At 35.2% G+C, this 53,701-nt stretch carries 51 protein-coding genes and 1 pseudogene; 38 read left to right on the top strand and 14 right to left on the bottom strand.

What is annotated here, in order from left to right:
• Positions 1-93 precede the first annotated feature (93 nt).
• Positions 94-2,487 (bottom strand): TonB-dependent receptor domain-containing protein, encoded by a 2,394-nt coding sequence (locus tag ACUTSE_RS15955; RefSeq protein ID WP_445640941.1) that lies wholly within the window; start codon positions 2,485-2,487, stop codon positions 94-96.
• Positions 2,488-2,644: 157 nt separating this feature from the next.
• On the opposite strand from ACUTSE_RS15955, the gene ACUTSE_RS15950 reads away from it, so the two are divergent.
• From ACUTSE_RS15950 to ACUTSE_RS15935, 4 genes are all read left to right on the top strand, one after another.
• Complete coding sequence (locus ACUTSE_RS15950; protein ID WP_445640940.1) at positions 2,645-3,226, top strand: LOG family protein; 582 nt, start codon at positions 2,645-2,647, stop codon at positions 3,224-3,226.
• A gap of 80 nt (positions 3,227-3,306) precedes the next feature.
• Positions 3,307-4,059 (top strand): NYN domain-containing protein, encoded by a 753-nt coding sequence (locus ACUTSE_RS15945; RefSeq protein WP_445640939.1) that lies wholly within the window; start codon positions 3,307-3,309, stop codon positions 4,057-4,059.
• Positions 4,060-4,244: 185 nt separating this feature from the next.
• The gene (locus ACUTSE_RS15940; RefSeq protein WP_445640938.1) at positions 4,245-4,493 is read left to right on the top strand and encodes a hypothetical protein; all 249 of its coding nucleotides are present in this window, start codon (positions 4,245-4,247) and stop codon (positions 4,491-4,493) included.
• A gap of 2 nt (positions 4,494-4,495) precedes the next feature.
• The gene (locus ACUTSE_RS15935) at positions 4,496-5,227 is read left to right on the top strand and encodes a DUF3667 domain-containing protein (RefSeq protein WP_445640937.1); all 732 of its coding nucleotides are present in this window, start codon (positions 4,496-4,498) and stop codon (positions 5,225-5,227) included.
• 125 nt (positions 5,228-5,352) lie between these two features.
• Here ACUTSE_RS15935 and ACUTSE_RS15930 read toward each other — a convergent pair whose 3' ends face one another.
• Together ACUTSE_RS15930 and ACUTSE_RS15925 are read right to left on the bottom strand one after the other, a co-directional pair.
• Entirely contained in the window at positions 5,353-6,153 is an 801-nt protein-coding gene (locus ACUTSE_RS15930; protein ID WP_445640936.1) for a hypothetical protein, read from the bottom strand.
• A 218-nt stretch (positions 6,154-6,371) separates the two neighbouring features.
• Entirely contained in the window at positions 6,372-7,112 is a 741-nt protein-coding gene (locus ACUTSE_RS15925; RefSeq protein ID WP_002987095.1) for a CDP-alcohol phosphatidyltransferase family protein, read from the bottom strand.
• 149 nt (positions 7,113-7,261) lie between these two features.
• Between ACUTSE_RS15925 and ACUTSE_RS15920 the strand changes: the two genes are divergently transcribed.
• The 3 genes from ACUTSE_RS15920 to ACUTSE_RS15910 are packed head-to-tail and all read left to right on the top strand — an operon-like array spanning position 7,262 to position 10,212.
• Positions 7,262-8,338, top strand: a complete 1,077-nt coding sequence (locus ACUTSE_RS15920; protein ID WP_002987093.1) for a putative type IX sorting system protein PorV2 — start codon at positions 7,262-7,264, stop codon at positions 8,336-8,338.
• 3 nt (positions 8,339-8,341) lie between these two features.
• Positions 8,342-9,457, top strand: coding sequence for a lipoprotein N-acyltransferase Lnb domain-containing protein (locus ACUTSE_RS15915; RefSeq protein ID WP_445640935.1), 1,116 nt, complete (start codon positions 8,342-8,344; stop codon positions 9,455-9,457).
• 17 nt (positions 9,458-9,474) lie between these two features.
• The gene (locus tag ACUTSE_RS15910) at positions 9,475-10,212 is read left to right on the top strand and encodes a tyrosine-protein phosphatase (RefSeq protein ID WP_002987089.1); all 738 of its coding nucleotides are present in this window, start codon (positions 9,475-9,477) and stop codon (positions 10,210-10,212) included.
• Positions 10,213-10,294: 82 nt separating this feature from the next.
• On the opposite strand, the gene ACUTSE_RS15905 is transcribed toward ACUTSE_RS15910, so the two are convergent.
• Complete coding sequence (locus tag ACUTSE_RS15905; RefSeq protein WP_002987085.1) at positions 10,295-10,684, bottom strand: DUF1573 domain-containing protein; 390 nt, start codon at positions 10,682-10,684, stop codon at positions 10,295-10,297.
• Between the two features lie 221 nt (positions 10,685-10,905).
• Here ACUTSE_RS15905 and ACUTSE_RS15900 point away from each other — a divergent pair, with 221 nt between their 5' ends.
• From ACUTSE_RS15900 to ACUTSE_RS15890, 3 genes are all read left to right on the top strand, one after another.
• Complete coding sequence (locus tag ACUTSE_RS15900; protein WP_445640934.1) at positions 10,906-13,539, top strand: valine--tRNA ligase; 2,634 nt, start codon at positions 10,906-10,908, stop codon at positions 13,537-13,539.
• 74 nt (positions 13,540-13,613) lie between these two features.
• Positions 13,614-14,255: a TatD family hydrolase gene (locus ACUTSE_RS15895; protein ID WP_445640933.1), complete on the top strand. Its 642-nt coding sequence runs from the start codon at positions 13,614-13,616 to the stop codon at positions 14,253-14,255.
• A 35-nt stretch (positions 14,256-14,290) separates the two neighbouring features.
• A complete protein-coding gene (locus ACUTSE_RS15890; RefSeq protein ID WP_002987078.1) occupies positions 14,291-15,007 on the top strand; it encodes a tRNA threonylcarbamoyladenosine dehydratase in 717 nt (238 codons plus the stop codon).
• A 61-nt stretch (positions 15,008-15,068) separates the two neighbouring features.
• Here the strand turns inward: ACUTSE_RS15890 and ACUTSE_RS15885 are convergent, their stop codons facing one another.
• On the bottom strand, positions 15,069-16,265 hold the full coding sequence (locus ACUTSE_RS15885; RefSeq protein WP_445640932.1) for an aromatic amino acid transport family protein: 1,197 nt from the start codon (positions 16,263-16,265) through the stop codon (positions 15,069-15,071).
• Positions 16,266-16,683: 418 nt separating this feature from the next.
• Between ACUTSE_RS15885 and ACUTSE_RS15880 the strand changes: the two genes are divergently transcribed.
• Positions 16,684-17,094 (top strand): Fur family transcriptional regulator, encoded by a 411-nt coding sequence (locus tag ACUTSE_RS15880; protein ID WP_002987074.1) that lies wholly within the window; start codon positions 16,684-16,686, stop codon positions 17,092-17,094.
• A gap of 5 nt (positions 17,095-17,099) precedes the next feature.
• On the opposite strand, the gene ACUTSE_RS15875 is transcribed toward ACUTSE_RS15880, so the two are convergent.
• From ACUTSE_RS15875 to ACUTSE_RS15865, 3 genes are all read right to left on the bottom strand, one after another.
• The gene (locus ACUTSE_RS15875; RefSeq protein WP_445640931.1) at positions 17,100-18,068 is read right to left on the bottom strand and encodes a YpdA family putative bacillithiol disulfide reductase; all 969 of its coding nucleotides are present in this window, start codon (positions 18,066-18,068) and stop codon (positions 17,100-17,102) included.
• A gap of 235 nt (positions 18,069-18,303) precedes the next feature.
• A complete protein-coding gene (locus ACUTSE_RS15870) occupies positions 18,304-19,005 on the bottom strand; it encodes a YceI family protein (RefSeq protein WP_445640930.1) in 702 nt (233 codons plus the stop codon).
• Between the two features lie 321 nt (positions 19,006-19,326).
• Entirely contained in the window at positions 19,327-19,824 is a 498-nt protein-coding gene (locus ACUTSE_RS15865) for a hypothetical protein (RefSeq protein ID WP_445640929.1), read from the bottom strand.
• A gap of 190 nt (positions 19,825-20,014) precedes the next feature.
• Between ACUTSE_RS15865 and ACUTSE_RS15860 the strand changes: the two genes are divergently transcribed.
• The 7 genes from ACUTSE_RS15860 (at position 20,015) to priA (ending at position 26,774) form a co-directional block, all read left to right on the top strand.
• Entirely contained in the window at positions 20,015-20,590 is a 576-nt protein-coding gene (locus tag ACUTSE_RS15860; protein WP_259190800.1) for a DJ-1/PfpI family protein, read from the top strand.
• A gap of 88 nt (positions 20,591-20,678) precedes the next feature.
• Positions 20,679-21,539: a carboxylating nicotinate-nucleotide diphosphorylase gene (gene nadC, locus ACUTSE_RS15855; RefSeq protein WP_115091392.1), complete on the top strand. Its 861-nt coding sequence runs from the start codon at positions 20,679-20,681 to the stop codon at positions 21,537-21,539.
• A 16-nt stretch (positions 21,540-21,555) separates the two neighbouring features.
• Complete coding sequence (locus tag ACUTSE_RS15850) at positions 21,556-22,455, top strand: YihY/virulence factor BrkB family protein (protein WP_353103442.1); 900 nt, start codon at positions 21,556-21,558, stop codon at positions 22,453-22,455.
• A gap of 42 nt (positions 22,456-22,497) precedes the next feature.
• On the top strand, positions 22,498-22,923 hold the full coding sequence (locus ACUTSE_RS15845; protein ID WP_445640928.1) for a DUF2147 domain-containing protein: 426 nt from the start codon (positions 22,498-22,500) through the stop codon (positions 22,921-22,923).
• Between the two features lie 150 nt (positions 22,924-23,073).
• Positions 23,074-23,511 carry a DUF2147 domain-containing protein gene (locus ACUTSE_RS15840; RefSeq protein WP_115091389.1) on the top strand — a complete coding sequence of 146 codons (438 nt, stop codon included), beginning with the start codon at positions 23,074-23,076 and terminating at the stop codon, positions 23,509-23,511.
• Positions 23,512-23,910: 399 nt separating this feature from the next.
• Positions 23,911-24,264 (top strand): WG repeat-containing protein, encoded by a 354-nt coding sequence (locus tag ACUTSE_RS15835; protein WP_115091388.1) that lies wholly within the window; start codon positions 23,911-23,913, stop codon positions 24,262-24,264.
• A 59-nt stretch (positions 24,265-24,323) separates the two neighbouring features.
• Complete coding sequence (gene priA, locus ACUTSE_RS15830) at positions 24,324-26,774, top strand: replication restart helicase PriA (protein WP_445640927.1); 2,451 nt, start codon at positions 24,324-24,326, stop codon at positions 26,772-26,774.
• On the opposite strand, the gene ACUTSE_RS15825 is transcribed toward priA, so the two are convergent.
• Entirely contained in the window at positions 26,768-29,416 is a 2,649-nt protein-coding gene (locus ACUTSE_RS15825; RefSeq protein ID WP_445640926.1) for a BspA family leucine-rich repeat surface protein, read from the bottom strand. The genes priA and ACUTSE_RS15825 overlap by 7 nt on opposite strands.
• 149 nt (positions 29,417-29,565) lie before the next feature.
• Between ACUTSE_RS15825 and ACUTSE_RS15820 the strand changes: the two genes are divergently transcribed.
• The 6 genes from ACUTSE_RS15820 (at position 29,566) to ACUTSE_RS15795 (ending at position 33,358) form a co-directional block, all read left to right on the top strand.
• Positions 29,566-30,129, top strand: a complete 564-nt coding sequence (locus tag ACUTSE_RS15820; protein WP_445640925.1) for a DMP19 family protein — start codon at positions 29,566-29,568, stop codon at positions 30,127-30,129.
• Between the two features lie 161 nt (positions 30,130-30,290).
• Entirely contained in the window at positions 30,291-30,827 is a 537-nt protein-coding gene (locus tag ACUTSE_RS15815) for a helix-turn-helix domain-containing protein (protein ID WP_445640924.1), read from the top strand.
• 148 nt (positions 30,828-30,975) lie between these two features.
• Positions 30,976-31,317: a 30S ribosomal protein S6 gene (gene rpsF, locus ACUTSE_RS15810; protein WP_002987044.1), complete on the top strand. Its 342-nt coding sequence runs from the start codon at positions 30,976-30,978 to the stop codon at positions 31,315-31,317.
• A gap of 5 nt (positions 31,318-31,322) precedes the next feature.
• Entirely contained in the window at positions 31,323-31,619 is a 297-nt protein-coding gene (rpsR, locus tag ACUTSE_RS15805; protein WP_002987043.1) for a 30S ribosomal protein S18, read from the top strand.
• Positions 31,620-31,686: 67 nt separating this feature from the next.
• Positions 31,687-32,130, top strand: a complete 444-nt coding sequence (gene rplI / locus ACUTSE_RS15800; protein ID WP_002987035.1) for a 50S ribosomal protein L9 — start codon at positions 31,687-31,689, stop codon at positions 32,128-32,130.
• Positions 32,131-32,401: 271 nt separating this feature from the next.
• Complete coding sequence (locus ACUTSE_RS15795; RefSeq protein ID WP_445640923.1) at positions 32,402-33,358, top strand: helix-turn-helix transcriptional regulator; 957 nt, start codon at positions 32,402-32,404, stop codon at positions 33,356-33,358.
• A gap of 34 nt (positions 33,359-33,392) precedes the next feature.
• Here ACUTSE_RS15795 and ACUTSE_RS15790 read toward each other — a convergent pair whose 3' ends face one another.
• Positions 33,393-33,863 carry a DinB family protein gene (locus ACUTSE_RS15790; RefSeq protein WP_445640922.1) on the bottom strand — a complete coding sequence of 157 codons (471 nt, stop codon included), beginning with the start codon at positions 33,861-33,863 and terminating at the stop codon, positions 33,393-33,395.
• 158 nt (positions 33,864-34,021) lie between these two features.
• Between ACUTSE_RS15790 and ACUTSE_RS15785 the strand changes: the two genes are divergently transcribed.
• The 11 genes from ACUTSE_RS15785 to recN all read left to right on the top strand — a co-directional run bounded on the left by ACUTSE_RS15785 (position 34,022) and on the right by recN (position 44,119).
• Complete coding sequence (locus ACUTSE_RS15785; protein ID WP_445640921.1) at positions 34,022-34,495, top strand: DUF6495 family protein; 474 nt, start codon at positions 34,022-34,024, stop codon at positions 34,493-34,495.
• 10 nt (positions 34,496-34,505) lie between these two features.
• The gene (gene ligA / locus ACUTSE_RS15780) at positions 34,506-36,509 is read left to right on the top strand and encodes an NAD-dependent DNA ligase LigA (RefSeq protein WP_445640920.1); all 2,004 of its coding nucleotides are present in this window, start codon (positions 34,506-34,508) and stop codon (positions 36,507-36,509) included.
• Positions 36,510-36,573: 64 nt separating this feature from the next.
• Positions 36,574-37,086 carry a DUF6913 domain-containing protein gene (locus ACUTSE_RS15775; RefSeq protein ID WP_259190760.1) on the top strand — a complete coding sequence of 171 codons (513 nt, stop codon included), beginning with the start codon at positions 36,574-36,576 and terminating at the stop codon, positions 37,084-37,086.
• Positions 37,087-37,092: 6 nt separating this feature from the next.
• Entirely contained in the window at positions 37,093-37,977 is an 885-nt protein-coding gene (gene dapA, locus ACUTSE_RS15770; RefSeq protein WP_445640919.1) for a 4-hydroxy-tetrahydrodipicolinate synthase, read from the top strand.
• Positions 37,978-37,982: 5 nt separating this feature from the next.
• Entirely contained in the window at positions 37,983-38,501 is a 519-nt protein-coding gene (locus ACUTSE_RS15765; protein WP_002987020.1) for a ferritin, read from the top strand.
• Positions 38,502-38,587: 86 nt separating this feature from the next.
• Entirely contained in the window at positions 38,588-39,040 is a 453-nt protein-coding gene (locus ACUTSE_RS15760) for a hypothetical protein (protein ID WP_445640918.1), read from the top strand.
• Positions 39,041-39,188: 148 nt separating this feature from the next.
• The gene (locus ACUTSE_RS15755) at positions 39,189-39,995 is read left to right on the top strand and encodes an outer membrane protein assembly factor BamD (RefSeq protein ID WP_445640917.1); all 807 of its coding nucleotides are present in this window, start codon (positions 39,189-39,191) and stop codon (positions 39,993-39,995) included.
• 12 nt (positions 39,996-40,007) lie between these two features.
• On the top strand, positions 40,008-40,325 hold the full coding sequence (locus ACUTSE_RS15750) for a DNA-directed RNA polymerase subunit omega (protein WP_002987014.1): 318 nt from the start codon (positions 40,008-40,010) through the stop codon (positions 40,323-40,325).
• Positions 40,326-40,338: 13 nt separating this feature from the next.
• The gene (coaBC, locus tag ACUTSE_RS15745) at positions 40,339-41,544 is read left to right on the top strand and encodes a bifunctional phosphopantothenoylcysteine decarboxylase/phosphopantothenate--cysteine ligase CoaBC (protein ID WP_445640916.1); all 1,206 of its coding nucleotides are present in this window, start codon (positions 40,339-40,341) and stop codon (positions 41,542-41,544) included.
• Complete coding sequence (gene porD / locus ACUTSE_RS15740; protein WP_445640915.1) at positions 41,537-42,427, top strand: type IX secretion system protein PorD; 891 nt, start codon at positions 41,537-41,539, stop codon at positions 42,425-42,427. The genes coaBC and porD overlap by 8 nt, the downstream gene beginning before the upstream one ends.
• Positions 42,428-42,463: 36 nt before the next feature.
• Entirely contained in the window at positions 42,464-44,119 is a 1,656-nt protein-coding gene (recN, locus tag ACUTSE_RS15735; RefSeq protein ID WP_259190756.1) for a DNA repair protein RecN, read from the top strand.
• Positions 44,120-44,181: 62 nt separating this feature from the next.
• Here recN and ACUTSE_RS15730 read toward each other — a convergent pair whose 3' ends face one another.
• Both ACUTSE_RS15730 and ACUTSE_RS15725 read right to left on the bottom strand, forming a co-directional pair.
• Positions 44,182-45,024 carry a DUF4249 family protein gene (locus ACUTSE_RS15730; protein ID WP_445640914.1) on the bottom strand — a complete coding sequence of 281 codons (843 nt, stop codon included), beginning with the start codon at positions 45,022-45,024 and terminating at the stop codon, positions 44,182-44,184.
• Between the two features lie 5 nt (positions 45,025-45,029).
• Complete coding sequence (locus ACUTSE_RS15725; protein WP_445640942.1) at positions 45,030-47,411, bottom strand: TonB-dependent receptor; 2,382 nt, start codon at positions 47,409-47,411, stop codon at positions 45,030-45,032.
• A gap of 97 nt (positions 47,412-47,508) precedes the next feature.
• On the opposite strand from ACUTSE_RS15725, the gene ACUTSE_RS15720 reads away from it, so the two are divergent.
• Together ACUTSE_RS15720 and ACUTSE_RS15715 are read left to right on the top strand one after the other, a co-directional pair.
• Positions 47,509-48,564: a sensor histidine kinase gene (locus tag ACUTSE_RS15720; RefSeq protein ID WP_002987002.1), complete on the top strand. Its 1,056-nt coding sequence runs from the start codon at positions 47,509-47,511 to the stop codon at positions 48,562-48,564.
• Positions 48,540-49,232 carry a LytR/AlgR family response regulator transcription factor gene (locus ACUTSE_RS15715; RefSeq protein ID WP_002987000.1) on the top strand — a complete coding sequence of 231 codons (693 nt, stop codon included), beginning with the start codon at positions 48,540-48,542 and terminating at the stop codon, positions 49,230-49,232. The genes ACUTSE_RS15720 and ACUTSE_RS15715 overlap by 25 nt, the downstream gene beginning before the upstream one ends.
• Before the next feature lie 534 nt (positions 49,233-49,766).
• Here the strand turns inward: ACUTSE_RS15715 and lpdA are convergent.
• The gene (gene lpdA / locus ACUTSE_RS15710; protein ID WP_060875137.1) at positions 49,767-51,158 is read right to left on the bottom strand and encodes a dihydrolipoyl dehydrogenase; all 1,392 of its coding nucleotides are present in this window, start codon (positions 51,156-51,158) and stop codon (positions 49,767-49,769) included.
• Positions 51,159-51,428: 270 nt separating this feature from the next.
• Positions 51,429-52,904: a DASS family sodium-coupled anion symporter gene (locus ACUTSE_RS15705; RefSeq protein WP_445640913.1), complete on the bottom strand. Its 1,476-nt coding sequence runs from the start codon at positions 52,902-52,904 to the stop codon at positions 51,429-51,431.
• A gap of 578 nt (positions 52,905-53,482) precedes the next feature.
• Between ACUTSE_RS15705 and ACUTSE_RS15700 the strand changes: the two are divergent.
• Positions 53,483-53,701 (top strand): annotated as a pseudogene (locus tag ACUTSE_RS15700) (type IV secretion protein Rhs); the annotation flags it as partial.

Below are 53,701 nucleotides of genomic sequence, written 5' to 3'. Positions count from 1 at the left end.
CTTAACTCCTAACTCTTCACCATAAACCAAAAAAAAGGATCCCTTTTTCAAGGAACCCTCTTTCGCGTAATAATTGAAGTTTCTTATAGAAATTTAGAACAGTCCTCCTGATCCACCACTTTGTTTCGTGTTACTATCTCTATATTTTCGTTGTAATGAACGGCCTTTTCCACCTCCAAATGTATAGTTTACACCAATATACACCGATTGACTTTCCCAAGTGAATTCACCTGTTGAAGGGTAAGGGTATTTTGTTTTGTATTTATAAGACATGGTATTGAAAATATCATTGAATCTCACGCTGATACCTAATTTATTATTGAGTAAAGCATAACGTGCTCCAGCATCGATTTTATACATTTCTTGTGCATCAGACGTAATTCCATCAACAGCACCTCTATAGAATCCAAATAGGTTAAAACGCAAGTTCTTAGTCGCTTTGAAGTTACTGTTTAAACGCGCGTTGAACGCATTTGCTGTAATATCGCGCAATACCGTTTGCATCGTTCCTGTTGCATCTAATTGAGAAACAAATCCCGTTTGTTTGATACTTGAGAAATCAATGGCAGGTTGCATGTCCCACCAAGGCGTAACAATAATATTAGCTGAAACTTCAAATCCATAAGCATCATTTGATTTGTAGTTGTCAAAAGTCATCAATAACGCATTTGGATTGTCATTTTCCGGATCATCATAAATCACGTGATTGATCTCATGGTTAATACGTCTGTAGTAAACTCCAGCCGTAATGCTACTTCTTTTCGCAAATAATCGAGTATAGTTTAATTCGACAGAGTTTGTGAACTGTGGCTTTAATTCTGGGTTACCAACCATAGTCATCAACGGTGTTGAGAACTGACGAACTGGGTTTGTTTGTCTTACTCCTGGACGATCTACACGACGGCTATAACTTACGTTAAACATATCGCTTTCTGTTAGGTTATATCCAACATAAACCGAAGGGTAAAGTGTCACATAATCGTCTTTAAAAGTAGAGGTACCATCTAATTTAGAATCTACTTTGTAGCTCTCTACTCTCGTTCCTACTTGGTAGTTGAACTTTCCTAAAGTCTGACCAAATGTAGCATAAGCAGAAAAGATATCTTGATCATACTTATTGGCAATAGCAGCTTGATTTGAAGGAATTAAAGGGTTATTAGAACTGAAATTATTATCCGCTCTTGAAATTCTACCTTCCGCCCCTAATTCTAATTTTGTATGATCGTTTAGTGGATTAACGTAATCGATATTTATTGTTGATAATGTGTTTTTATCGTTGTTTCCATCTTGGTATAACAAATCACTATCTATTCCCAATTTTGTTCTATAGTCCCCATCCATATCCGCTTTGTTGATGTTGTGGTTTACCTCAATATCTAGCGTATGTCCTTTCTTCTCAAACAAATGTTTGTAAGCTAGGTTATAGGTACTAAATGTATTTTTGTTGTCGTATTTTGTTTTTTGAAAAATATCTTCAAACGAGTGATCTGGATAAAGTGTTGTCGTTTTTAAATCCAAATTACTCTTGTTTGTACTTTGATTCGTATAGAAAGACAAGGTATTATTGTCATTGATATAGTAATCAACCCCTACTTTATACAAGATGTTTTTGTTGTGGCTCAACATGTCAATTGTCGTTGGCGATAAGATATCTTCGCGAAACATAGTTCCATCATTCTTTGACTTACCATCCGAATAACTTGCATTTCCAAAGAAGTTTAATTTTCCTTGTCTGTAGTTTAGGTTTAAGGAAGTTGTCGATTGAATGTTTTTAGCAATCGTAACTCCACTGTCTACCGAACCATTGAATCCATCTGCTGTGTTTTTGTGTAACACGATGTTGATGATTCCCGACATTCCTTCTGGATTGTATTTTGCACTTGGATTGGTAATCAATTCAATGCTTTTAATTGAAGTCGATGGAATTTGCTTCAACAATTGTTCAGCAGACATATTTGTTGGTCTTCCGTCCAATAAGATGCGAACATTTTCATTTCCTCTTAAAGAGATTTTACCATCTTTGTCTACGTTTACAGATGGGATATTATTCATAATATCCGATGCAGTTGCTCCTACTGTTGTTAAGTCTTTTCCAACCGTAATCACTTTTCTGTCGATTTTTTGTTCAATCGTAGAGCGTTCAGCAACAATGTTAACATCTGCTAAAGTCGTTGATTCCGCTTCAAGATAGATGGTACCCAAATCAGTTGCGTTTTTTAGTGCAATTTCTTTGTGGTAAGGCGTATAACCAATAAATTGAATATCTAAGTTATACGTATCTGCTGCTGCAGTAATGGAGAAGGTACCATTATCAGCGGTCATGCCACCTGTGATAACTGCATCTCCTTTTTTCAATGTAATCGTTGCATAGGGGATCGCTTCATTGAGTTTTTTATCAAGTACACGCCCTGTTATTTTTACTGAACCTTGGGCATATATACCACAAACGGATAGTAGAAAAAACAATAAAGATAGTTTTGAATTCATTGGATTAGTTGAATTAAGTTTTTGTCTACTCTAATAGACTGAGAAACGTTACTTTTGTTACATGATAAAAAGTAGAAAAAATTAAATAATCAAATGTTTTTATTTTAACTATCTGATTTTTAGTTATTTCATGGTTATTTAGATAAATTATAAATTTATGAGGTACACAGTATTTTGCGGTTCAAGCGCAGGAAATAAAGAAATATACGTTCAACAAGCAACTGCTTTGGGAACTGCATTAGCTCAACATCAAATTGGTGTTGTTTACGGAGGCGCTAAGGTTGGTTTAATGGGAGCAATTGCAGATGGAGCCTTAGCTTATGGTGGAGAGGTAATAGGAGTTCTTCCTCATTTTCTAGCCGATGTAGAATTAGGACATGCTCGTTTGAGCGAACTTCTTTTTGTGGAAACGATGCATGAACGCAAAGCAAAAATGGATGAATTATCAGATGGAATCATTGCTTTACCTGGTGGATATGGTACACTGGAAGAATTTTTTGAAGTATTAACTTGGGGGCAATTGGGATTGCATAAAAAGCCAATTGCATTATTTAACGTGGATGGATTTTATGACCCTCTGTTAGATATGATCGCCACCATGGTCAAGCAAGGCTTCTTAAAAGAGGAAAACCAAAACATGATTATTGTATCAGATGATATTGAAGATTTATTGCATCAAATGAAAGTGTATGAAGCACCGAAAGTAGGGAAATGGGTTGTACAAAAAGAAAATAGCTAACATGCTAAAAAAAGATTAAAATTGAAGTTTATCCCCTGTTTTTTCGTATTTTACCTACTTGAGTTTGAATACGATAAAAAATGGAAAAAAACAATAATAATATAGCGATACTCGTCGATGGAGATAACGCACAAGCCAAATTATTACAAAATATATTAAATGAGGTGTCTAAATATGGAAAGGTCACTATTCGCCGTATTTACGGAGATTGGACTACCCCTCAGATGAATAGTTGGAAGGATTTACTCAATGATTTATCCTTTTCACCCATTCAAAAGTTTAATTATACTTCAGGAAAGAATTCGACAGATAGTTCCTTGATTATTGATGCCATGGATATCTTACATGCAAAAATGGTGGATGGATTCTGTATTGTTTCGAGTGATAGTGATTATACAGGATTGGCAAAGCGAATTCGCGAGGAAGGAATCTTTGTGATGGGAATTGGAGAAAAGAAAACACCTAATGCCTTTGTTCAGTCTTGTGAGATTTTTACTTATTGTGAAACGTTGATGCCAAAGGCCGCTAAAACAGAAAAAAATACCAACCAAGAGAAAAAACAAGTGGTTGGTGAAGAAGAAGATAATGATACACTTACCATCACTAAAAAAGAAATGCGCCTTATTGATAAAGCATTTGATATGTCGGTAGATGAGGAAGTAGAAGCGTATATTTCTACCGTTGGAAATAACCTGCGTAAATTAGATCCTAGTTTTGACTCTCGTGATTATGGATTTAGAAACTTAACCGAAATGTTTAAGCACCTAAAAACATACGAAGTCATCAATAATAATGTAAAAGGATTAAATCATCCTTTAGTCAAAAAGAAGTAACCGAGAGGTTACTTTTTTTTTGAGCCAACTTTTTTCCAATAGGTTTGATGGAATGACTTTATTTTGTATTGCGGTTTTTTATACATTTGGACGAAACAAAACGATTTTTATTGCTATTTGTCTTGGATTGTTAATCCGAGGCAGCAGTTCGTAGAACTAGATCTTATTAAACCAAACCTATACTGATGAAAGAACAAGAATTAAAGGCATTAACGGATGAAGCGTTAATCGAAAAAGGCAAAAAGGCGAGAACCTATTATTTAATTAATGCTGCTATTATAGGCGCATTTATTGGGGTTTCTTTATATAATACCTATAAAAAAGGCGTAGACTTTTTTACGTTCTTTCCTCTGTTTTTTGCTTTCATTTTAGTGAAGAGTGGGCAAGATTATAAAATCATTGAAAAAGAATTAAAACTCCGTAATTTAAAATAAAGATGGCTAATTGTTCTACTTGTAAAACGGATAGTTCTGGTAATTTCTGTAGTAGTTGTGGAAATCCTTTAGTCATTCATCGTATTGATAAATCTTATCTTACACAAGAACTATTGAAGTTGATCGGATACGAAAGAGGATTCCTTTATACAGCCAAAGGTTTACTGCTTCGACCTGGAAAGGTAATTCGAGAGTATATAGAGGAGGATAGACAAAAGATTACCAAACCTATTACGTATCTCATTCTTACCTCTTTGATTTATACGTTTATTTCACACTACTTTAAAACGGATGTGATTCATACGGGGATGTTAAAGGCGGTGTATGGTGATTCAAATGCTTATAAACTATCGTTGTGGATCCAAAATAATTACGGATATGCCAATTTACTGATGTTGGTTCCTATTACGCTTTGGACGAAATTTCTTTTTAGTGGTTTCAAATACAATGTGTATGAAACTTTCGTTATGACGAGTTTAATTATGGGGGAAGGTATGTTGTTGTACTCCTTACAAGTGATGTTGAATTACTGTTTTCCTCAACTTGTTTTGTTCAATGAAATGATAACCTCTTTGATTGTATTTTTTTACTTGAGCTGGGCAATTGGACAATTTTATGGTGGAACCAAAGGAAACTATTTTAAAGCTTTACTTAGTTATGTTCTCGGTGTAATCACCTTTCAAATGGCAGTAACGGTATTGGGATTTTTTATAGATATGATTGTCAATAAATAAAAAAAGCCAGCATTTGCTGACTTTTTTTTTATTTAAACTAGTTCTTATAATTGACTTATTTTAGTATACCATTTCTAATAGATATTATACTATGAAGTATAATTTAATAGTAGATAATTTTATTTTTAGATAGTTTCTTCTATATAAATTTCAACTTTGTTCGCGTCTGTTCTAAATCCAACGGTATAGTTTATTCCCTGGTATACAAAAGTACTGGTGTCTGAAAAAGTGCTATTTGGACCTGTTGGTAAAAAGATCTCCTTGGTATGTTTGTTGTATATTAATTCTTCTTGGAAATAGCTATCTAAAATATGAGTTCTTGCCCAATTCCCACTAGTAGGCAAATTATCTGCATCATAGTTATGCGGAAAACTAGATTTTACAATAGATCCTGTAATTGGAGTTTTACCATCATATGCTTCAAACTTCAAGAAGTAAATTTTACCAAGTTTAGCGAGGAAATTGTATTCTGTTTGTGTGGCATTTTGCGAAATTAGTCTAGGATTGTTGGCTAAAGTTCCGTTTGCATTCCATATGGGTTGAGTATAGTATATAGGGTTAATATATTGAGAAGTATGGGATTCTATTGTTCTAGGGTTAATGAATACATAATCATAGTTGATATAGTTACCATATTCATGTCCATTAGCAATAAGATTGGGACTATTTGTAGTAGTTAAATTATGTCCCCAATATTTTAAGTCATCTGCTCCATCGTATACGGCAAGCCCAGAATGAGCGGCAAATTTGAAGGTAAAATCAGTATCATTTCTGATAATAAAAAGATAATTATTTGCCATACCACCACCATTGATTGAATCATACTTATATGGAGTGTCGGCATTTATATCAGGATGACTTTGTTGAATATCTTTGCCAACTAGTGTAGATGAAGCTGTAGGTTCTTCATTAGAACAAGATAGCAAAACTAGTGCTAAGCTTAAAAAAAATAATCTTTTCATAAAAATAGTTATTGCGGTTAATTAACTGAAATTAGTTGTTTTTTATTTGCAATAAGGCTATTGAAACTGTAATAAATGTTAAAATAAAGAAATTTGTTTTATCGAATACATTTACCGTAAATGTATAAAAAAAGTGATCAAAAGATATTTTGACCACTTTGGTATTTTGCGACCCTTATTATTTAAGCTATTTCTTTTTTCGTTGTGACATTTTTAACCACCGAAAGTAAAATGTAAAGCAAGATAATAATTGGAATTGCTAAATAATGTAACGCAATCAATAGAATAATTGAAACGATTACAAATCCCAATTGCAATTTATAAGCTCCTAAGTTTTTAGGATTAATTTTTAGAGAAAATAAAGGCAACTCCGCATTCATGATATAAGCACTCAATACACTGATAATCACTAATACATACGGATTGCTCAAGAAAGAAATAACAGCTTCAGAATTAGTTGTGCTTACAATTAGAGGTAAACTCAAGATGAAAAGCGCATTTCCTGGAGTTGGTAGTCCAATAAACGAATCTGTTTGTCGTGTATCAATATTGAATTTAGCCAAACGATAAGCAGCTCCCAATGTAATTAGAAAACCTAAATATGGAACAATAGCCATATAATAAGTCTCAGGTGTAAGATTATACGGTCCTTGTGTCTCTTGAATATTAGCTAACTGTTTGTAGATGATTAGTCCGGGTACTACACCACTGGTTACCATATCCGCTAAAGAATCCAATTGAAGACCTAACTCGCTCTTAACATTAAGGATGCGTGCTACAAATCCATCCCAATAATCGAAGAAAATACCAATACATACCCATAAAAAGGCCATGTGAATATTGTCGTCAAAAGCATAGATACAAGCAATTAACCCTGATGCTAAGTTTAATAAAGTGATGAAATTTGGAAGGTGTTTTTTCATGTATGTTTTATTTTAGTCTTTGTATATTTAAAATAAATGGACTTGATTTCCTATACAAAGGTATCATAAACTTAGTAATAATAATATCTTCCTAGCCTTTTAGTTTTTTACTATTTTTACAACTTAGTATGAATAATAAATATAGGTTTGTGAAAAAGCTAACAGTATGTACGTTATTACTTTGCATAGGGATTGCTGCTCATGCACAAAAGGCAAGAAAATATTCCAATGAATTTTTGAACATTGGAGTAGATGCCGTTGCGATGGGAATGGCAAACAGTGTGGTTTCTTCGAGTGGAGATGTGAATTCGGTCTATTGGAATCCTGCAGGACTCATGCAATTGGAAGATCAACAAGTGGCTTTGATGCATGCTAGTTATTTCGCTAATATTGCTCAATATGATTATGCGGCATTCGCTATGCCTTTGGATGAACGTAGCGCTTTGGGAATCTCCATCATTCGTTTTGGTGTCGATGATATTATGAATACAACGGAATTAATCGATCAACACGGAAATATTGATTACAACCGCATCAGCTTATTCTCTGCTGCAGATTACGCTTTTGTACTTTCTTATGCTCGTAATACACCAATTCCAGGATTAACGTATGGAGTTAATGCTAAAGTGGTACGACGTATAATCGGGAAATTCGCCAATTCATGGGGATTTGGATTTGATGCAGGTGTGCAGTACAAAACTAATTCGGATTGGATGTTTGGAGTGATGGCAAGAGATATAACAACCACCTATAATATGTGGAATATCAATAAAAAGGAATACAGTAAAGTACAAAATGCCGTTGAAGGAATGAATCAGGAATTGCCTGAAACAACAGAGATTACATTGCCTAAATTACAAATGGGAGTCTCTAAAAATGTAAAACTGACGCGCGATTTGAATATGTTAGCTGCATTTGCACTCCATGTTGAGTTTGCGGAAACCAATGCCGTGATTTCAAGTGGTTCTATGAGTATGACTCCTTCCTTAGGGGTTGAATTTGGATATGCTAATTTAGTATTCGTTCGCGGTGGAGTAGGTAACTTTCAGAATAACAGACAAATGGATAATACGGAAAAAATGGAATTCCAGCCTAATATAGGGGTAGGGTTTCATTATAAAGGCATTCAGGTAGATTATGCCTTGACTGATATTGGAGACCAAAGTGCAGCTATTTACTCCAATGTATTCTCATTAAAATTAGATTTAGGAATTTTTAGAAAATAAAAAATGAAAAGAATAATAGTGCTGTTCTTCGCGGTGTTTATGATACAATGGAGCTATGGAAATACAGCAAATAGACAATTGTCAGACAAAGCAAAAGTAAGCGTTTTAACTTGTGGAACAGGAGGACAATTGTATTCCCTTTTTGGACATACAGCTATTCGAGTATACGACCCAGCAGAGGGAATTGATCGAGTGTATAACTATGGATTATTCGATTTTAGAATACCTAATTTCTACGCAAAATTCGTGAAGGGAGATTTGCTTTACTTTGTCGATTATGAAGGGTATGAGAGCTTTGTAGTGAATTATGCGTATGATAATCGCTCTGTTGTTGAGCAAGAATTAAATCTGTCTCAAACACAAAAACAAGAGGTTTGGAGCCTGTTAAATGAATCTTTAAAAGAAGAAAACCGATATTACACCTATAAATTTATAGACAACAACTGTACAACTAAGGTTGTGGATGTGCTAAATCAAGTATTGTCAACACCTGTAAAAGTTGATGTGGAAGAAAATAAAGGAAACTATCGTACCATCTTAAACACCTATTTAAAAGATCGTTATTTTGAGAAATTAGGGATTAACCTCATTTTTGGAAATAAAGTTGACCATCCTTCAGCCTTGTTATTCTTACCAGATAAGTTTCAAGCAGCCCTTGCTCAATCCATGAACGGAGATCAGCCTTTGGTTAAAGAAGAGCTCCTCGTTTTTCAATCGAAACCTGTAGATAATTATGTATGGTGGAATACCTATTGGTTCGCTTCAGTGGTTTGTGCGCTATTGTTAGGTTTGTCTATCAATCGCATTGTGCGCTCCATTTATTTCATTGCTATGGGGCTTTTTGGTGTATTTTTTCTTTTAGTTGGGTTTTATTCTCTACACAGTGAAGTATTATTAAATAATGTGGTTTTTTTATGTAATCCTATCTTACTTTTTATTCCATTTGTTAAAAATAAGAGTAAAATTAAAAGAATTTTAGGAATGATTGTTGTGTTCTTGTTAATTTTGTATGTTGTTTTGAATTTATTCTCAGAAAAGCTAATTATTACATTACCTTTGTATTTCTTAACTCTTGGAACTTTGTTTTTGGAGTTTAGAGCAAATAAACAAAAAGAATAGAGCAAAAATAACAAGCTATGTTTTCATTTTTTAAATCTAAACCGATTTTAAAAAGCTTAATCCCTCAAGGTTATGTGGATATTCATTCCCATTTGATTTATGGTATTGATGATGGAGCTAAGACAATTGAAGATACAAAACATATTATTTCTTCTATGCAGAGCCTTGGTTTTGAACAAGCTATCGCTACGCCACATACTACGCCTTTGGTTTGGGAAAATACGCGTGAAGGTATTTTAGATCAATACCAACTGGTACAAGAACAATTGCCACAAGAAGCTAAAGCAATCGAATTAAGAGTTGCATCAGAGTATTTGATGGATGAGAGTTTATTGCCACGCATCGAAAACAAAGAACTTTTGACGTTAAAGGACAATTACGTTTTAGTTGAAATGTCCTATATGAATCCGCCTATTCAATTGATGGATATTTTATTTCAATTGAAATCCAGCGGGTATGATATTGTATTGGCTCACCCAGAACGCTATAATTTTTACCATCAAAATACAGCCATGTATAAGAAATTGAAAAAAGCAGGTTGCCTTTTTCAAATGAATCTATTATCGGTAACAGGGTATTATGGTAAACATGTATTAGAAGCTGCAAACTATTTGCTGCAACAGGGTCTAATTGATTTTGTGGGATCTGATATCCACCATGAAAAACACATCAAAGGCTTTGATGCAAAAGTTGAGGTAAAAGCCATTGAGTTTTTCACTCAAGCAATTAATAATAATCAAGAGTTTAGAAAGTAAGGATCTTCATAAAAAATAGATTTGATATTAAACATAAAAAAAGCCACTCAATTGAGTGGCTTTTTTTATGTTTGGATAAAGATTATTTATCTACAACTTCACCTTTAATTCTCAAAGGCACTGTACCGTTTTCATAGTTTACTGCATTAGATTCAACAGTAATTGTACGGCTAATTCTTCCGATGCTCATGTTGTATTTTACATCGATGTTTCCTTTTTTACCAGGCATGATTGGCTCAGTTGGTTTTGAAGGAACTGTACATCCACATGTAGAACGTACGTTTGTAATGATCAACGGTTGATCACCTGTGTTTGTGAATTCGAATGAACGTAATCCATCGTCATTCCCTCTGATTACTGTTCCGTAATCAATTGTGTTGTTCTCAGCTGCGAACTGAATTTTAGGACCACTTTGAGCGAACGATAAGGCACTAGATAAGACTAATGCGAATACTGCTATTAATTTTTTCATTACTATAATTTTTGTTGTTCTGTAAAATTAAAAACTTTTAGAAAACTCGCAAATTTTTTTCGCATATTCGATTTTAGATATACTTTTATAATTGCCGAGTAATAATTACTTTTGTACAACACAAAGATAAATAAAACTAAGGTTATAAAAATGGAAAAACTAGTTTTTCTCTCTTATGACCTGATGTTTTTTCTTTTTTTTAATAATTAAATTATAGAATAATGGTAATTCCTGCACAATTTGACGCAAAGCAAGTAGAGCAAAAATGGTATCAGTATTGGATGGAAAATAATTTTTTCCGATCTGTACCAGATGAAAGAAAGCCGTACACAATTGTAATACCTCCTCCAAACGTTACAGGAGTATTGCATATGGGGCATATGTTGAATGTTACAATTCAAGATGTATTAATACGTCGCGCACGTTTAAAAGGGCTAAACGCATGTTGGGTCCCTGGAACGGATCACGCATCTATTGCAACTGAAGCCAAAGTCGTCGCTAAATTGAGAGAGCAGGGAATCAATAAAAACGACTTAACTAGAGAAGAGTTCTTAAAACACGCATGGGAATGGAAAGAAGAATATGGCGGTGTGATTTTAGACCAGTTGAAAAAACTAGGAGCTTCTTGTGATTGGGAACGTACAAAGTTTACGATGGACCCAGAAATGTCACAACAAGTAATCAAGTTGTTTGTTGATTTGTATAATAAAGGATTGATTTACCGTGGGTACCGTATGGTGAACTGGGATCCAGAAGCGAAAACAACCTTATCGGATGAAGAGGTTATTTACGAAGAACGCCAAGGAAAACTATATCACGTAAAATATCAAATCGAAGGAACTTCGGATTATTTAACGATTGCAACAACGCGTCCAGAAACAATTTTGGGTGATTCAGCTATTTGTATTAATCCAAACGATGAGCGTTACCAACATTTAAAAGGTAAAAATGCAATCGTACCGATTTGTAATCGCGTTGTACCTATTATTTTCGATGAGTATGTAGATATGGAATTCGGAACAGGATGTTTGAAAGTAACACCTGCTCACGATGTAAATGATAAAGAGTTAGGGGAACGTCACAATTTGGAAATTATCGATATTTTCAATGCAGATGCTACGCTAAATGATTTAGGCTTACACTACAAAGGAAAAGATCGCTTTGTGGTTCGCAAGGAAATTGAAACGGAATTAGCGGCTATCGGTGCGTTAGATAAAGTAGAAAACTACCTGAACAACGTAGGAACCTCTGAGCGTACAAAAGCTGTAATTGAACCGCGTTTATCAGATCAGTGGTTCTTGAAAATGGAAGAATTGGCTAAACCAGCATTAGATGCGGTAATGACAACTGAAGATGTAAAATTATATCCAAGTCGTTATAACAGTACGTATAGAAGTTGGTTGGAAAATATTCGCGATTGGAATATTTCTCGTCAATTGTGGTGGGGACACCAAATTCCAGCTTTCTTTTATGGAGATGGAAAAGAAGATTTCGTAGTAGCAGAAACGAAAGAAGCAGCTCTTGAATTAGCAAAAGTGAAAACAGGAAAAGCAGATTTAACTGTGGCAGATTTAAAACAAGATGAAGATGCGTTAGATACGTGGTTCTCTTCTTGGTTATGGCCTATGTCTGTATTCAACGGGTTAATTGATCCTGAAAATGAAGAGTTTAAATACTATTATCCTACGAATGATCTTGTTACAGGTCCAGATATTATTTTCTTCTGGGTAGCTCGTATGATTATGGCAGGATATGAATATACTGGCGTACAACCATTTACGAATGTTTACTTCACGGGTATTGTACGTGATAAACAACGTCGTAAAATGTCTAAATCATTAGGAAACTCTCCAGATGCTTTAGGATTAATTGATAAGTTTGGTGCGGATGGAGTTCGTGTAGGTTTATTGTTGTCTGCTTCTGCAGGAAACGATATCTTATTTGATGAAGAATTATGCGCACAAGGAAAAGCATTTACCAATAAAGTTTGGAATGCATTCCGTTTGATTAAAGGTTGGGAAGTTTCTGATGCCTTAGAACAACCAGAAACAGCAAAAGTATCTTTAGCTTGGTATGAAGCGAAGTTGCAAAAAACGCTAGTGGAAATTGAAGATCATTTCGCTAAATACAGAATTTCAGATGCGCTAATGGCAATCTATAAATTAGTATGGGATGATTTCTGTTCTTGGTTCTTAGAAATGATTAAACCAGGATACCAACAACCAATAGATCGCGCAACGTATACAAAAGCAATCGAACTATTGGAGGAAAACTTGAAATTGTTGCATCCATTTATGCCATTCTTGACAGAAGAAATTTGGCAACATATTAATGCGCGTACAGCAGATCAAGCTTTGGTTATCTCTACTTGGCCAGAAACAAAAGCATTTGATGAAAATGTAATCAAAGAGTTTGAGTTTACCATGGAAGTAATCGCAGGTATTCGTACGATTAGAAAAGATAAAAATATTTCGTTTAAGGATACAATTGATTTGAAAATAATCAATAACGAAAAAATATCGACGTATTTTGACAGCGTTATTTCAAAACTTGGAAATGTAACAAGTATGGAATACGTGAATGACCAAGTAAGCGGTGCTTTGTCTTACCGAGTAAAATCGAATGAGTATTTTATTCCAATGGAAGGCAATGTAAATGTAGAAGAAGAAATTGCGAAATTAGAAGAAGAGTTGAAATACTTGAGAGGGTTCTTGAAATCCGTACAAGGAAAGCTATCAAATGAAAAATTTGTTAGCGGTGCGCCGGAACAAGTAGTGGCAAATGAAAAGCAAAAAGAAGCAGATGCATTGGCTAAAATTGCAACTATCGAACATAGTTTAGCAGGTCTTAAATAAAAAATAAACAAATTGATTATAAAGGTCTTTGGTTAGTATATGCTAATCAAAGACCTTTTTTTATCTTCGCTAGTATGAAGTACAATATCCATACACATCATCCTCAACATTCCCTGGACACCTTAGAACTAGTCAATCAAGACTTGTCCAAGGTTGATTTTAGTATTCCGCATTTTTCGTTGGGTATTCACCCTTGGTATATTGTTGAAGCAAAGATTGAAGAACAATTGAACTGGCTGGAAACGAACCTGCATCACCCAAATTGTTTAGCTATAGGAGAGTGTGGTTTGGATAAGAAAATCGATATTCCTTGGGATTTACAAGAAGAAGTTGTTGTAAAACAATTACTTCTTGCAGAAAAAAATAAAAAAGCTGTAATTTTGCACGTCGTTTCTGCTTATCAAGAAATTATCGCATTAAAAAAGAAATGGAAAATTACCGTTCCACTTATCGTTCACGGGTTTAATAAACATCAACAAGTGGCTGAAAGTTTGTGGAAAAACGGATTTTACATCTCATTTGGTAGTGCTTTACTGAAGAGTAATCGATTGCAAGAAACTTTTTCCGCTGCGCCTAAAGATTTTTTATTTTTAGAAACAGATGATGATGCAACGGTTACTATTGCAGATTTATACGCGCAAGCAGAGAAACTACATCCTGATATTGCACAGGTTGTAGAGGCAAATTTTAAACGGATATGGAGTAAAGAATACTAATTGTAACCTTTAGGGGGATTAATAACAAGAGATAGATGGCTATTTGGCAAGAAAGAGCAGCCTTACTTTTTAAAGAAGAAGGATTAGAAAAATTAAAAAACGCCAACGTATTAGTTGTTGGTTTAGGAGGAGTTGGATCATTTGCCGCTGAGTTTTTAGCGCGTGCAGGAGTAGGGAAAATGACCATTGTTGATGGAGATACGGTGGATATTACCAATATCAACAGACAATTACCTGCGTTGCATTCTACGATAGGGGAACCTAAAGTACACATTGTAGGAAATCGCTTGATGGATATTAATCCGGAGCTAAACTTAACGCGTATAGAAGAATTCTTATCACCAGAACGCACTCATGAGGTGGTAACGGAAGAATATGATTATGTACTCGACTGTATTGACAGTATAACACCTAAAATTAATTTAATTTTAGCTGCGAAGCGCAAACGCGTGAAAGTAATTAGCGCTATGGGAGCAGGAGGAAAGATGCTGGCTTCTAAAATCGTTGTCAAAGATATTAGCAAAACAGATGTATGCCCATTGGCGAAACAAATTCGCAAACGCTTGAAGAAAGAAGGAATTTCTTCTGGAGTAAAGGCAATCTTTTCAACAGAAAAACCAGATGAAAGTAGTTTGAAAATGACAGATGGTTCAAACTATAAAAAATCGTTTTTCGGGACGAATAGCTGGATGCCAGCCTTGTTTGGTTTGCATGCTGCAGAAAATGTAATTCGCTATTTATTATCGAAATAAGAACAAACAAAAAAGGAGTAGGGGATTAACCTACTCCTTTTTTTGTTTGTTATCATATCCTTTAAGAAGGCAATACTTCAAAAGCTAATAAAAGCTGTAAAACCACAATTAATAAAGATAAAATCCATAGAAATCCGTAAATAATATACTGGAGAATCGATGTCTTTTCACCGGCTATTTTCTTTGCTTTTTGCAACATCAACATAGGGATAATTAAAGCTAAAACCACCAAAGAAATAGAAGCATATCCCAAGGCAATCACAAATCCATCAGGATAAAATAAAGCGAATAGGATTGGAGGAAGAAAAGTCAAAATAAAAGCACTTACATTGTGTTTGATTTTAGGACGATCTTTTGCTAAATCTTTGATGTAATCATTTAGAGCTAAAGCAACTCCCCAAAAGGAAGTTAGAATTGCAGCCGCAGCAAAAATGGTAAATGCAATTTTGATGAAAGGCGAACTATTGATTTCTTTAATTGATACAAGTAATCCCTCTAACCCTGCATTGTTTTTTAAAATCTCACTGAAAACGCTACTTTCAATATTTCCTAAAATGGTAAGTTCCCAGATTAAATATAAAAGTAAAGGGATGATACTACCAATAAAAAAGACCCATTTGAGCTGGCGTAAATTTCCATCCAAGTATTTGACTAAGCTAGGAATAACCACACTAAATCCAAATGAAGTGAAAATAATGGGAATTGTAGCTAAGACAGGAAGTGGACTTTGAGGGATATAAGCCAAATAAGCCATCTCAATATGAGGGAGTAAAAGCCCTAAAACCAAGCATAAACAAAGGATTTTAATTGAGAATACAACTTTGGTACTATAATCTACAGCTCTTGTGCCAAAGGCGATAATTCCCCCAAAAAGAAGGGTAAAAAGAATGGCACTCAGCTGAGGGGATACCTCAAGGTGTAATAATTGTTTCAGATTGGTTCGAAGGATATCTCCTCCACCTGCAATATAAGCACTAGTAAGGGCATACATCAAGGTTAGCATACTCAATCCAGTGATATAAGCCCCTGGTTTTCCTAAATATTTTGTTGTTAGGGTATTTAACCCATCTTCAGGTGAATTGTATCGATAGACATTTACTAGGAGAACGGAAGTATAAAACATAGCAAACCAGATACAGAATAAGATGAATGACATAAATAAAAAACCTACATTGGCCGATATAATGGGCATTGCTAACATTCCTGCGCCTATTGTAGTTCCTGCTACAATAAGAATACTTCCGATTAATTTTTGCATTTTGTTTAAAATTTATTGTTTTGTTTTTTTAATTTATTTTATCATTCATCTGAACTAAAGTAAATGGATAGGATAAGGATGGATACAAAAATCATACCTTAACTTTAGGTCTTTTCGTTTTTATTGGAAATGAATCTAAAAAAAATAAATATATGTTTTATTTATAGTTTTTGCGATAAAAATCATGAAAAACTGATGGTAAAGGAAGAGACCTGTGTTTTTATTGTTTTTTCTACTGAATTTCGACGCTGTTCTTCTTCGTTTTGATAAAGAAATGGAAATCGAAAAGCTTGATTATCAAGGGTAAGAAGAAGTAAATAATGCTAATTTAAGTAAAAAGTACAATTAATTCCCATTTATGCGATAGACTGAATTAAGGAACAATGCTTATCTTTGAGTAAAACAAAAGGTCAGATAGATGAAGAATATTGAAGAAGCGTTACTTGCCAAAAACATTAAACCTACAGCTATGCGAATCCTTGTGCTTAAATTTTTAAAGCAACAACAAGGAGCCGTATCGTTAGCGGATATTGAAAATAGCTTTGATCAATCAGACCGCGTAACGATTTATCGTACAGTGAAGACGTTTGAGAGTAAAGGATTATTACACAGTATCACAGCGAATAATGTTACACAATATGCGTTATGCTCTTCTAGTTGTTCTGAAGATAATCATCGTGATACCCATCTGCACTTTATCTGCAAACAGTGCAAGAAGACTATTTGCTTAACACAAGTTGCCATCCCTACCATTGATATTCCAGAGGGATTTGAATTGAGTGACATCGAAGTTGTCGCACACGGGGTGTGTAAAGGATGTAAAGCGTAGCTGTTTTATTTTTTTTCGAGTATGTGCTTCACAATCATCGAGGCGTGAATTCTTGAGTTTTCAATAAACCAAGTGTGTGTGTTCAATCCGCCACAAACGACACCTGCCAAGTATAGATTAGCAATATTGGTTTCCATTGTTTCTGCATGGAAGGTTGGCAGTAAATCAACCTCATTTTGAGTAGTAATACCCAGCTTGCGCAAGAAATCGAAATCTGGACGATAACCTGTTAAGGCTAAAACAAAATCATTCGTTAGTGTGATTGACTCTCCTGCTTGTTCTAGAGTAACAGTAGAGGGAGTAATAGCAGTTAATTGACTGTTGTAATAGACCTGAATAGCACCTTCGGCAATTCGATTTTCAATATCGGGTTTTACCCAATATTTTACATGTGAACTAATAGCAGTATCTCGAACTACCATGGTTACTTTAGCTCCTTTTCGATAGCATTCTAATGCTGCATCTACGGAGGAATTACTTGCTCCAACTACCACAACTTCCATATTTGCATAATAATGCGGATCGTTGTAATAATGTGAAACCTTAGGTAGATCTTCTCCAGGAATATGCAAGAGGTTTGGGAAATCATAGAAACCAGTGGCGACAATTACATGAGAAGCACTATACTGGCTTTTGGAGGTCTCTACTGTAAAATGGCCTTCTGCTTGTTTATGTACACCTAATACCGTTTCAAATAAATGAATGGACAACTCGTGTAGATGAGTTACTCGTCTATAGTATTCCAAGGCTTCTTTGCGTCTCGGTTTATTTTCTGCACTAATAAAGGGAATATGGTCGAGTTCTAATAGCTCCGAAGTAGAGAAAAACTGCATATTGATGGGATAGTGGTACAAGGAATTGACCAAACATCCTTTTTCAATAATAAGATAGGACAATCCTGCTTTCTTAGCCTCAATACCACAGGCAATTCCTATGGGGCCCCCTCCAATAATTAGTACGTCTATATGTTTCATCTTCATGTAAATAAACCCGAATCAGGCGATTTTTGTAGTCTTTCAAACAAAAGTATTGATTTATTTTGGAAAGAAGAAGAGAATTGAGATTCGATCGTTTTTAGAAAATAAAAAAACACAAAAGGGAATAACAATTCGCTTTCATACTATGATGATAAATCAACAGCGTCGTTCTTTGAATAAAAAAAGAGGATGCCCTTGTGGAGCATCCTCTTTTGGTATGATTTAGAATGGATTATTCGTTTACTTTGTCAGCAACTAAGTGAATTCCAATTTCCATATCTTTACTAATTGCCCAATCAGCTGGGTTAAGAGCAGCACCAGAATCTTTATCTGTAGTACCGAAAACTAATCCCCATTCTGTACGGTCAGCAACAAATGCAGCATCCATAACAGCTTTACCATTCTCTACTGTTACTTTAGCAGGGAAAGTGATGTTTACTGTTTTACCTAAGATTGTTAAGTTTCCGCTTACGATTTTGTTAGCACCTTCAATTTTACTTGTGTGTTTTGCAGCGTCGAAATCTTCAACTTTAGTGATTTTGAAATCAACTGTAGGGTTTTTCTCTACGTCGAAGAAATCAGGACTTTTTAAGTGTCCTCCTAATTTTTGAATATCCTCATCAGCATCAACAGAAGCACGGTCAACTTGTAGAGAGTTCATGTCTACAGTGTATGAACCTGCGTTTAATCCATTTGCGTCAATTGCAATGTCTCCAGCAGATAAAGTTAAAGTACCAAAACGTGGGTTTAATCCACCTTTGTGTCCTACTTTCCAAGTTACATTACTGTCTGTTAAGTTTACAGTATATTTGTCTCCTTGTTCTACTGCAACTTCTTGTTCAGTTGTAGTTGTAGCTTTATCAGCATTTTTGTTTCCACATGATGCTAATGAAAGTGTAGCTACTACTGCTAATGATAATAAAATTTTTTTCATGTTAATTCGCTATTTTGTTTGCCCAAATGTACAATACAAAAATGAATATACAATAGGTTATTAATGTACTGAATGTTAAAAAGTTATAAATAAGCGTTTTTTGTGAAATAATGACGCTTATTTCTTTGAATTTACTTTTAAATAGATGTCTTTTAGGTCAAAAAAGCGTTTTTTTGTTGATAACTTCTGTTAAGGTTTCGAGTGATGAGCTTGTTGTAAACAGAGAAAATAAAAACCCATTCACATTTTTTGATAGTGGAAAGATAACAGCATAAAAAAAGAGGATAACTCCAGTTATCCTCTTTTTTTATGTTCTATTGGTTACAATTCTTTGAAAGTCGAAATGATATTCATTAATTCCTCTCCTTGATAGTCTTTGTTTTGACCAATCGTCCAACCGATAATTTCGTAGTTTCCTTTTTTACCTTCAACCATCGCCTGTATCATATACATGAAGTTTCCTTCTTGTGACATAGATATATGGTAAATTTTTCCTGGTAAACCATTAATGCGAACCTCGTCTTCTTTGACGATTTCATAATCAGGTCTAGTAGAATAAGCTGCTAATGCTTTTTGAGTAAAGGTTTTGAAATCTTCTTCTGCTGTTTTAGGTGATTCTTTTGCAATGATGTACACTTGTTTGTACGTATTTCCGTACTGAATATCCGCATCGGGATAAAGGTCTGTCATAGCTGCTAATGTTGCAGGCATATCCATGGTAAATTGATCTTTTACATTTACCGTTTGAGGAGGAGCTACTTTTTGGTTACAACTTACCAGTCCTACTGTTACACATAGAATAAAGAGTAATTTTTTCATCTGAAAACAATTTTTAAAATAAAGAATATTTAAAGTTAAGGCAAAATAGTGATACGCATGGTGATTTGTGCCTAAAAAATTTTTACTCCATCATGAACGCTAACGACAAATTATAATTTCAGCCTTGATTTTGTCTGAATTGAATAGATTTTTGTACATTAGAAGGTATTAAATCAAAAATAAAATAGTTATGGCAAAAAAAGTATTAATGTTAGCAGGTGATTTCGTAGAAGATTACGAAGTAATGGTTCCTTATCAAGCGCTATTATCCGTTGGAGTAGCTGTAGATGTGGTTTGTCCAGGAAAGAAAAAGAATGATATCATCGCAACGGCCATTCACGATTTTGTTGGATTCCAAACGTATGCAGAAAGTAGAGGACATAATTTTGTAATCAACAAGAGTTTTGATGAGGTGAAACTAGATGAATATGCAGGATTATATGTTTGCGGAGGGCGTGCTCCAGAATATATTCGATTAAATAAACGAGTGATTGAAATCGTTCAATACTTTTTTGAAAAGAATTTACCTATTGCAGCAATTTGCCACGGTATTCAAGTATTAACTCCAGCAGGGGTATTGAAAGGCAGAACATTGACTGCTTATCCAGCAGTTGGTCCTGATATTGTAGTTGCGGGTGGGACATACAAGGAAATTGATGCAGATAAAGCAATTACAGATGGCAATCTGACAACTTCACCAGCATGGCCTGGACATCCAGCTATTTTGAGTGAGTTTTATAAACTCTTAGGAGTGAAAATAGGGTAAGTTAAGTTATCCTGCAGAAGAGTTTGCGAGGCTAAAAGAAGAACACTTGTAAAACATTTCTTATTTTAGCAGCGCAAATTTTTTATTTATGATTTCAGAACAACAATTCCAAGCTGAATTAAATCAGATTATAGTTAATGCCATACGCGAAGATGTAGGAGATGGCGATCATAGTTCATTGGCGTGTATTCCTGCTGATGCGAAAGGAAAAGCACAAGTATTAGTCAAAGAAGCGGGTATTATTGCCGGAGTAGAATTTGCACAGCTGGTTTTACAATATGTAGATCCTACATTAGAAGTAGAAGTTTTTATCCCGGATGGAACAGCTGTAAAAGTTGGAGATATTGTATTGACGATTGCTGGATCTTCTCAATCCATTTTAAAAGCGGAGCGTTTTATGTTGAATGCGATGCAACGCATGAGTGCCATTGCAACGAAAACACGTGTTTTTGTCGATTTGTTGGAAGGAACGGGTACCAAAATATTGGATACCAGAAAAACAACACCTGGTATTCGCGCCATTGAAAAATGGGCAGTAAAAATTGCTGGGGGTGAAAATCACCGTTTTGCTTTGTATGATATGATTATGTTGAAAGATAATCACATTGACTTTGCAGGAGGAATAAAAGAGGCGATTGAAAAAACAAATACGTATCTGAAAGAAAACAACAAAGCGTTGAAGATTATTGTTGAAGCGCGTGACCTAAATGAAGTACAACAGATTTTAGCTTGTGAGAACGTATACCGCATTTTGTTAGATAATTTTGATTTTGAAACAACGAGAAAAGCAGTGGAATTAATTGGCAATCAATGTCAAACGGAGTCCTCTGGAAATATAAATGAAGAAACAGTACGCGAATACGCGCTTTGCGGGGTTGATTTTGTTTCCTCAGGTGCATTGACGCATTCCGTTTACAATATGGATTTAAGTTTAAAAGCAGTTTTATAGCCTATAAGGAGCATGCATGTCTAGAGAAATAGAAGATAAATTAGCCCGGATACCTGTGCTGAATAAAATCGTTAGCGCATTACAGCGAGTAAAGTTTTCTTTTCTTGATGGGTATTCGCTGTATGATTTAATTGAGTTGTATTTGGTCGGAATCGTCAAAGGAGCCTTTTCTTATCGAGCGGGTTCTATTGCTTTTAGTTTCTTTATGGCCTTGTTTCCCTTTGCTTTATTTATTCTGAATTTAATCCCCTATATTCCTATTGATAATTTTCAAGCCGACTTTTTACAGTTTATTGAAAATTCAGTTCCACCCAATACGTATGAAGCCATTCAATCTATTATTCTAGATATCATGAATAATAGTTATAAGTCTTTATTATCATCTGGATTTTTACTTTCTATTTTCTTGATGACCAATGGGGTATTTGCTATTATCGGAGGATTTGAATCGTCCTACCATATTACCATTTCTCGCAATATCATTCGACAGTACTTAGTTGCCTTGGCACTTTCTCTTATTCTATCTTTTGTTTTAATCTTTTCAGTTGCGTTTTATGTAATCTTAGAAGTATTAATTTACCGTTTAGCAATTGGTGCTAATTGGTTAGTCTGGGTGCGTAATTTATATTTATTACTGGTCGTTCTATTAACTACTTCTATTTTATATAAATTTGGTGCCAAAGAAACAAAAGGAGTATCTTTTATTTCTATTGGTTCTGTCTTTACAACTATTTTATACGTTTTAACCTCTTATGGGTTTGGAGTATATGTCCTTCGATTTGCCCGATACAATGAATTATATGGCTCAATTGGGACTTTATTGGTGGTGATGTTCTATTTGTGGATTAACTGTATGATTTTATTATTAGGTTTTGAATTAAATTTAGCTATTCGTAAGATTAAGTTAAAAAAATAAGTATATTTGAGTATATAACTTAATCTAAAACTAAAAAATATTATGAGAAATTCAATGTTTATACTCGTGTTTTTATTGGGTGGTTTCATGACGATGAATGCTCAATCGATCATTGGTAAATGGAAAACGTTTGACGATCAAACAGGAGACGCGAAATCTATCGTGGAGATATCAGAAAAAGGAGGTAAATACCAAGGAAAAGTTATCGAAATTTTAAATCCTGCTAAAAAGGATTCTAAATGTGAAAAATGCCCAGGGGATGATAAAGGAAAACCAATTGAAGGATTGGTGATTATCAAAAACCTAACGAAAAAAGGAGAAGAATATACAGGAGGAACAATTATTGATCCACAGTCAGGAAAAGAATATAAATGTTCGATTAAAATGAACGGAAAAACAAAATTAGAAGTTCGTGGATATGTCGGAATTTCATTGATTGGACGAACACAAACATGGACTAAAATGTAAATAATCTAGAAAAGGCTATCTGTAAGATAGTCTTTTTTTTTTGTTTGAATTTGAATGAGTTAGGTGTTTTGGTTTTGTTAATTGTGCTGGTGTCTAAAAAAAAAGTTTGTATCTTTCCTAGTATAACATATACTGAAAAAGAGAAATAGGATGAAAAAATTAATGTATGCAATGCTGTTTTTATTGGGAGGATTGTTAAACATGAATGCCCAGACAGAATATTCAATTGTTGGTAAATGGAAAGCTGTAGATAGCAATGGAAAAGACAAGGCAATTGTTGAAATAAAAGAAAGTCAAGGAGTTTATACAGGGCGTATTATTAGTATTTTAGACCCTGATGATAAAGGTAAGAAATGTGAAAAGTGCCCTGGAGGAGATGTAGCTAGGACCTATGATGGATTAACCATTATAAAAAACATGAAAAAAGAGGAACGTAATAAGTACAGTGGAGGAACTATTTTGGATCCAGAAACAGGAAAAGAGTACAGTTGTTCCATAAAACTTGTTGGTTATAGTAAAATAGAAGTGACAGGAACAGCCCAGATTTATCTCTTAGGAAAAACAACAACGTGGACAAAGTCATCTTAAAATACAAGGGTTATCTAACTATAGGTAGCCTTTTTTCGTTTTATTTTAGGGTGTAATTTTTCACCTGTAAAAAGGCTATTTCATTTAACACAATTTTACTCTTCAATTGAGATGAAATTAAATAAACCTCTTGTACCTTTGGAAGGTTATATGTTGGATTTTGAGAGAGTTAGTTTTGCGTTACAACAGGTTGTATGAAAGTTGACAACATAATGCAATGGCAAAAGGATTCTATTTTTTTAAATGTAGAACATAGGTTGTGTACAATTAAAACGAATAATTAAAAATGTCATATACAGCCGATGTTGCGAAATCCATGCGGAAATATGATATAAATCGCGTATTTTTGAATTTCAAAAATCAAATCTAATTGAAAACTAATTATAATTAAGAGCATAAATGAATAGAGTATTGGTGTGTTTTTTACTACTTGTAGGAGTGAGTTGTATGACTTCAAGATCAACTCATCAACCTTATATGTATGACAATAACCCTGATTTTGTTGTAGAAGGTATGTATCGCATTATTGATGAAGAGGGCAAAATGGGATTTGCGAATGTCAAAGGACAAGTAGTGATTAAACCTCAATTTGCTTTTGTGTTTCCTTTTAAAAATGGTGTAGCAAAAGCTACCTTTGAAGGTAGAAGTAGAGAAGTTGAAGGATCTCGCGGAGAGTACCATTATTGGGATAGTTCATCTTGGTTTTATATTGATAAAAATGGAAACATAGTTTCTGAAACGACCCATAATTAAAACATTCTACTATTTATTATATTCAAAGGCTTTCTTTGAAGTGATTAACCAACCCTAACATGAATTATTTTGTTGAGGTCATTGTGCCTTTAGCTTTAGATCCCACATTCACTTACCGAATTAATGAAGTCGAGTTCGATTTTATTCAAGTTGGAATGCGGGTTGCTGTACCTTTTGGACGCAATAAAGTGTATACGGCTTTGGTGGTGGAAAAACACCATCGACAACCTGCTGTATACGAAGCAAAAGATATTCATGAAATTATAGATATTGAACCTGTAGTTACTCCAGCACAAATTAAATTTTGGACGTGGTTAGCCGAGTATTATATGTGTACGCTTGGTGATGTGTACAAAGGAGCAATGCCTTCTCGTTTGCTGTTGGAAAGTGAAACGATTATTCAATGGAATGATAAAGTAACACTATCCGTAGACGATTTGGATGATGCGGAATACTTGTTATACGAGGCGATGCAAATTCAATCTATTTTGAAACTTGATGAGGTGATTGCGATTCTCAATCGCAAGAAAGTATTTCCCGTAATTAATAGTTTATTGACTAAAGGCGCCATTTTGTTGCAAGAAGAAATGGTGGAGAAATACAAACCCAAGCAAATTCGCTATGTTCGTTTGGCAGAAGAATACCTGCAAGAAGATGGATTGACCAAGCTGATGGAATTGGTTAATAGAGCGGCTAAACAGCGTGAATTAATCTTAAAATATTTTCAATTACAAGCAATCCAGAAAAATCCAATCAGTGTAAAACAGCTGATTGAAGAAGGTGAAAGTAGTCAAGCGATTATCAATGCCTTGATTGAAAAAGGAGTGTTTGAATCCTATTACCTCAATCACGATCGCGTTGTTTTTAATGATGCGACCTCAGAGGTGATTCAGCTGACGGATGATCAAAGTAAAGCGCTTTGGGAAATTGAGCAACAATTTACAGCAAAAGAAGTGGTCTTACTGCATGGGGTTACGGCCTCAGGAAAGACAGAAGTATATATAAAACTCATAGAGAAGTTTTTATCCCAAGAAGGACAAGTGCTATTTCTCTTGCCTGAAGTGGGGATTAGTGCGCAATTGGTTCAGCGCTTAACGGCTTATTTTGGCAATCAAGTAGCGGTGTATCATTCGCGCTATTCTCATAATGAGCGATTAGAAGTGTGGAATCAGGTATTGCAGCAATCAGAAAAGGCAAAAGTGGTGATTGGAACGAGGTTGTCTGTTTTCTTACCGTTTCAGGATCTGCGTTTGGTGGTGATTGATGAAGAACACGATGCCAATTACAAGCAACATGATCCTGCACCGCGCTATCACGGACGTGATGCAGCTGTGGTATTGGCCATGCAACACAAAGCAAAAGTGTTGATGGGATCCGCCACGCCGAGTTTAGAAAGTTATTATAATGCCGCTCAAAAAAAATACGGATTGGTTGAATTGACCAAACGTTATACGAATGTATTGCTTCCAGATATTGTCTTAGTGGATATCAAGGAAAAATACAAACGCAAACAGATGACAGGGCATTTCTCGGATCAATTGATCGAGGAAATAAATCACGCTTTGTCGTTAGAGGAACAAGTAATTCTCTTCCAAAACCGCAGGGGATTTTCACCTGTGGTGGAGTGTATGACCTGTGGGGCAGTTCCTGAATGCCCGCATTGTGATGTGAGCTTGACCTATCACAAATACAGAAATGAATTGCGTTGCCACTATTGTGGTTATACCTTACCGATGCCGAAACAATGTGGACGTTGCCACAGCGTGGATTTGAATACGAAAGGATTTGGAACTGAACAAGTAGAAGAGGAGTTGAGAGAGTTGTTTCCAAACAAGCGTATTGCGCGTATGGACCAAGATACCACAAGAGGAAAATACGCCTATGAGAAATTGATTGAATCTTTTGAGAATCGTCAAATTGATATTTTGGTGGGTACTCAAATGTTGGCCAAAGGCTTTGATTTCGATAATGTGAACTTGGTTGGGATAATGAATGCAGATAATAGCTTGTATCATCCCGATTTTAGAGCCCATGAACGCGCTTTTCAAATGATGACGCAAATTGCAGGACGCTCAGGGCGATTTGATAAAAAGGGAAGGGTAGTTATTCAAACCTTTAATCCGTATCACAATATCATTCAACAGGTAACGAATTATGATTATAAATCCATGTATAAGGAGCAGATGTATGAACGTCATAACTTTCAGTATCCGCCTTTTTACCGCTTGATTCGCTTAACGTTAAAACACCGCGATTTTGAAAAACTCAAAGAATCGTCGTTTTGGCTGTATAACAATTTGAAAGGACAATTGGGTATTCCCGTTTTAGGGCCAGAAGAACCTGCAATTAACCGCATCCGCAATCAGTATATTCGCGTGATTTTAATCAAAATTCCACAACAAGTCATGCTCAACCAGACCAAAGGGCAAGTGAGGCGCATCTTAAAGAGTTTTGAGTCTATTGGGGCGTATCGTTCGGTTCACGTGGTGGCTAATGTTGATTTTTATTGATGGCATCTTGTACCAGATTCAAGTTGCCTTATTGGAATAGGCATTGAATTTTTAATCGCCTTTTTCCAATTGGAAGAGGTTAATGGTTGATTAAAGGCTTTTGCGTTTTTGACTATTTCATAAGCCACAGTCTCAGGGTTGATATTCCATTTATTAAGAGGTTGATTAAATCGTTGTGCATCTTCGAACATGCTATCCATTCTTTCTACTTTACTTACATCCCATCGATTTAACGGTTGGTTGAACGCTTGGGTTTCATCAAACATCTGATTCATTTTGGTAACTTGACTAACATCCCAATTATTTAAAGGTTGATTAAATTGCTGAGCACCTTTAAACATACCTTCTAAGTCTTTAACCTGACTCATATTCCATTGCTCCAAAGGTTGATTGAATACTTGAGTTTCAGCAAACATGTATTTCATGTCAGTTACCTGACTAACATCCCAATTATGTAGAGGTTGATTAAATTGCTGAGCCCCTTTAAACATTCCTTCTAGGTCTTTAACCTGACTTATATTCCATTGCTCTAAGGGTTGATTGAACGCTTGGGTTTCAGCAAACATGTATGCCATGTTCGTAACTTGACTAACATTCCATGTATGTAAAGGCTGATTGAATGGGGTATTTGAAAACATACTTCCCATTCTAGTAACTTGACTAACATCCCATTGTTCTAAAGGTTGATTGAATGAAGTATTTGAAAATAGTCCTCTCATGTTCGTAACTTGACTAACATTCCAGGTATCTAAAGGTTGATTGAAAGCTAATGCGTGATAAAACATATACGACATATTCGTAACTTGACTAACATCCCAAGTTTGTAAAGGTTGGTTGAAAGCTAATGCGTGATCAAACATTTCGGACATATTAGTAACTTGACTAACATCCCAAGTTTGTAAAGGCTGGTTGAAAGCTAATGCGTGATCAAACATTTCGGACAGATTTGTTGCCTGACTCATATTCCATTGATCTAATGGTTGGTTGAATGTTTCTGCTTGGTAAAACATATTAGAGAAATTAGTGACTTGACTCACATCCCAATGATTAAGGGGTTGATTTAATTTCTTTGCATGGGCAAACATATAACTCGTGCTTTTTACTTGTTGTAGATTAGGAAGGTCTGAAGCGGTTACTATTACTTCTTTAGCTCCACTAAATGCCTTTTCCATTGTGCTCCATTCGATATCTCCCCATTGTTGTATCTCGATTAAGTGTTTTTCTCTTAAATAAAGATTTCTTGAACCTCCATACATATACTCTATTGCATGTAAGGGGGTTCGTTCGGTAGGAGTTAAGGTTAAGCGATATTGACCTCCTGGCACAAGCAGATTAAGATCGTTTTGTCCGATGCCATAATAAATTAAAGAGGAATCTGTTGTGTTTTCTAACATATAGAAATATTGACCTTGTAGGCTGAGTTCAAAATTGTTTCTGTTGCCGAAAGGGGTTAGCAAATCCCAAAGCGTTACAAAAGGTTTTTTGTAATTGGGCTGTTGTTGTTTTTGTTTCTCCCATGCTGCAATTGTTTGTTGCATTTGTAGGAGATTCAATTTGGTGTTGTCGAATGGGTGAGCAAAGTAAACAATAGAAGAAACTACCCATTGATCCAAACGTTGATTAAATTGCTGAGCGTTAGCAAACATTTGGTTCATAAAGACTACTTGACGGACATCCCACTGATGTAAAGGTTGGTTAAAGGTAAGAGCACCATGAAACATGCCAGTCATGTCGGTTACTTGCTGGACGTTCCATTTGTTTAAAGGTTGGTTAAAAGCTTTTGCCTCTTGAAACATGCCAGCCATGTTGGTTACTTGCTGGACATTCCATTTGTTTAAGGGGTGGTTAAAAGCTTTTGCCTCTTGAAACATGCCAACCATGTTGGTTACTTGATGAACGTTCCATTTTTTTAGCGATTGGTTGAATGCAGAAGCTCCTCTAAATAGATAACTCATATCCTTTACATTACTGACATTCCATTTGTTTAACGGTTGGTTAAAGCTTTCCGCTTGATCAAACATGGATCCCATTTGGGTCACTTGACTAACATCCCATTGATCTAAAGGGTGATTGAATTTTTTAGCCTGAAAAAAGAGATAGCTCATATCTGTTACCTGGCTTACATCCCAGTGATTAATGGGGAAGTCTAAGTAATGTGCACATAAAAACATGCCCGACATATTGGTGACTCTACTGAGGTCAGGGACATCTTGAGCAACAATAACCATTCTGCTTGCACCCGCAAAAGCATTTTGCATACTACTCCAAGGTATATCACCCCATTGAACAACAGATAAAAGCTCATCAAAGGGATTGGGGTATTCTTCTCGTTCATAAAGAGAAACGGTGATGTCAGGGTTGTAAAACCGATGTAACGGATTGTCGCCAATGGGAGTTAAACTAAGACGATAAGGTCCGCGTTTAGGAAAATCTAACTCAAGCATATCTTTTCCTCTTCCTTCTCCTTTTATCGTTGGATATTGAATGCTTTCCCAAGTATAGGTGTATTCTCCTTCCAAATGAAGGTTAAGTTTATGGGTGTTCCAGTTGGTTATAAAAGGTCGTTGTGCATGACTGCTCAAACCTGCAAGAAAAAAGAGCACGCCTAAGAGCATAAAACGGAACCAAATATTTTGTTTCATGTTGTTAGTTATAGGGTGAATAGTGGTGAAATGTAATGAAAAATACAATAGAAAAAGAAAGGAATTGTGAAATAAGCCTAAATCTTGTTCGTCATCCTGCATTAAATCGTACTTTTGTTTGCATAAAAATGAACTAAATTTAAAAGAAAATGAGTCAACCGAAAATTGTAGTGTCACAAGACGCAGCACAAAGTCAAGATAATTACGATATCATCTATTCTAATATTACTTTTATTAATCTAATCCGCGAAGAAGCTGAAACAGAAGATCCAGAAGAAGACCGCGTGGATGAACTAATTCCACACGACGCGTTCTTGAGTTATTATGTAGATTATTATTTGTCTCAATATGAAAATGGAAACTTTTCTCAATTTGTTTATAATACAGGAGCAGATTTAGAATTGATTGATTGGATTATCGAAGGATTAGAAAAAATGGGTTCTAAAGAGCATTTGGCTTTATTGAAAAAGAGATTAGAAGTGCTTGAAAATATGGATGAAACGGTTTTAGAAGCATTTATTGAAAGCGACTATTTTGGAACTAATCCAACCCGTGACCTTTTAAATGACGATACTTTTTTCAATATTGAAGAAGATTTAATTGATTTAAATGCGACTTGGCTGAAACAACATCCAGAGCTTTTAGTTTTATCTATCGATGAAATGTATGATTATGCAGAGAAGATGTTAGGTAAAAAAGTAGAACGAGAATAAGTTGTAAAGTTTGTGTTCTAGTGGATTTAGTTTTATTGACTGATAGAATACGTTCATTTATCCTTTAAAATTGGGAGATGACGGGAATATGTCATAGAAATGTCAGGTGAAATTAAAGGATTGTTGAGTAGGTTTACATCAAAATCGTTTAAGAGTGTATCATGAAAAATACAGGAGAAAAAATAAAGAAACTTCGAATAACTAGAGGGTACTCACAAGAAGAATTGGCTATGCAATCGGGATTGTCTATTCGTACGATCCAGCGTATTGAAAAGGGAGAAACAATTCCTCGAGGAAATTCACTACAGCTGTTGTGTGAAGTATTAGGATTGAAAGTAGAGGAGTTATTCCAGTCTGGCGAACGACAAGCTGAGGATTCAACCATGGCTGCTGCTCGAACTATTTATTTTTTAGTACTAACAGGAATTGTCGTTCCTTTTGGAAATATACTTGGGCCATTAATCGGATGGAGTATGTATAAAAAGAATGATGATGTGATTAATACGCTTGGAAAAAATGTAATTTTCATTCAGATCGCTTATACGGTATTGGTTGGAGGTTTGAGCTTATATGCTATTTTTAATAAACTAGGGGGTGAGGGCTATGCCTTTGAAGCTATCATGGTGTTTGTCTTTATTTTAGGATTTGTTAATTATGGAGGCATGCTGTATATAGGGATAAAAGGAAGGAAGTTATGATGTTTGTTCTTTATGATGTTTGTGTGATTTTACAAACCTCACGAATTTCACAAATCGCACAAAAAAGAAAAAGCAAAAAAACTTTGGTAGATGATATATAAAGTACTATTTTTGCACTCAATTTTATAACAAAATAAATTTTTATTTTATGAATCAATACGAAACTGTTTTCATCTTGAATCCCGTTTTATCTGAAACTCAGGTAAAGGAAACAGTACAGAAATTCGAAGAATTTCTTACATCAAGAGGAGCTGAAATGGTAGCTAAAGAGGATTGGGGCTTAAAAAAATTAGCTTACGAAATCCAACACAAGAAAAGTGGTTTTTATCACTTGTTTGAGTACAAAGTTGCTGGAGATGTAATCATCAACCTTGAAACAGAATTCAGACGTGACGAAAGAGTTATGCGTTTCTTAACTGTTGCTTTAGATAAACACGCTATATCTTGGGCTGAGAGAAGAAGAGAAAAATTAAAATCTAAAAAAGCTTAATTATTATGTCAACTATTGAGCAATCTGCAAAAGGAAAAAAAGACGGAGATATCAGATATCTAACGCCTTTAAACATAGAAACAAACAAAACTAAAAAGTATTGTCGTTTCAAAAAATCAGGAATCAAATACATCGATTATAAAGATGCTGATTTCTTATTAAAATTCGTTAACGAGCAAGGTAAAATTTTACCTCGTCGTTTAACTGGAACTTCTTTGAAATACCAAAGAAAAGTTTCTGTAGCGGTAAAAAGAGCTCGTCACTTAGCTTTAATGCCATACGTAGCGGATTTATTAAAATAATATAATACAAAAACAAGTTGTTGGTTTTCAACTTAGAAACCTAACTTCTTATTAAAAGGACATCAACATGGAAATTATCTTAAAACAAGACGTTCAAAAATTAGGATTTAAAGATGACGTAGTAACTGTAAAACCAGGATACGGACGTAACTATTTAATTCCTCAAGGACTTGCAGTTTTAGCTACTCCTTCTGCAAAGAAAGTATTAGCTGAAAACTTAAAGCAAAGAGCGCACAAAGAAGCTAAATTAATCGCTGATGCTAAAGTTATTGCTGAAGCATTAAAAGCAATTGAAATCAAAATCGCTGTTAAAGCTGGTGGAGAGAAATTGTTTGGTTCAGTAACGAACCAAGATTTAGCTGAAGTATTTGCTAAAAACGGTCAAGAAATTGATAGAAAATTCATCGCTTCAGGTGTTATCAAACGTTTAGGTAAATACAATGCAACAGTACGTTTACACCGTGACGTAATTGTTGAGGTAGATTACGAAGTAATCGCTGAACAAGAGTAATTCACTTGAACTGTATTCAGTTCAATGTAAATATAACTTATATAAAAAGCCTTCCTTTTCAGGGAGGCTTTTTTGTATTTTTGTTCCTTTGCTTTTTTGAAGAACTATTCAATTAAAGCCGTATTTTTATCATACTCTTACCACCTCACGTTTTCACCATCTCACGTTCTCACCATCTTGCGCTTTCATCACCTCACTACCTCACCATCTCATCGTCATAACCCACAACCTTAACCCATAACCCATAACCCATAACCCATAATCCCAAAAAATGGACATCAAAAAAAGATTTGACCGCATCATCAGTATATTTATCCATTTGCAATCCAAGCCGATTGTAACGGCTCAAGAATTAGCAGATCGATTCGAGGTGAGTTTGCGTACGATTTATCGAGATATTCGATCATTGGAGCAAGCTGGAGTCCCGTTGTATAGTGAACCAGGAGTAGGGTATGCTGTTGTTGATGGATATAAGATTCCTCCAACCTTATTTACGAGAGAAGAGGCGTTGAGCTTTGTTGCTGCGGAAAAAATTATGCAAGTTTATGTGGATCAGGAGCTCAGTGAGCATTTTACCTCGGCATTGTTTAAGATGAAAGCTGTATTGCGTTCTTCTCAAAAAGCAGAAGTATCTGGTATTGCACCTGCGGTTGTTATGCGTTCCAATAAAACAGTCTTCAATAAAAAAGTGCCTTCGGCCTTATCTACCTTGTTTAAGAGCATATCGCTGAAGCAACAAGTTCGTATTGCTTATTTGGCGGGAGTGGAAACAGAAGCTACCGTTCGTGTTGTGGAACCAATTGGTGTCTTTCACGAAAATAGCTTTTGGTATTTCATGGCGTATTGTCATTTGCGAAAATCCTATCGTCAATTTCGATCGGATCGCATTCAGTCTATCGAATTACTTGAAGATATATTCACGCTAGAACATGGAGATTTGGAATTGTATTTACCTAGTCGCAATGTAGAGCGCAATCTTGAAGTTCGTATTTTAGTGTCAAAGCAAATGGCTGCTTATTTGGTTTGGGAACGCAAATATTATGGATTTGTAGAAGAAATTGACCGAGGAGAACAAGTTGAAATGCATTTTAAAATGAAAGATTTCAACAATGGATTTCCCCGTTGGTTCTTGATGTTTGCTGATCATGCATCAATTATGAAACCCGTAGAATTGCAAGAAAAAGTAGTACAGTTATTAGAACAAAGTTTACTGAAACACAAAAAATAAAGTCCTTTCATTTTATTGAAAGGACTTTATTTTTTTAGAATGTCTCCCAGAAATGAGGAGGTTCAATTCCTAAAGCACGTAGGTAAACATAGGCTTGTCCACGGTGGTGAATTTCGTTGTCGATGAAGTAAAATACATGCTGTTGAATTTTCAAATCATGCTCTCCAAATAACACAAAGTTGTTTTGAAATTGCGCCTCAGTAAGTAGAGGAAATAATGCATTAATTTGAGCCGTATCTTCATCCCATTGTTTTAGTAATGCAGCTTTAGATGTAAATGTTGGTTTCTCGTCAAATTTTGTAATTTGATTGGATGTGATCGACTTTAGTGAAGGAACTGCAATAGCAATTAATTCAGCACACATCATAGAGAAAGGGCGCATTCCTCCAATAGTGAAGTTGAATAAATCGTCTTCGGAAAAAGCTTCGATTACGCGTCTTGTTAAGCTTCTTTGTCCTTGCCAGTACTGTAAAAGTTGTTCTTTGGAAATAATAACTGTGTTCATTTGAAGTGTATTTTTCTTTATTATACCACAAATGTAAGAGGGAGGATTGACAACGGTTTGTCAGTAGGTTGAAGTAAAAATATTTTTTATCGGCTTACTGCCCTAAACTCAAAAATTACGTTTTATAATTAGTATTTTTGTCTTTCAAAGAAATTATTATGAAGTATTCTCGTCTGACAAAAGAACAATTTGAGGAGTTACATCCGGAATTTGTAAAGTTTTTAGCTGCACAGCAAATCGATAAAAATGAATGGGATAAGTTAAAAGAAGAAAAGCCAGAAGTTGCCGAACAAGAATTAGATGTTTTCTCGGATTTAATCTGGGAAGGAGTGTTGACTAATGCACAATATATTGAGCATTATTCTAAAAATCACATTTTCTTATTTGGGTTTGATGAAAAATACATCAATACCATTGTGATTAAAACCCTACAACAAGATATTGATTTCTTGAAGCAAGAAGGATTGCAATGGTTGTCAGAAGCTGTATTTACAGCAGATGTAGAAGTGAAGCACGGAGGAAAGAATTTTGGTGCAGATCGCAATGCAGAGCTTTTTGATATAATTCGTCAGGGAGCTATCTTAAGTGATGGTGTATTGTATACGCAATTTAAACAGATGTTGAACCTGTAAGCTTGAGACGATGACAGAAGTGAAAAGTAAAATTGAGGCGCTTAGAAAGGAATTAAACGAGCATAATTACAATTATTATGTACTAGATAATGCAACTATTTCTGATTTTGAGTTTGATCAAAAATTAAAAGAATTAGAAGCTTTAGAGCAAAAACATCCTGAGTTTTTTGATGCTGATTCACCAACACAACGAGTGGGTGGAGCAATTACAAAGAACTTTGAGACGATTGTACATCGAAATAGAATGTATTCGTTGGATAATTCGTATTCTCAAGAAGATTTATTGGATTGGGAAAAACGCATTCAAAAAGCATTGGGTGATGTTCCCATGGAATATACTTGTGAACTAAAATACGATGGTGCTTCTATTAGTATTACGTATGAAGATGGAGTGCTTGTCCGTGCAGTTACTCGTGGAGATGGAGTGCAAGGGGATGATGTCACCAATAACATCAAAACAATTAAATCGGTGCCTATTCGCTTAAAAGGGAATGATTATCCGAAGAGTTTTGATATTCGAGGAGAGATTATCTTGCCTTTTGCAGGATTCGAACGCATGAATCAAGAGCTGATTGAGATTGGAGAAACACCTTATGCAAACCCAAGAAATACAGCCTCAGGAAGTTTAAAATTACAAGATAGTGCAGAGGTAGCTAAACGTCCTTTGGAGTGTTTGTTATACAATTTAATTGGATCAGATCTAGGATTTGAAACACAATACGAAGGATTGGAAAAAGCGCGCCAATGGGGATTTAAAGTACCAACGGTTTCGAAATTGGCTAAAAGCATGGACGAAGTCTTGGAATTTATTGCTTATTGGGATGTACATCGTCATAAATTACCGTATGAAACGGATGGTGTGGTGGTGAAAGTGAATTCCTTACACGATCAAGAAGAACTAGGGTTTACAGCAAAATCACCTCGTTGGGCTATTGCTTATAAGTTTAAGGCAGAACAAGGAGAGACTTTATTAGAATCGATTGTTTATCAAGTAGGACGAACAGGAGCGATTACACCTGTAGCGAATCTAGCGCCTGTTCAATTGGCAGGAACGACAGTTCGACGTGCGTCTTTACACAATGCAGATCAAATTGCGAAATTAGATGTTCGCGTAGGGGATTATGTGTATGTAGAAAAAGGAGGGGAGATTATCCCTAAAATCGTAGGAGTAAATACAGCAGTTCGCTCAAGTGATTCTCAACCAACAGTATATATTACGACCTGTCCAGAATGTGATACACCTTTAAAACGCAATAAGGGAGAAGCCCAACACTATTGCCCGAATGTATATGGATGTCCGCCGCAAATAGCAGGTAGAATTCAACATTTTATCTCGCGTAAAGCGATGGATATTGAAGGTTTAGGAGAGGAAACAGTGGTGTTATTGTATAACAACGGTTTAATTAAAGATTATGCCGATTTATACGAATTGAAGAAAGAAGATGTACTGCCTCTTGAACGCATGGCTGAAAAATCAGCAGATAACTTAATTAATGGAATTGAGGCTTCTAAGTCAATTCCTTTTGAACGTGTTTTATATGCTTTGGGTATTCGCTATGTTGGTGAAACGGTAGCAAAAAAATTAGCCAATCACTATAAATCCATTGATGCATTGGCGGTAGCACCTATGTTGGAGATGATTACCGTAGATGAAATTGGAGAGCGCATTGCACAAAGTGTGATTGATTTCTTTAGTAATGACATCAATAAACAAACCATTGAGCGATTAAAAGCGTATGGGGTACAAATGGTCTTGGAGGAAAAAGAATCTACGGTTGTTTCAGATCTTTTAAAAGGAAAAACAATTGTGGTGTCAGGTGTGTTTACACAAGTGAGCCGAGAGGAACTAAAACAGATGATTGAAGATCACGGAGGTAAAAATGGAAGTTCGATTAGTTCTAAAACGGATTATGTCGTGGCAGGAGATAAAATGGGGCCTTCTAAATTGGAAAAAGCCAATCAATTGGGAATAACGATTTTGACGGAAGAAGCCTTTTTAACGATGATTAAATAATTTGTTGTTAAAGTAGTTAGAATATTATTAGGCTTTTTCTAACTTTACTTCTTATCAAAGAATTATGTTTAGTACTTTCAAGAAGAAAACATTAAAAAAAGCAATTAATCAAGCTACGTTAAAAGGTTTAGCGTCAGATTTTGACTTTAAACCTCAAACGATAGGTATTTTAATTGAAAAAAGTGAAGTGTCGAAAGTGGATGAGTTAATTCAAGCACTGCGTCAAAGTGGTGTGTCGGCCGATCAAATTAATGTTTTGGTTTATACTGGATTAACCAAGACTAAGCAATTGATAGATCCGTCGTTTAGTATGAGTGATTTTACGTTAACGGGGGATATTCACAATCAAGAAGTAAAGAACTTTATCGATCAACCTTTTGACTTGTTGATTAATTTTTATGCAAAAGATATTGTACCTTTACTATGGGTGAGTGCGAAATCGAAGGCGAAATTTAAGGTTGGAGTTGCAACAGTAACACCGAAAATCAACCACTTTAGTTTAGATATTCAGGAGCTACAAGCGACACAATATGCTAAACATTTAATGAATTATATAACTATTTTTAAAACGAAATAAACGAATATGCAATCGCTAAAAGGTACAGGAGTGGCTTTGATTACTCCATTTAAAAAAGACAAATCTGTTGATGTTGAAGCGCTAGAGCGCTTAGTACACTATGTGACTGAGGGAGGAGTGGAATATCTTGTGGTTTTAGGAACAACAGGAGAAGCTGCTACCTTAACGCAGGAGGAAAAAGAAATAGTGAAACAGACTGTAATAAAGGCGAATGCAGGTAAGTTACCGATGGTTTTAGGTGTTGGAGGAAATAATACAGCACAGGTTGTTGAGGAGTTAAATCCAGCTAACCTAGCAGGATTTGATGCTATCTTATCGGTGTCTCCTTACTACAATAAACCTACACAAGAAGGAATCTACCAACATTTCAAAGCGATTGCACAACAAAGTAGTTTACCGATTCTATTGTATAATGTGCCAGGGCGTACAGGAAGCAATATGAGTCCTAAAACGGTTATCCGCTTAGCCAATGAATTTCCAAATATTGTGGGAATTAAAGAAGCAGCAGGTGATCTTGTTCAAGGAATGGAATTGATTAGACAATCAACTCGTCAAGATTTTCTTGTTATTTCTGGAGATGATGCGATTGCGTTGCCTTTAGTATTAGCAGGTGGAGCTGGAGTTATTTCTGTGATTGGACAAGGGGTTCCACAACCTTTTTCAACGATGATTCGCTTGGGGCTAGAAGGAAAAATCAAAGAGGCTTTTCAGTTGCAATACCAAATGATGCCTATTATTGATATGATATTTGAACAAGGAAATCCAGGGGGAATTAAAGCGGTTTTAGAACAAGCAGAGGTAATTGAAAATGAATTGAGATTACCATTGGTTCCAGTGGATCAAGAATTAAAACAACGAATAGAAAAAGAATTTATAAAACTCAAAAATTAGAAACTATGTTATCGAAAAAATTGCAAGATGCTTTAAACGGACAGATTAAAATAGAAGGTGATTCATCTCAAATTTATTTAGCGATGGCAACTTGGGCAGAAGTTCAAGGTTTTGAAGGAATTGCTTCTTTTATGTACGATCAATCGAATGAAGAGCGTACACATATGCTTAAATTGGTAAAATATATCAATCAAAGAGGTGGAGAAGCAACCATTCCAGCAGTAGCGAAACCTGAGTTGGATTATGCTTCATTTAAGACGCTTTTCACACAATTATTTGCACATGAGGTATTTGTATCAAAAAGCATCAACGAATTAGTGCATATTGCTTTAGAAGAACGCGATTATGCGACGCACAATTTCCTACAGTGGTATGTGTCTGAGCAAATCGAAGAAGAAGCAACAGCGCGTACGATTTTAGATAAAATCAATCTTATTGGAGATGATAAAGGAGGACTTTATTTATTCGACAATGACATGAAGAGCTTTAGAGGAGATGCAGGTGCAACTGCTACTACCGTTTAATCATAAGAAATTAAAACAAGATAAAAAGATGCCATACAAGCATCTTTTTATCTTTATATAGCAAGGCAAGGATGTACACCGAAAAAATGAATATTTACAAACAGAAAACAGCACGGTTTATGGTGTTTTTTACTTGTTCAGTACTTGTTTTTTTTGGTATTGTAACGGGAGATTACTGGTTTTTAGGATCTTTAGCGGCTCTTGTATTGGTAATCCATTTGTATACTTCTTCTTTAGAATATACTATCGGGCATACAGCAGAAGCACTCGTATTTGGATTACGCAAACAAAATGCGATTCTCTTGCAAGATATTGAGGAAATCACAGTAGAAAATATTGATTATATGGGGAAATTTGGCGGATATGGTTATCGGAAATTTCGCAAACGATCAGCTTATGTTTTCAATGACTCAGGTAATTTCTTATGTGTAAAAACGGCAGATAAAAATTATTTTTTCTCGATTGATGATAAAGAATATTGGACAGATTGGCTTCAGAAAAGGACAGACTTAAGTAAGAAAGCATCAATTGTTTACTAAATTATCCTGTTAAAATAAAACAAAAAAGACCTTTTTTTCTTTTTAGTAAAGAAAGGTTTTTGTATAATGCAATTATATAACTAAATTTGCAGTTGCTTTTGAAGTGCTATAACTCAAACAGGTGATTGTTTAATACCGAATGAACGAAATGAAAAAATACGTCGGATTATCTCTTTTGGCTTTGACTTTTGTAGGGTGTTCACCCTTACAGAAAGCAATGAAATCAGAAGATTTAGAATTCAAAAAGGATGTTGCTAATACATACTATGAACAACAAAAGTATAGAAAGGCTATCCGATTATATGAACAAGTAGAGACTTCGTTTAGAGGTCGACTAGGGTATGAGGATATGTACTTCAACTTTGCAGAAGCTACCTATGTAACGAAAGATTATATGTTAGCGGCTGAGCGATTCAAATTATTTGCAGCAACGTATCCTAGAGCGGAGCGCAGAGAAGAAGCTTTACTAAAAGAAATTAAATGCGGGGTAGAATTATCTCCTGTTTATTCTTTGGATCAGACGATTACGAATACGACAATCGGTAAATTACAAAAATTTATTGACCAATATCCAGGTTCAGATTTTATTTTTGAAGCGAACTCAATCATGAGTGAGATGAATAAAAAACTGGAACAAAAAACGTTTGAAAACGCTAAACAATTGAATACAATTGGTGCTTACACGAGAAATTATGGCGCTGCAATAGTTGCTTTAGATAATTTTATCTACGACTTCCCAGGAACAGAATATAAAGAAGATGCTTTATATTACAAATTGGATTCAGCCTATAAATTAGCAATGAATAGCGTTTACAGTCGATTGGAAGAACGATTAAACAATGCAAAAGGAATGTACGATGCGTTGATTCGTTTTAATAGCGAAACAAAATACAAAGAGAAAGCAGATAAAATGCTTGCAGAAATAAACACAGAATTACAAAAAATTTCAAAATAACCTAAGCGTAAAATGGATTTAAAGAAAACAACTGCTCCAGTAAACACAATTACTTACAACAAAAGTAAAATTGAAGAACCAACTGGTAATATCTATGAAGCTATTACTATTATCGCAAAAAGAGCAAGTCAAATCAACGTTGAAATTAAAAACGAATTGATTGATAAGTTAGAGGAGTTTGCTACTAACAATGATAGCTTAGATGAGGTTTTTGAAAATAAAGAACAAATTGAAGTATCAAAGTTCTATGAGAAACTTCCAAAAGCACAAGCATTAGCAGTAGAAGAATGGTTGGAAGGAAAAGTTTCATTCAAAGAAGTTAACAAATAGCATATACTACAACATGTCAGTGTTAAGCGGAAAAAAAATATTACTAGGTGTAACTGGTGGAATTGCCGCTTATAAAACGGCAAGTTTAGTACGTTTACTTATTAAAGCAGGTGCCGAGGTTCAAGTGATCATGACACCTGCTTCTCATCAATTTGTTACCCCGTTTACTTTATCTACTTTATCTAAAAAACCAGTGTATACTGAGTTTTTTAATTCCAAAGAAAGCGGCACATGGAATAACCATGTAGAATTAGCACTTTGGGCGGATATTATGCTTATTGCCCCTGCTACAGCTAATGTCTTAGCTAAAATGGCCAATGGGTTATGTGATAATCTACTTTTAGCCGTTTATATGTCTGCAAAATGTCCGGTTTATATAGCGCCTGCTATGGACTTAGACATGTACGTGCACCCTTCAACAGCAAGAAATTTAGCTACCTTAACTTCATATAATCACGTGATAATTCCCGCAGAAGAAGGAGAATTAGCAAGCGGATTAATTGGACAAGGTAGAATGTCAGAGCCAGAAACGATTGTTGCTGTGCTACAAGAATCATTGAATCAAAATTTACCTCTTCAAGGTAAAAAAATATTAATTACAGCTGGCCCAACATACGAACCGATCGACCCTGTGCGTTTTATTGGTAATCACTCTTCAGGAAAAATGGGGTATGATATTGCCAAAGAAGTAGCAAAGCAAGGCGGAACGGTAATCTTAGTGAGTGGTCCGACCAATCAAAAGATAGCAGACCCCCGTGTTCAAGTAATTGCCGTGATGTCCGCATCGGAAATGTACGAGGTTTGTCATCAGTATTTTAATGCGGTAGATGTAGTCGTAGCTGCAGCTGCAGTGGCAGATTATCGACCGAAGGATGTCGCAACGCAAAAAATAAAAAAGAACGCAGATGAGTTTAGTATAACTCTAGATAAAAATCCAGATATACTCGCTTCATTAGGCGCATTGAAAAAGCAACAGTATTTGATTGGTTTTGCACTGGAAACAGAAAATGAAGTGGAACATGCCAAGCAGAAGATAACCAAGAAAAATCTCGATTTGATTGTGTTAAACTCGCTAAATGATACGGGTGCAGGTTTTGGAAAACCAACCAATAAGGTTACCTTTATTGATCGCGATTTTACTGTTCAACCAATGGAACTAAAATCAAAAGAGGAGGTTGCTAAAGATATTGTCAATAAAATCATTCAACACTATGAATAAACTTTTTGGACTTTTCGCTTGTTTTTTTCTTTGGATGGGCACATGCCAAGCACAAGAATTGAACGCTAATGTGAGTATAAATTTCGCACAAGTAGGAAATGCACATCAAAATTATTTCCGAACCTTAGAAAAGTCTTTAAAAGAATTGTTGAATCAAACCACCTGGACGTCTCAACGAATAAACTCCAATGAGAAAATAGATTGTACCTTTTTGTTGACAGTAAGTTCTTTCGACAATAATGCGAATATCTCTGGTACTTTACAAGTACAATATGGTCGCCCTATTTTCAATACTACCTATACAAGTCCAGTATTAAATTTCAATGACAAGGATATTGCATTTAATTACACGGAGTTTGAGCCTTTGCGTTATAGCGCAGGTACGTATGAATCTAATTTAATCTCTTTGGTTTCTTTTTATGTTCATGTTGTTTTAGGAATGGATGGAGATACTTTTGCAAAAGATGGAGGTAATGCCTACTATCAAGAAGCTTCTTTAATCGCTTCAATGGCTCAACAGTCTGGAGCAAAAGGATGGAAACAAGGCGATGGAACCAATACGCGTTATACGTTAATTAACGATTTAACTTCAGGAGCAAGTAGACCTTTTCGAGATGCTTTATACACGTATCACCGCACAGGATTAGATACGATGAGTGAGAGCTTAGAAGGCGGACGCGATGGGATATTTAAAGGCTTGGAAGATTTAAGACAATATAATGCTGTTCGATCTAATTCTCTTTTAATTCGCGTGTTTTTTGATGCTAAAACAGAAGAATTAGTGAATGTATATAGTGGAATTGCAGATCGAAACAAGAAACGTGTGACTGAAATATTACATGCAATATCTCCTCTAAATGCTTCTAAATGGAATAATTTATAAGTATCTTTCGGTTGTAAAATTTAATAGTCTCGGCTTATGCTTACTTCATTGAGTATAAAAAATTTCGCTTTAATTGATCATTTAGAAATTGAGTTTTTTAAAGGTTTTTCTATTATTACTGGTGAAACTGGTGCTGGAAAATCAATTGTTTTAGGTGCATTAGGCCTGTTACAAGGAAAACGAGCAGATTTAGGTTCCCTCAAAAATAAAGATGAAAAATGCGTGATTGAAGGACAATTCAAAGTTGATCCTTATAAATTAGAAGAACTATATTCTTTCTTGGATATGGACTACGAGCCTATTACCATCATCCGAAGAGAAATTTTACCGTCTGGAAAATCTAGAGCTTTTGTGAATGATTCTCCCGTAAATCTAACGGATTTACAGGAATTAAGTGCTGTGTTATTGGATATTCACTCCCAACATCAAACGAGTGAATTGAGTGAAGAAACGTATCAAATAAAAGTTATTGATGCTATCGCCAAGAACGAAGAGACTTTAGAGGAATATCAAAAGCAATTAAAATTATATAAAGCTTCTGTTAGTGAACTCAAACAACTAAAAGAAGAGGAAATAGAACTGCTAAAAGAGCAAGATTACAACGCTTTTCTTTTAGAGGAATTAGAGGCGCTACAATTGACAACAATTGATCAAGTAGAATTAGAAAGTGAATTCGAAAAATTAAACAATGTTGAACATGTGCGTGAAAGTTTTGCGCAAGCTACTCAGATTCTAACGACGGATCAAATGGGAGTGATTCAAGGATTAAAAGAATTACGTCAAACCCTACAGAAAACAGCAACCGTTTCTAAAGATTATGAAGAGCTTTACAATCGCGTAGTTAGTGCTGAAATTGAATTAGCAGATTTAGCGAATGAAATTGAACGTGAAATCGACCATGTGGTTTCTGATCCAGAGCGTTTAACCGTATTACACGAACGTTTACAAGTGTTGTATGCCTTGCAAAAGAAACATCAAGTAAATTCAGTAGAAGAGCTAATAGCTATTGAAACGGGCTTAAATGATAAGGTATTCAAAGTTGGGGAAGTTCAGCATAAAATTGTCGCTGTAGAACAGCAGATTGAAGCGTTGTTGGTTAAGTTAGACCAATTGGCGGATCAGTTATCTCAAGCAAGACAGCAAGCAATTCCTGCTTTGAGCGATCAATTGGTCGAAATATTGACGTTAGTTGGAATGCCACATGCGACCTTCCAATTTGATTTTAAAACAGTAGATCAGTATTTAACCAATGGAAAGGATCAAATGCAACTGCAATTCTCTGCAAACAAAGGCATGGATTATGGTTTGTTAAAAAAGGTAGCTTCAGGTGGGGAATTGTCGCGTATTATGTTGGCGATTAAAGCGATTTTAGCGCGATATTCGAATTTACCAACGATTATTTTTGATGAAATTGACACGGGGGTATCTGGAGAGGTAGCAGATAAAATGGGAGTAATCATGAAAGATATGAGTACCTTGATGCAGGTTTTTGCTATTACACATTTACCTCAAATTGCTGCTAAAGGACACCAACATTATAAAGTATTCAAAGCTTCGGAAGGAGAATCTACGACCTCTAAATTAATTCAATTAGATCAGGAACATCGAGTGGAAGAAATTGCACAGATGTTATCAGGAAAAGATATTACAGCTTCTGCTTTGCAACATGCAAAGGAGTTGTTGAATGGTTAGTTGACTGTAAACCGTTAACCAATTAAAAAGGGCAATAAGAAATTTCTTATTGCCCTTTTTGATTATGCTTTTGGCTGTTCATAAATAGTATGAGTAGCCGTTTGTTTTTCTATAACTCTGAAGTAACCCAGTGCTTCTTTTTTAGGTGTTGTTTGGTTTTTGACATTCCCGATGATTCGTCCACTTGGTACTTGGAAAGGTCCTCCACCGTTGCCAATAGCATCAAAAAAGCTCATGGCAAAATCGTAGTAATTTCTGGAGATTTGTGCCAATTCAATTTCTATCTTTTCTCCAGGTACTGCATCTTCATCAATGATATAAAGTGATTCCATTCGGTTTCCTTTAGCGTATTCATTTGATAATACGCGTGGTTGTGGAGCTTTATCTTCGTAGTGATAGTACAAATAGTAGTAATTCAAATTCTGATTAGGTCTAGGTGTATCTTGATAATAAACGCGAATTACATAGTAATCGGTATCAAAGTATTTTTCGCGTTTTTGTGCTATTTCAAGTATTTCAGGACTTGATATATAGGTTTCAGTTGCTTCATACAAATCGTTGTCATATTCAATTTGTAATTTAAAGGTGTCTCCATCAGTAGGCTTGGCAATTTCAGTTGAATAATAACGCCCAGTCTGACCTAATTCATTCAATAGGAACTGATTGCCTTGTTTGTCACTGATACGAATAACAGCATTGTTTACTGGTGGAATTTCTAAGTTGAAGTAATCAGTTGTCAAACTTAGTTTGATAAATACCGTATCTGTAGCTCCAATTTTATTGAAGTCTAAGTTTCCTTCTACAACTAAACGAGGTTCAGCAGTAGGTAAATCAATATCAATTACTTCAGTACAAGAGGTAAGAGATAAGGTTAATAGAAGTGCTATATAAGATAATGCTTTCATTTTACTTAGAATTTAAAATTGTACGTAACACTTGGTACTAAACCAAAAATAGATAGTTTTTCAGCCTCATTTTTTCCGCGAATATCTTCGTTTTCTCTGAAGGAAATAGACGCTGCATTGTATCGACTGTATAGGTTGTAAATTCCAAATACCCATTCACCTTTCCAGCGTTTCGTTGAATTTGGATTTGGCGTATACGTAGCAGATACATCTAAATGGTGATAGGCAGGCATGTTATTAGCGTAACGATCTCCAAATTTAGGCACACGTAATCCTAAGTATTCATATTGACCTTCAGGATAAGTGATTGGACGACCCGATTGTAGTGTGAAACTAGCTCCAAAGGTCCATTTTGGATTTAATTCATATAGAGCTGTAATGGAAAGGTCATGTAGCTTGTCATAAGAAGCTCTATACCAATCACCATTGTTGATACCTGGTTCAAATGCTGTTCTACCTGGGGTACGTTGTTCTGCTCTTGATAGGGTATAAGCAACCCATCCTGTTAGTTTACCTAAGTTCTTTCTAACAAGAACCTCTAACCCATAAGCTCTTCCTTCTCCATTAAGAATAACGCGTTCAATAGCTTCATTTCCGACTAATTGCGCGCCATCAATGTAATCAATGCTGTTTTTTACTTTTTTGTAAAAAACTTCAGTTTCTAAACTATATCTTCCTTCTGCAAAATTTTGGAAATAACCCAAAGCAACTTGATCCACTAATTCTGGATCGGTATATTTTCCACTAGGTGTCCAGATGTCTAAAGGAGTTGGTGCTGCCGTATTAGACATCAAGTGGATATATTGCGTCATTCGGTTATAGCTCGCTTTAATGGATTGGTTGTCATTTAAAATATAAGCAACACCGATACGAGGCTCAAGGTTGTTGAATTGCTCAATAGACTTGTTTTTCTTGTAATAAGTAGGTTCTAGCATATTTGCCATTTTGTAAACCCCCAATTGCTGATCATACCAAACGGGTTGATTGTTAGCATAGGTATGTTCAATTCCTTTCCCTTTCGCATTGAAGTGAGAGAATCGCAACCCATAATTTACACTAATATGCTGACCAAAATTCTGTTCAGCTTCTACATAAACACTGCTTTCAGAAGCATACTTATTATCTATTTTCTTGTAGTTGATAGAAGAATCTCTCTTTGTTGGTTTGATTGTTCCAGGGTAGAAAATATATTCTGTATGTCCGATACCATAGCGCAATTGTAACGCAGAATTGATATCATGTAAGAAATCATATTTGATTTGTGTACTTTTAATTCCATTCTTCCAGTTAAATCCCACTAAATCTAAATCCAAATCATAGGTATATTGACTGGTTGACAAAGACAACGTTCCTGCTAAATCATCGTTGTATAACGTTTGCCATTCTAAAGTAGCCGCTAAGTTTCCAAAGCTGTTTTTCATTAGATCCTTGAAGCTAAATACGTCTTTTCCATAATAAGCAGAAAAGTTGATTTTATTCTTTTTATTAATATCAAAACTTAATTTAGTATTGATGTCATAGAAATAAGCAGAGTTTTTGTTGTCCGATAGTTTCAGGAACAAATGCGCATAAGAACCACGTCCTGCAATTAAAAAGGAAGATTTTCCTTTTTGAATTGGCCCTTGAGCTAATAAACGACTGGAAATTACACCGATTCCTCCTTCAAAAGTGTAATCGTTCTTATTTCCTTCCTTTTGAGCGACATCTAGTACAGAAGAAGCTCTTCCTCCAAAACGAGCAGGAATTCCTCCTTTATATAGTTTTAAGTCTCGAATAGCATCAGAGTTGAAGACAGAAAAGAAACCAAAAAGGTGAGAAGAACTATACACACTAGCATTGTCTAATAATACTAAGTTTTGTCCTGCACTTCCTCCGCGAACATTAAATCCAGCGGCACCTTCTCCAGCATTGGTTACACCTGGCAATTGAAGAATAGATTTTAGAATATCTGTTTCTCCTAAGACCACAGGCATTTTTTTGATTTCTTCAGTAGTTAATTTGTTGACACTCATTTCTGGTTTTCGAATATCAACTTTGTTTTTATTTTGTACAATAACTACTTCTGACAGTTCAGCATTATCTGTAGCTAATACAAAATCTAACGTTTGGTTTTTAGTAAGGTTCACTTTTGTAAACTTATCTGCATACCCCATGTATGATATTTTTAAGGAATAGGTTCCTTCTTGTAGCTGTATGGAATAATGTCCTTTCTCATTTGTGATGGCGCCATTATTGATTTCATTAATGTAAATCGTAGCACCAATTAAAGGTTCACGGTTGTCTTTAATGGTTCCTTGTAAAAGATAAGTAGCTTGACCTTTTACGCCCATTGTGATAAAGAACAAAGCACAGAGTAAAAAGGCTGTTCTGAGTTGACTAGGTATCATCATAGTTTGATAATTAATTCGAGTACGAAAATAACTAAGTTTTAGGGGTTTTTAAGAAAAGAATATGTAAAAGGTAGTTTTTTTATCTTAATGGTTTTTGTATAAGTTTTTTGCAGTCAATGTGTTGGATGAAGTATCTTTAGTCCATAAACAAATTGAAATGTGGAGATGGTATTCTAATATATGGTATCGCAATATTTTTGGGTTATTGGCCTTGTGTTTGATTTTTGGCTTTATTCAATATACTAGCTTAGGCGATAAAAGCATCCGAGAAATTTTGGTGGAGATGGTTCCAGCGATCTCTTTGATTTATTTTTTGATTTACATCAACAATGTATTTATCATTAAGCGTTTTCTATTAACCAAAAAGTATGATTCCTTTCTTCTTTGGTTTCTCGTTTATTTGGTTTTTGGTGTCTTTTGTTTGAGTCAATATGCCATCTATGCTGGCGAATTTAAATCGTTAATTCTCGAAGTTACTAATACGTTGTTCTTTACTATCTTAGGAACAGGAACGTATTTTATTCATCAATGGGCCTTTCAGAATATTACGTTACGCGAACGAAAATTAGCAAATACAGAAGCAGAATTGGATTTTCTAAAGATGCAATTGAACCCGCACTTTCTGTTGAATGCAATGAATAATTTGTACGGAGAAGCCTTGACAAATCCTGATGATACCCCCAATCGAATTTTACAGCTTTCTCATCTGTTTCGCTATCAAATTGAAGCAAGTAAAAAAGAAGAAGTGCGACTGGAATTGGAAATTGATTTTGTCAATGAATATTTAGATTATTATAGATTTACGAGCGATTCGTTGGTTGTATATATCGAATATTATGGTGATTTAGAAGCTTATCAAGTACCACCGCTTTTGTTTTTTAGTTTGGTGGAAAATGCAGTGAAGTTTAGTTTGCAAACGGAGCAACCCTCTATTTCCATCCGATGGAAAGAAGAAGGAGGAAAGATATACTTCGAAATAATCAATAGTTGTTTGCCTATTGAAAAACAGAAAAAGGGAACCGGTTTGGGGTTAAATAACTTAAAGAGACGCTTAGAAGTATCAGGAATACATGCTAAATTTGAAGTTGAAGATCTAAAGAATAAATATAAAGCAAAACTTACATTATGGGGACTAAATACAAATGTTTAATAGTTGATGATGAAAAACCAGCGCATCAAGTGTTGATGAGTCATATCAACCAATGTGAAGATTTAGAATGTGTAGGTAATGCCTTTTCTGGAAAAGAAGCGCTGCTTTTTTTGCAAAAAAATGAGGTTGATATACTGTTGTTGGATATTAATATGCCCCTTATTTCTGGATTGGAATTTTTGGATATGATAGCGGTAAAACCAATCACGATTATTACAACTGCTTATTCGGATTTTGCTCTAGAATCGTATGAAAAAGATGCGGTGGACTATTTATTAAAACCTATTTCGTTTGGCAAATTTTTAAAAGCCATCGAAAAAGCGAAAATCTTTTGTAAGAATCGAAAAGATTCTACAGATGAAGTAAAGGACAATGTGTTGAAAATTAGAGAAGATGGATTGGATGTGCTACTGGATATAGATGAGATTCTCTTTATTGAAAGCGCAGGAAATTATATAAAAATATATGTTGAAAATCGCAGCAAGAGCTATTTTGTTTATGGGTCATTGATTAGCATTAAAACGGAATTACCGGATTATTTTATTCAAGTGCATCGTTCTTTTATTGTCAATCGAAAACAGATTGTAAAAAAGGAGCTCGGAAAAGTGACGCTACACGTTAATATTGAAATACCTGTAGGAAGAAAGTATCAGATTTTAATTGAATAGTATCAAGAGCTTTGCTTTTTTGCTGCATTTTTCTTGAAAAAAGCGGATTTTATCTTGGGTATAAAGAAAGAATAGAATTTGTGGAGGTTCACAAAAAAATAGAATCATATAAATTAGATCTACCTTGAAGCTATTTCTTGAAGGTAGATCTAATTTTTTAGACTAGCCTTATAAGTTAGAAATGCGGGTTGATTTTTTTAGCTTTCGCTGTCCTAGAATACTAATGGTGATGCAAGCGAGTGCAAATGCAAGCGATCCAATTTCTAATGTTTGTTTATAGAGGAATTGATCGATGTTTTGGACCATTAGTATCATTCCGACGACCAGGAATAAAAAAGCAATACTCCGTAAAAAGGAGAGTGAAAATCGATTCATAATTAAATTATTTATGGTTAATAGGTTTAAATATAACTAATTATGTTCTTTTTTCAAAAGGAATAAAAGGAAAAGAAAGTAACGAAAGAGGAATAAAAACAAAAAGTCTGTCGAGAATCGACAGACTTTTTTATGTTTAAAACGATGTATCGTTTGCTATTATAAGTGGATTACTTCACCGTAAGCGTCAGCAACAGCTTCCATTACTGCTTCACTCATTGTAGGGTGTGGGTGAACCGCTTTAAGGATTTCATATCCTGTTGTTTCTAATTTACGAGCTACAACTGCTTCAGCAATCATATCTGTAACACCAGCACCAATCATATGACATCCTAACCATTCTCCGTATTTTGCATCGAAGATCACTTTTACGAATCCGTCAGGCGTTCCTCCTGCTTGTGCTTTTCCAGAAGCTGAGAATGGGAATTTACCAACTTTGATTTCGTATCCAGCTTCGATTGCTTTTTTCTCTGTTAATCCAACAGAAGCAATTTCAGGAGTAGCGTATGTACATCCAGGGATATTTCCATAATCTAATGGCTCAACATGGTGACCAGCAATTTTCTCAACACATAAGATTCCTTCTGCAGAAGCAACGTGTGCTAATGCTTGTCCAGGAACAACGTCTCCAATTGCATAGTATCCAGGGATATTTGTTTGGTAGAAATCGTTTACTAAGATTTTATCTCTATCTGTAGCAATCCCTACTTCTTCTAAACCAATATTTTCGATATTTGTTTTAATACCTACTGCAGATAAAACGATATCAGCTTCGATGATTTCTTCTCCTTTAGCTGTTTTAACTGTAGCTTTTACTCCTTCTCCAGTTGTATCTACTTTTTCCACAGAAGCATTCGTCATTACTTTAATTCCAGCTTTTTTCAATGAACGCTCGAATTGTTTCGAGATATCTTCGTCTTCTACAGGAACGATGTTTGGCATAAATTCAACAACAGTTACATCTGTTCCCATTGCATTATAGAAATAAGCAAACTCAACCCCAATTGCACCAGAACCAACCACGATCATTTTCTTTGGTTGTTTCGGTAAAGTTAAAGCTTGACGGTATCCGATTACTTTTGTACCATCTTGTGGTAAGTTTGGTAATTCTCTAGAACGAGCTCCTGTTGCGATGATAATATGGTCAGCACTATATTCTGTTACTTTTCCATCTTTATCTGTTACATCAATCTTTTTACCTGGTTTTACTTTTCCAAATCCATCGATAACCTCAATTTTGTTCTTTTTCATCAAGAATTGAACACCTTTGCTCATTCCAGCAGCAACTCCACGTGAACGTGCAACTACAGCATCGAAATCTTTATCAACTTCTCCATTAATTGTCAAACCATAGTCAGAAGCATGCTTCAAGTATTCAAATACTTGTGCAGATTTTAGAAGTGCTTTTGTAGGAATACATCCCCAGTTTAAGCAAATACCTCCTAAATTTTCTCTTTCAACTACTGCGACTTTAAAGCCTAATTGAGATGCTCTGATTGCAGTAACGTACCCTCCAGGGCCACTTCCTAAAACAATAATATCGAATTTCATATGTATGTATTTCTATATTTTACGCTACGAAAATAATCAATTATTTCGGTACTTGAAACTTTCGGTTTGAAAAGTTGATGGACTGTAAATTATCGAATTGTAAATTCAAGATCTTTTAAGGGATGTTTAGAAATGGGATTGTCAAGTAATGTTTTAAAATGTTGCCTATTTATTATCTGTTTCTTGTTTTTATTGGTAACAAAAGGCGTGAGAGTATGGAATTTCTCACGCCTAAGTAAAAATAATAAAACTATAGAGGTAATTGTAGGATTACCAATACCCTAGGATTTTCCACCATAGGCCACCGATTGTAATCCAAATGAATAAGTTTACAAGACTGATAATAAATCCTACTTTCCACCATTCAGCAAGGGTGGTATAGCCTGCACCAAATATTATAGGGGCTGTTCCAGTTCCATAATGGGTCAAGGACATCATCAAAGAAGACGAAAAACCAAGTAATAAGGCTAATAACATCGGCGGAGTACCCAAGGCAATCCCCGCGGCGAAAAAGGCTGCAAACATGGCTGTAATATGCGCGGTTGTGCTAGCAAAAAAGTAGTGAGAATAAACGTATACGAGTAGTAAAATTAAGGTACCCACAATCCAATTTACCCCCAAATGGTTAATTCCTGTGCCTACGGTTTGAGCTAACCAAGAGACTAATCCTAGTTTGCCCAAGAAGCTTGCCATCATCACAAGCGCAGCGAACCAAACAATGGTATCCCATGCACCTTTGTTTTTTAGTATATCATCCCAGGTAAGCACGCCTGTAGCGAGTAGGATAGATAGACCAATAAATGCTGCTGTTGTTGGTTGTACAAGATAGCCTTCCCCAAAGAGCATAGCGGGAACACCTGCCCAAAGCAAGAGCAACAGAATAAAAACGCCCAATGTGATTTTTTCGGGTAGTGAAAACGGCCCCAGTTCTTTTAATTGAGCTTTGGCAAATACGGGTGCATTCGGTGTCTCTTTAATTTCAGGAGGACATATCTTATAAATGACTAATGGCATAATGAATAGGGAGAAAAGGGCCGGTACAAAAGCTGCTACAGCCCACATTCCCCAAGACAGATGAAAGGATGGATCTGTTCCTTCGTAAATCATACTCACAATAAGTGGATTTGGGGCAGTTGCGGTGATAAACATCGCAGAAGTAATGGGATTGGTATTGTAGTTGACCAATGATAAGTATCGACCAATGCGTTTTCTCAATGCTGTTGTAGGACTGGACCCGAAACTTTCTGAGATAGAACGCATAATCGGGTAGATTATACCACCACCACGAGCAGTATTACTAGGTGTTACAGGAGCTAAAATAGTTTCAGCAAAAGCTAATGCATAGGCAATTCCCAGCGTTTTTTTTCCAAAGATGGATATCAGAAAATATCCGATTCGAGCGCCTAAACCGGTTTTACATAAACTAATTGAAATCATAATTGAAATTCCAATCAACCAAATGAGGTCATTGGAAAAACCACTTAAAGCATCAACCAAGGCAGCTTTAGAATTTCCTGGATTGGTAACACCTGTTACGGCAACTAAAGCGATAGCTCCAATAGATACAGCACCAATAGGCAAGGCTTTTCCAATAATTGCAGCAATTGTACCAACAAATAAAGCTAGTAAATGCCAAGCATTTGGATCTACCCCTTCAGGAACAGGAATGAAAAACCAAATGAGTATAGTTAAGGATACTGCAATAGCTGTGGGAATGGGTTTGATAGGTTCTAAAGTATAAGCCATCTTCAATCATTTTTAGTGTAATTGTACGATTTGAATCAAGGTTAGAATTGTTTGTATTTGCGAATTGTATTCTAACATTGTATCGCTTGTTATTTATATACCAAGAAATAGACCAAACTTTGTTTTTGCTTGATTTTTTTTGAAGATGTATCGAAGTATTGGAAAAGTATATTGAAAAGGATCAAAAATAAGCTGCGTTTTACGATTAAGTGATTGCAATTGTTTGTTGGTAGAAAAAAAGATATAGGTGATGAGTAGAACTAATCTCCTTTTTTGGATAAAATAAATCCTGTTTTTTAAAAACGTGTTGATTTGTTAATTTACTTTGGTTTTGATCTCTTGTTTAAGAGGGGTAAAGGAAGGGTTGATAGAATAACTTTTTACTTTTAAAATGTTTTATGATGCTATCATAGTGATTATTAACATGTTTGATGAAAGAAAAAAGGGCGGATGAATGAAGTGAAGAATTAGAAAATACAGCGGTGTTTTTTAGTTTAATTGTATCGTTGAGTATGTGTGATGATTGCTGTTTTGCATAGGAAAAACGAAGTGATTTAACCTTAAAAAACCAAATGCTTATGAAGGATTTTTTTACACAAAGTCAGAATTTCATTGGTTCTCAACAAACGGGAATCGATCCAAGAACGGGTGCTTTTACGCTAAGTTTACCTTTAGCTAGTATTAATGCGAATTACGGTATGGGTCCTGAGGTCTCCTTATCGTTAACCAGTAGTTCATTAAATCAGGAGAATGAGGGTTTTGGTGTTGGCTTTGGCCTTCCTTTTACCACCTATGAT

The organism is Myroides sp. TSA_177.3 (assembly GCF_052691955.1).
The sequence above is the reverse complement of the archived record's forward strand: the minus strand, read 5'-3'. Positions and strand labels throughout refer to the sequence as shown.

Coding starts and splice junctions, on each gene's coding strand:
- ACUTSE_RS15955 (WP_445640941.1), bottom strand. CDS start 2,487: ATGAATTCAAAACTATCTTTATTGTTTTTTCTACTATCCGTTTGTGGT.
- ACUTSE_RS15950 (WP_445640940.1), top strand. CDS start 2,645: ATGAGGTACACAGTATTTTGCGGTTCAAGCGCAGGAAATAAAGAAATA.
- ACUTSE_RS15945 (WP_445640939.1), top strand. CDS start 3,307: ATGGAAAAAAACAATAATAATATAGCGATACTCGTCGATGGAGATAAC.
- ACUTSE_RS15940 (WP_445640938.1), top strand. CDS start 4,245: ATGAAAGAACAAGAATTAAAGGCATTAACGGATGAAGCGTTAATCGAA.
- ACUTSE_RS15935 (WP_445640937.1), top strand. CDS start 4,496: ATGGCTAATTGTTCTACTTGTAAAACGGATAGTTCTGGTAATTTCTGT.
- ACUTSE_RS15925 (WP_002987095.1), bottom strand. CDS start 7,112: ATGAAAAAACACCTTCCAAATTTCATCACTTTATTAAACTTAGCATCA.
- ACUTSE_RS15915 (WP_445640935.1), top strand. CDS start 8,342: ATGAAAAGAATAATAGTGCTGTTCTTCGCGGTGTTTATGATACAATGG.
- ACUTSE_RS15910 (WP_002987089.1), top strand. CDS start 9,475: ATGTTTTCATTTTTTAAATCTAAACCGATTTTAAAAAGCTTAATCCCT.
- ACUTSE_RS15905 (WP_002987085.1), bottom strand. CDS start 10,684: ATGAAAAAATTAATAGCAGTATTCGCATTAGTCTTATCTAGTGCCTTA.
- ACUTSE_RS15900 (WP_445640934.1), top strand. CDS start 10,906: ATGGTAATTCCTGCACAATTTGACGCAAAGCAAGTAGAGCAAAAATGG.
- ACUTSE_RS15895 (WP_445640933.1), top strand. CDS start 13,614: ATGAAGTACAATATCCATACACATCATCCTCAACATTCCCTGGACACC.
- ACUTSE_RS15890 (WP_002987078.1), top strand. CDS start 14,291: ATGGCTATTTGGCAAGAAAGAGCAGCCTTACTTTTTAAAGAAGAAGGA.
- ACUTSE_RS15885 (WP_445640932.1), bottom strand. CDS start 16,265: ATGCAAAAATTAATCGGAAGTATTCTTATTGTAGCAGGAACTACAATA.
- ACUTSE_RS15880 (WP_002987074.1), top strand. CDS start 16,684: ATGAAGAATATTGAAGAAGCGTTACTTGCCAAAAACATTAAACCTACA.
- ACUTSE_RS15875 (WP_445640931.1), bottom strand. CDS start 18,068: ATGAAACATATAGACGTACTAATTATTGGAGGGGGCCCCATAGGAATT.
- ACUTSE_RS15870 (WP_445640930.1), bottom strand. CDS start 19,005: ATGAAAAAAATTTTATTATCATTAGCAGTAGTAGCTACACTTTCATTA.
- ACUTSE_RS15865 (WP_445640929.1), bottom strand. CDS start 19,824: ATGAAAAAATTACTCTTTATTCTATGTGTAACAGTAGGACTGGTAAGT.
- ACUTSE_RS15860 (WP_259190800.1), top strand. CDS start 20,015: ATGGCAAAAAAAGTATTAATGTTAGCAGGTGATTTCGTAGAAGATTAC.
- nadC (WP_115091392.1), top strand. CDS start 20,679: ATGATTTCAGAACAACAATTCCAAGCTGAATTAAATCAGATTATAGTT.
- ACUTSE_RS15850 (WP_353103442.1), top strand. CDS start 21,556: ATGTCTAGAGAAATAGAAGATAAATTAGCCCGGATACCTGTGCTGAAT.
- ACUTSE_RS15845 (WP_445640928.1), top strand. CDS start 22,498: ATGAGAAATTCAATGTTTATACTCGTGTTTTTATTGGGTGGTTTCATG.
- ACUTSE_RS15840 (WP_115091389.1), top strand. CDS start 23,074: ATGAAAAAATTAATGTATGCAATGCTGTTTTTATTGGGAGGATTGTTA.
- ACUTSE_RS15835 (WP_115091388.1), top strand. CDS start 23,911: ATGAATAGAGTATTGGTGTGTTTTTTACTACTTGTAGGAGTGAGTTGT.
- priA (WP_445640927.1), top strand. CDS start 24,324: ATGAATTATTTTGTTGAGGTCATTGTGCCTTTAGCTTTAGATCCCACA.
- ACUTSE_RS15825 (WP_445640926.1), bottom strand. CDS start 29,416: ATGAAACAAAATATTTGGTTCCGTTTTATGCTCTTAGGCGTGCTCTTT.
- ACUTSE_RS15820 (WP_445640925.1), top strand. CDS start 29,566: ATGAGTCAACCGAAAATTGTAGTGTCACAAGACGCAGCACAAAGTCAA.
- ACUTSE_RS15815 (WP_445640924.1), top strand. CDS start 30,291: ATGAAAAATACAGGAGAAAAAATAAAGAAACTTCGAATAACTAGAGGG.
- rpsF (WP_002987044.1), top strand. CDS start 30,976: ATGAATCAATACGAAACTGTTTTCATCTTGAATCCCGTTTTATCTGAA.
- rpsR (WP_002987043.1), top strand. CDS start 31,323: ATGTCAACTATTGAGCAATCTGCAAAAGGAAAAAAAGACGGAGATATC.
- rplI (WP_002987035.1), top strand. CDS start 31,687: ATGGAAATTATCTTAAAACAAGACGTTCAAAAATTAGGATTTAAAGAT.
- ACUTSE_RS15795 (WP_445640923.1), top strand. CDS start 32,402: ATGGACATCAAAAAAAGATTTGACCGCATCATCAGTATATTTATCCAT.
- ACUTSE_RS15790 (WP_445640922.1), bottom strand. CDS start 33,863: ATGAACACAGTTATTATTTCCAAAGAACAACTTTTACAGTACTGGCAA.
- ACUTSE_RS15785 (WP_445640921.1), top strand. CDS start 34,022: ATGAAGTATTCTCGTCTGACAAAAGAACAATTTGAGGAGTTACATCCG.
- ligA (WP_445640920.1), top strand. CDS start 34,506: ATGACAGAAGTGAAAAGTAAAATTGAGGCGCTTAGAAAGGAATTAAAC.
- ACUTSE_RS15775 (WP_259190760.1), top strand. CDS start 36,574: ATGTTTAGTACTTTCAAGAAGAAAACATTAAAAAAAGCAATTAATCAA.
- dapA (WP_445640919.1), top strand. CDS start 37,093: ATGCAATCGCTAAAAGGTACAGGAGTGGCTTTGATTACTCCATTTAAA.
- ACUTSE_RS15765 (WP_002987020.1), top strand. CDS start 37,983: ATGTTATCGAAAAAATTGCAAGATGCTTTAAACGGACAGATTAAAATA.
- ACUTSE_RS15760 (WP_445640918.1), top strand. CDS start 38,588: ATGAATATTTACAAACAGAAAACAGCACGGTTTATGGTGTTTTTTACT.
- ACUTSE_RS15755 (WP_445640917.1), top strand. CDS start 39,189: ATGAAAAAATACGTCGGATTATCTCTTTTGGCTTTGACTTTTGTAGGG.
- ACUTSE_RS15750 (WP_002987014.1), top strand. CDS start 40,008: ATGGATTTAAAGAAAACAACTGCTCCAGTAAACACAATTACTTACAAC.
- coaBC (WP_445640916.1), top strand. CDS start 40,339: ATGTCAGTGTTAAGCGGAAAAAAAATATTACTAGGTGTAACTGGTGGA.
- porD (WP_445640915.1), top strand. CDS start 41,537: ATGAATAAACTTTTTGGACTTTTCGCTTGTTTTTTTCTTTGGATGGGC.
- recN (WP_259190756.1), top strand. CDS start 42,464: ATGCTTACTTCATTGAGTATAAAAAATTTCGCTTTAATTGATCATTTA.
- ACUTSE_RS15730 (WP_445640914.1), bottom strand. CDS start 45,024: ATGAAAGCATTATCTTATATAGCACTTCTATTAACCTTATCTCTTACC.
- ACUTSE_RS15725 (WP_445640942.1), bottom strand. CDS start 47,411: ATGATACCTAGTCAACTCAGAACAGCCTTTTTACTCTGTGCTTTGTTC.
- ACUTSE_RS15715 (WP_002987000.1), top strand. CDS start 48,540: ATGGGGACTAAATACAAATGTTTAATAGTTGATGATGAAAAACCAGCG.
- lpdA (WP_060875137.1), bottom strand. CDS start 51,158: ATGAAATTCGATATTATTGTTTTAGGAAGTGGCCCTGGAGGGTACGTT.
- ACUTSE_RS15705 (WP_445640913.1), bottom strand. CDS start 52,904: ATGGCTTATACTTTAGAACCTATCAAACCCATTCCCACAGCTATTGCA.